This window comes from Terriglobus roseus DSM 18391, assembly GCF_000265425.1.
Lineage (GTDB): Bacteria > Acidobacteriota > Terriglobia > Terriglobales > Acidobacteriaceae > Terriglobus > Terriglobus roseus.
In genome coordinates, this window is record NC_018014.1 from 3,974,596 (window position 1) to 4,032,266 (window position 57,671).

Below are 57,671 nucleotides of genomic sequence, written 5' to 3' on the forward strand. Positions count from 1 at the left end.
CCAAGGGAACGCGCGCGCGTCTGCTGACGTAGCTACCCAAAGCAGTAGAAAGGGCCAGGGTCGTCCCTGGTGCCGGGTTGCCAGGAACAACTTTTCCTCTCCTAGCCCGCGGCTTGTCGCTTGAGCCGGCACGTTTCCGGTCCTTACATCCCCACGACGCAAACATCGCGATCTGTCCGGCGACAGCTCTCTGGCGGAGCCATGCCCACAGGTGCGCATATCGCAAGAAGTCGAGAGGTCATCCATGTCGCAAGTACAAACCCTGCAAGCGCCGTCTTCCATCCCTCAGGTCCAGGATGCTGGCACTGCAACGGCTCCCAATCCCCAACAGCTTCTGCTTCAGGCCGGACTCGGTTACATCGTCTCGGCCTGCCTTCAGGTCTTCGTAAAGCTGGCACTGCCAGATCGTATGGGCTCAGGGCCCACACACCTCAGCATCCTTGCCGAACAGGCGGGCGCCCACGAAGGTCACCTCTACCGCATCCTCCGCGTCATGGAGATGAACGGGATCGTCCAGCAAACCGAACCCTACGTCTACACCCTCACCCCGGCCGGCATGTTGCTGCGCTCAGACGCAGAGGGCTCCCTCGCCGACACCATGGAGTGGCTTACCGATCCGCTGCACCTGCAGGCCTACAGTCATCTGACAACCAGCGTTGTCTCCGGCACCATCACCTTCGATCACATCTACGGTGAGCCCGCCTTTCAATGGTTCAGCCAGCCTGAAAACCAGAAGGAAGCCTCCCTCTTCAACAACGCCATGACCGGCATCAGCAACATGTGCCTCCCTGCAATTCTGGAAGCCTACGACTTTTCCTCCATCAGAAACATGGTCGACGTCGGCGGTGGTCACGGAGCCATTCTCCGCACCATCCTCAAGTCCTATCCCGCAATGCAGGGCATCGTCGCAGAGATGCCCACGGTTGTCTCGGACACGCGTCTCGCCATCGCATCCGACGAACTCAGCGACCGCTGCCAGGCCGTCGAATGCAACTTCTTCGCCTCCGTCCCCGCCGGTGGCGACGCGTACTTCATGAAGCACATCATCCACGACTGGGAGGACTCCAGCGCCATCCGGATCCTTAGCAACATCCGTCAGGTCATCCCCTCAAACGGCCGGCTGATCCTGGCGGAGTGCGTCGTCGAAGAGGGCGCAACACCTCACCCGGGCAAACTGCTTGACATTGAAATGATGGTCTTCGTCGGCGGTAAGGAGCGTACCGAAGAGGAGTTTCGCGACCTGCTCGCAGCCGGTGGCTTCCGCCTGAACCACATCATTCCAACCGCCAGCCCCATTTCCCTTCTGGAAGCTCTCCCGGCCTGACCCGGTGGGGAGGCCGCTGTCCGGCGGCCTCCCCACGGCAAAGGCATGCTGGCAAAGCGGCTTCCCCGTCCCCAAAATCTGATCTTCTTCTTGCGCGAGCTTCTCGGCTTCAGGTAGAACAATGCCGCTGTCACGGCGCGTTCGCATCCGTCGCGAATCGCTTAGCTCGACTTACATCTCTGGCTCAAGTGGCCTGGAGTTGCTCGGGAACCCACCGTTCCCACTCCTGTTTCAGTGAATATTCGGTGAAGCCTGCAAGCTGGCCACTCCCGTAAGTTGTTGAAAATGAATGCTTGGCCGCAAAAAGTAAGCGCTGACTAAGCTAATGAAGTCTTTCTTCTTTACCGCAGCACCGTCATCATGAAAGAACCCGGACAAAAGAAAGACATTGCCGCTGCGAACCACTGCCGCGTCGTGCGCCGGGATAGCACTCAGCCCTACTGCACTTTTGGAGAAACCCAGTGAGACGCCACCCAGCATTACTCGCAATTCCCTTTGTTCTGTCGTTAAGTCCGCTGAGCATGCGTGCTCAGTTCGATTCCGGCTCAGTCCTCGGATACGTCCGTGACGCAGCGGGCGCATCGATCCCGAGCGCAACCGTCACGTTGACCAACGTAGAGACGGGCGTGACCCAGCAGCTTACCTCTGACAAAGAGGGCAAGTTCGAGTTCTCCAGCATCCGCATCGGCGACTACCGGATCACTGCCGAAGCAGGCGGCTTCTCCAAGTCCGACAGCGGCGTCTTCTCGCTCTCGGTCAACGCGCGTCAGCGTGTCGACCTTGGCTTGAAGAACGGATCGGCAAACGAAACCGTTACCGTTACCAGCGCAGCCTCGCTCCTCGAAACCGAGAACAGCTCGCACAGCCAGCTCATCGGCACCCGCGAAGTTGAGAACCTGCCGCTCAACGGCCGCTCCTACGCCGATCTCACGCTGCTCTCCACCGGTGTGCGTAAGTCCGCACTTCAGAACAACGGCACCACCAGCAGCCGTGAAGGCTCGTTCAACGTCAACGGCCTTCGTTCCGCCTTCAACAACTTCATGTTGGACGGTCTCGACAATAACAACTACGGCACCTCGAACCAGGGCTTTGCGAACGAGAACATTCCGCCCTCGCCCGACGCGATCGACGAGTTCCGTGTTGAGACCAACAACTACTCCGCCGAATTCGGCCGCAACGTAGGCGCCGTCATCAACGCCGCAGTTCGCCGCGGCACCAACCAGTTCCACGGCCGCGCATGGGACTATGTCCGCAACACCATGTTCAATGCGACCGGTCCCTTCCTGGCACCCGGCCAGACCAAGCCCAAGTTCATCCGGAACCAGTTCGGTGGAACCATCGGCGGCCCCATCTGGAAGGACCACACCTTCGCGTTTGGCGACTACGAAGCGGTACGCCAGATCTTCAACAACGCGTCCTCAACGTCGACGATCCTGACGCCCAATCAGCGGAACGGTCTGTTCTACCTCAACGACGACACCTCGAATCCCGCGAATGCAATTCCGCTGCGGGATCCCATCACCGGACGGACCTTCCTCGGCAGCATCCCGCAGGCGCAGTGGACGACCTTCGCACGGAACGTCGTATCGGCGCTGCCCACACCCAACGTTGCAGGCCTGTCGAACAACTTTGTCATCGCGCCCCGCGGCATCATCAATGACGACAAGGGTGACTTCCGCCTCGATCACACCTTCAATCAGAAGCTCTCCATCTTCGCGCGATACAGCCAGCACCGCGGTTACATCTTTGACCCGCCAAGCATCACCGGCCTCGCCGGTGGCAACAGCAACGGCAACGTAACCATCCGCAACAAGAACATCGCGGGCGGCGTCACCTGGGCTGTCACCCCCACGCAGTTGCTGGACGTCCGCTTCGGCTGGTCACGCAACGTCGGCCAGAAATTCCCGGTCAACGTCGGTCAGGCTTCCATCCTGACGCAGAGCGGTATCACCAACGGACTGCCGACCGATCCCCGGATCGTGCGTTCTCTCAATGCTCAATCCGTAACTGGCTACTCGCAGTTCGGTGCGCAGTCTTCGAACCCGCAGTTCCAGAACCCCATGGTCTTCAACCCGAAGGTGAACTACACCATCCTGAAGGGAAAGCACAGCATCAAGCTGGGCTATGAGTTCCAGGAGATTCACACGGAACTGAACGACTTCAACCCAAGCTACGGACAGGACAACTACGCCGGCACCTACTCGGCGAATGGCAACCCTGCGAACACTACCGTTGCGTCTGGAGCACCGGCGCTGTCAGCGCAGTTGCAGCAGGCTCGCAACATGGCGGATTTCCTCTTCGGCAACCGCTCCTCGTATGCGCTGACCACCTATGCCATCGTGAACCTGCGCCAGCGCTACAACTTCATGTACGTGCAGGACGACATCAAGCTGACGCCATCCCTCACGGTGAATGCGGGTCTGCGGTATGAAATCGTGACCCCGCAGTGGGAGCGCGATAACAAGCTGGCTAACTTCGATCCCGCGACCAAAACGCTGGTCCAGGCCAGCAACGGCAGCACCTACAACAAGGCACTCGTAAATACGCCGAAGAACAACGTAGGCCCGCGCCTTGGCTTTGCCTACCAGATGTCGCCGAAGACGGTCATGCGTGGCGGCTACGGTATCGGTTACACACAGTGGAACCGTGCCGGTGGCGAAAACAACCTCACGTACAACGGTCCAAACGTCGTCAACGCCAACATCTCGCAGGTCACGCCTACGGCAGCAGCACTCTGCACGAACGACACACAGCTGCAATCGACCTGCTTCCGTCAAACGCAGCAGGGGTACAGCAATGTACTCACCTCACCTGCGTACTTCAACGCCTCGAACGTAACCTCGCGCTATATCCCGAAGGATTTCAAGACTGGATACCTGCAGAGCTACTTCCTGGGCATGCAACAGCAGCTTGGCGACGGCTGGCTCGTGGACCTGAGCTACGTGGGTAGCAAGGGAACGCACCTCCAGGTTCTTGCCGACTACAACCAGGCCAATCCTGCAACGCTCAGCGCCACCTGCACCCGCAACGCATCGGTTACATCCGGCTGCCCCAACCTGTTGACGCGCCGCCCCGTCCAGGGTTTCGGTTCTATCGAAATCGCGTACGGCGGTGGATCCACCAACTACAACTCGCTGCAGTTCAAGGTGGAGAAGCGTACCAAGCTTGGTCTTTACCTCCTGAACTCGTTCACCTGGAGCCGTAACTTCGATATCTCCGGTGGCCATCTGGAAACGGCCAACGGCGACAACAGCCGCGTGAACTATCTGAACCCCAGCGCGGACTACGGCCCATCTGGCTATGATCAGCCGCTCTCGGACACCCTGGCTATCGTCTATGACCTGCCCTACGGTCATGGCCGTAAGTTCGGAGCCGGTAGCAACAACTTCGTGAATGAAATTCTGGGTGGATGGCAGCTGACACTGATCAACAACATGACCAGTGGAGCTCCGATCAACTTCAACTACTCGCTCTCAAACTCGAATCCGTTGTATACCACCGACCTGGTAACTTATCGTCCTTACCGTGTCAGCGGTCAGCCGCTCTACGGTACCAACCGCGTCAAGACGGCTCAGACGGTAAACAACGTCTTCAATCCTTCTGCCTTCGTCCTGCCCACAGACACCAGCATCACCGGTTCGAATGCACCGTGGGGCACGGCGTCGCGTAACATGGGCCGTTCGAATGCCTTCTTCCAGGCCGACCTCGGTCTGCATAAGGCTTTCTCACTCTGGAGCGAGCAGTCGAAGTTCGACTTCCGCGCCGAAGCCTTCAACGTCCTCAACAAGGTCAACTACGGCGCTGCGAACAGCACCGTGGGTGGCAGCAGCTTCGGTCAGATCACCAGCGCATACCCGGCACGTCAGCTTCAGCTCGCAGCGAAGCTGATCTTCTAAATAACCCTTCGAAGGCGAGGTCATTGCAGTGCTCAACAGACGTCAATTCACAGGCATCGCAACCGCGTCGCTCGGCAGCCTGCTCACCCGGAAACTCTGGGCTGAGCAGGTCCGGGCGACCGCCTCGCCCGACAAGTTCTACATCGCACTCGTCGCCGATTGCCACATCATCGACGATTACTACGTCAAAGGCAGCGAGAACGGCGTGGAGGACAACGAAAGCATCCTTGTCACCACGCCGCGTCTCGAGTCCGCACGCGACGTCATCAACAGCCTCAGCCCCGCCATCGAGCAGGTCTTCCTCATCGGCGACTACTTCCACAACTACCCATCGACCGACTACGACTTCTACTTCAAAAACACCACCCGCCTCGACCACGCCAAGGCCATCACCGACAAGTTCAAGGCGCCCGTCCACCTCGGCTTCGGGAACCACGACTACGACGTCCGCCGCGTCCCGCGCGACATGAGTCACCGCCTCTTCAAGGCAAAGTTCAACACCGATCCCTACACCGTCCTCGACTACAAGGGCTGCAAGTTCATTCACCTGAATAACTTCTTAGGCAGCACCCAGGACAACAAGGCATCAGACTTCTACCCGAGCCTCGGCTCCCTCGGCGAACCCCAGCTCCACTGGCTCGAAGCGCAGCTCGCCGAACGCAAGCCGACCTTCATCTTCATCCACTACCCGCTCATGCAGACACAAGCCACTGAGTTCCGCGACTACGGCCTGCAGCCCCTGCTCCGCCGCTACGCCGACACCATCCAGCTCGTCGTCTCCGGTCACATCCACAAGTGGATCGACTTCGCCCACACCTACGGCCCGCAGCACTACATCATGGCCGCCACCCGCTACGACCCAAACGCCTACATGCTCCTCGAAGTCGACAAGCGGCACGGCAACTGGCGCTTCCTCAACGCCGACCTCGTCCAGTGGTCCACCCACTACAGCAAGCCCTACCGCGCCACCTAAACACCCATTCCGGCACAGCCGCAAAAGGCCCACGAGATTCGTGGGCCTTCCTGTTTCTCACGTGCGAGACAATAGCCTCATGCCGAACGTGACCGAAGCTCTCATCACCCTCGACGACATCCAGTCCGCGCGCGACCGCATCGCGGGCACCGCCATCGTCACCGGCCTCTACAAGCTCGACACGCAGCGCATGATCGCCGCCGGCTTCCACATCCCCACCACCGCCGAGATCTGGCTCAAGGCCGAAAACGAGCAGCCGATCGGCAGCTTCAAACTCCGCGGCGCCTACAACAAGATCGCCTCGCTCACACCCGAAGAGCTCCAGCGCGGCGTCATCACCTACTCCAGCGGCAACCACGCCCAGGGCGTCGCCTTCGCCGCCCGCGCCCTTGGTGCCAAAGCCGTCATCGTCATGCCCGAGTCCGCGCCCCTCATCAAGCGCGAAGCCACCATCGCGCTCGGTGGCGAAGTCGTCCTCGTCGGCCCCGCCTCACTCGAACGCAAGCAGAAGGCCGAAGAGCTCGTCGCCCAGCACGGCTACATCATGGTCCCGCCCTACGACGACACCTTCATCATCGCCGGCCAGGCCACCTGCGGCCTCGAAATCACCGAGCAAGCCCCCGACGCCGACCTCGTCCTCTCCCCTGTCAGCGGCGGAGGACTCCTCAGCGGCGTCGCCACCGCCGTCAAACTCGCCGGCTCCAAAGCCCAGGTCTGGGGCTGCGAACCCGAGCTCGCCGCCGACGCCCACGAGAGCTTCCGCACCAAAACCCTCGTCGAATGGCAAGGCGCGCAGACCACCCGCACCATCGCCGACGGCCTCCGCACCCAAAGCCTCGGCGAACGCAACTTCGCCCACATCCTCGAGTTCGTCGACGGCATCGTGACCGTCACCGAAGAAGAGATCCTCCAGGCCACCCGCGTCCTCCTCCTCGCAACCGACATCGTCCCCGAACCCAGCGGCGCCGTCACCCTTGCCGTCGCCCTCTTCCACGCCGCCAAGCTCCCGCCGGCCAGCAAGATCGTCGCCGTCGTCAGCGGCGGCAACATCGACCCGGGCCTCCACCAGGAACTCATCGCCGCCAAAGCGTGAGACCGGCGAACGATTCCGTGACACCACCTCACTCCACACCGTCTAATACCCGTATGCGCAAGCTAGCCTGTCTGCTCGTCCTCGCACTTCCTCTCGCCGCGCAGAAGCGCCCCGAACCGCCACCCGACGCGCAGCGAGCCACCGTGCTCAAGGTCGCCGACGTCTACGTCGCGCCCGACGCCCAGTCCCAGCGCGTCTCCGTCGTCACGCCCGGTCACGAAGTCCTCATCGTCGAGCGCAGCGGCCCCTGGGTCAAAGTCTTCGCCAACACCGACATTCAGGATGAGAAGGGCGAAGAAGAGCCCGAGTTCAGCGTCGACCCCGCCGTCCTGCCCCGCTCCGGTTGGATCCGCGACAAGGGCCTCGTCAGCCCCGCCACCCCCAACGGCGATAAGCTCATCTACGGCCAGGCCGCCACCATGGAAGCCGCAGCCGGCGAGCCGCACGCACCCAAATCCGCAGCAGGCGCCGCTCACCTCCTCTACCGCCGCGTGGCCGAGTATTTCCCCGCCTCGTCCCTCGCCGGCGAAGCCCAGTGGCGATCCGCCGACATCCGCTGGCAGGAAGAAAAGTTCGACGCCAGCACCCTGCCCAGCGCCAAGGACATGGACGCAAACCTGCGCCCCAACATCTACCAGAAAGATCTCCAGAAGATCGTCAAGAATGGCACCGGCAAATACCCCGCCCTCGCCGCCTTTGACCTGCTCGACGCAAAGCTCTGCGGCGACTGGCAGGGTCTGCCTAAATGCCCGGAAATGGAGAGCAATCTCTACCAGAAGTACGCGGACGCCTTCCCCGACGGCCCCAAAACGCCCCAGGCTCTTTGGAACGCCGTCTACCGCCAGGGCGTCCTCGTCACCATGTACACCACGGAAGAGAACAAAAAGCGCGCCGAAGCCGCCTCGCAACACGCGCACGCCCTCCGGGACACCATGGTCCAGCGCTTTCCCGCCAGCGACTACACGGCACGCGCCGTCAGTCTGGTATACAGGGTGGAGCAGGGCATCGCGATCTACGGCAGTGATCGCGACTAGCCCGCCCCAACTCTGAAAGCCCGGTGAAGCCGCTTTGAACGACTACATCCTCTCCGTCATCCTCGGTATCGTGGAAGGCTTGACGGAGTTCCTCCCCGTAAGCTCCACCGCACATCTCCGCCTGACCGAAGCACTCCTCCACGTCTCGCTCACCGACCCGTTCTGGAAGATGTACACCATCGTCATCCAGCTCGGCGCCATCCTCGCCCTGTTGCTCTTCTTCGCCATCCGCATCATCGCGTATATGCGAAGCTTCCCCCACGGCGAACGCGGCAACAAGACGTGGCTGACCCATCCCATCTCCCTCACGCTCATCGCCTTCATCTGCACCGCCATCCCGGCGAAGCTGCTGACCAAAAAGATCGGCGAAAACCTCGAGAACCTCACCGTCATCGCACTCGCCCTCCTCATCGGCGGCATCATCATGTGGGTCGTTGACGTCTGGGCCAACCACCGCGAAGCCCGCATCACTCACGTCGAGCAGATGGGTCTCGGCGAGGCCATCTGGATCGGCATCTGCCAGGTCCTCAGCGCCGTCATCCCCGGCACCTCGCGCTCCATGTCCACCATCGCCGCCGGACAGATCGCAGGCCTCGATCGCTCCGCCGCGCTGGAGTTCTCCTTCCTCATCTCCATCCCGACCATGATCGCCGCCACCGGCTACTCGCTGCTGAAGGCCATCCACCCCAGCGCCAAGGACCTGGCCTCCCAGGGCGCCGAAGCCCTCACCCCACTCGTCATGGGCCCGGAACGCTGGATCGTCCTCATCATCGGCATGGCCGTCTCCTTCATCGTGGCCTACCTCGTCGTAGCCTGGTTCCTCGGCTGGGTCCGCAAACGTGGCTTCACCATCTTCGCCATCTACCGCATCATCCTCGGCGCAGGCCTCCTCGTCTGGATGCACCTGCATCCTTCAGTCCTGAAGTAACAAGCTGCCAAATCTGAAGTCAGCAAAAAACGATGCCCCATTTCATGACAGTCTCATCGCCATGAATGGGGCATTCGTGCGAAGCAAGACCGTTTCCTTCAACCGGCAGACCTGGTGCCCCACGTCTCGCTTCTGAGACGTGGGTTTCGCTCCACCAACAAAGCTGAACCCCAAGCAAAGACGGGTGCCCCACCTTCGCGAAGCTAAGGTGGGGATTTGTGCGAAAGCCGGGTGCCCCATTCATGACGGCCTCATCGTCATGAGTGGGCCATCGCGCGAAGCGCGAACCGCTTTCGGAGGGGCATGGCTTCAGCCATGCCATCAATGCCGTAGGAAGAAGTGCGGCTTCAGCCGCTGAGAGAGTTCTTCTCATCGGCACACATCCAGGCGGAGACTACAACCCCGGGCGGTTATTCATGCAAAGGGTGCCCGCCCGAGGGAGCGAAGGCCTTCAGGCCTTTGAGTGGCCAAGAAAAGAAAGGGAACGTTACCCCCGGCTCCGCTCCGGCCGTGCATAAACCCAGGCCCAAGCAATCAAAACAAGCTGCAACGGAATACGCCCATACAGCGCCCAAACCGGAACCGCGGCAAACCGCTCCGGATGCATCGCCATGTAAAAGTGCACATCGAAATAAACCACCAGCATCGCGAGGATGCCCCACGCCGCAAACCGCCGCGTCGCCGGCACCAGCAGACCAATCCCGCCCAGGATCTCCGCAGCGCCACTCACCTGCACCAGCAGCAACGGATCGCTGTAGTGCGGCGGCATAATCGCCACGTACGTCCCGCTATGCCAGAAGTGGTTGACTCCCGCCGCCACGTACAAAAGCGACTGAGCCACCAGGCCAATCATTCGAAGCTGCTTGCTCGCCATAGCCCAATCATAGGCACAGAACAACGAATTCCAACATCTCAGCGATACACCGAAAGCGCGAGACGTCTGCCACCTTCAGCAAATCCAAAGCGCACTGAAGGTGCGCGACTTCCCAGCCCAGGGCAAAGCCCTGGGTAAGCCCTGCCGACGACGTCCGACGCCACAAACAAAAAGGCCCCGCCAAAGCGGGGCCTCCCTGCAACACCATAAAAACTACTTGCGCGAATCGCGAGCAGCCTTCACGTAATCATGGCTGGTCTGGATATGAGCAGCCTGCGTACTCAGCAACTGGTGGATCGGCAGCGGCAGCTCATGCTTCAGTGCATCCGCATAAGCCTTCTTGGCCTTATCCTCACCCTGCTCTGCCGTCTCCAGCAGCGTGTGGTCGTCGCCGCCCAGCTTCGCCTTCAGATCACCCCAGGTGCGGTGCAGAGCACCGGCGATCGTGCCGGTCTCCTTGTACGCGTCCTGAACGCCTTCCTTGATCAGCACATCTTCCAGCTCGCCCTTGAAGCTTGCGCGCTTCAGGCTCTCTGCCAGGAAGTAACGCTTCAGGGTCTCATCCTTCAGCTTCTCGCCGATGTCCTTGAAGCCTTCCTGACCGTCGATCAGGCTTGCGATTACGTCCTTCAATACACTCTCGGTTTCCTTCAGCTGCTCTGCCATAGTGATGATCCTTTTCGGTTGGGCTTATAGCCCGTGCTTTGCAAAAATCCACGGGCAATTCGCCCGGAAACTTATAGTGCGATCAGGGACAGTGTCCCCCGGTTGCAGTGCGATTCTCCTTGGCCGAGAGCAAGGGGAGGAAATCGCGAAAACCCCCTCCACTGCCCCATCACGCTTTGCTACTAAGGGCCCGCCGACATGATCGTACGGGCTAGGTCGAAGACCGTTGCCAGCCTTACAGACCCATAGGAGACAGCTTCACCGGCATGGGTTGCCCGCGCGGATTCCTCCCACAGATTGGCCACGCCACAGGGCCACCAGCAGTAGAGAATCGGGCATGATCCCCTGCGTGTCGCTGCATGTTGCAGTGTCCGGTAGCGTGCTTACAACACGCCGTCAGGAGGTCGGGAGAACGCCCTCGATGAAGCCCTTACGCCTGGAGATGACTCCAACCCGCAGCCGCCGCCTCAATGAAGTCCTGGGCCTCGGGATGCTGACGCTCGCCGTACTGCTGTTGCTGTCCCTCATCAGCTACACGCCCGGTGACCCGTCGCTCAACACCGTCGGGGGTCTCACCGGACCCGGCGTGCTGCGCCCCGTACACAACTGGGCCGGGCGTCTTGGCGCCTCCGTCAGCGACATCCTGCTGCAGGTAATCGGTATCGCCTCGCTCATCTTCCCGCTCATGATCGGCCGCCTCGGTGTCTGCTGGCTCCGTTCGCGTCCCCAGGGCTCGCCCGCCGCTAAGAGCATCGGCCTTGTCCTCTGGATCCTCGCCGCACCCGCCGCGCTCGCACTCTTTCCCATCCACATGCTCTGGCGCAGCGCGCTGCCCATTGAAGGCGTCACCGGCCGGTTTATCGCCGACGCAGCCATCGCCCTGCTCAACTTCCCCGGCGCATGCGTCGTCATCTGCATCGCACTCCTGCTCAGCGTCTACCTCTCCACCACCTTCACCTTCAATACCGCGCAGGACTGGGCGGGCCAGCGCCTCGGCTTCGCCTATCGTGCGCGTGAGCGTTACATCGCATGGCGCGGCAACCGCGGCGACCTCAAATCCGCGCGTGCCGCCAACCGTCTGGAAACCCGCCGCGAACGCATGGTGGCCAAGCAGGATGCGGAAAACGCCCGCACCGCCGCCGCAGCCCAGCGCGCCGCCAGCGGTTCCCTCATCGCGGGCCTCTTCGCCAAGTGGGGCTTCTGGCGCAAGGGCATCCGTCCCGACACCGCCATCATCGACGAGCGTCCCGTCTCCCGCAGCATGTGGTCCCAGATGCCGCGCACCGACGTCGACGCAGGCCCCGAGCCTGAGTTCGCACCGCTCCCCGGTCACCTCCAGGCCGCGGCAGAAGCGCACCTCATGCACGAAGGCGCCATCGCAACCGGCGTCCTCTCCAACACCATGGACGCGCCGCTGCACACCGCCGCGCAGGAGAACTTCTCCGACTGGAACCAGCCCGCGCCTGCCATCACTGAGTCCGATCCCTTCGACTGGATTCAGCGCGAAGCACCCCCAGCGCCCGCCCGCACAGGTCGTACCGCAGAGGTCGTTCCCTTCCCCGTCTCTGCCACACGCGTCGAAGCGGCGGCGCCACCACCGCCACCGGCCAACACCATCTCTTTCGGCAAGCGTGCCGATGACAGCCTCAAGACCGTCACCCTCACAACCAAGAGCGTCCACGGCTACAAGCTGCCGCCCTCCTCACTCCTCTACCGCAGTGAAGAACACGCAACCGTACGCGAAGAAGCTCTCCGCGAAGAGGCCAAGGTCCTCGTAGAAAAGTGCGGCGAGTTCGGCGTCGACGGCCAGGTCACCCAGATCAATCCCGGTCCCGTCGTCACCACCTTCGAGTTCCGCCCGGACGCCGGCGTCAAGTACAGCCGCGTCACCGGCCTCGCAGACGATCTCTGCCTCGCCATGGCAGCCGAGTCCATCCTCATCGAACGCATGGCCGGCAAGAGCACCGTCGGCATCCAGGTCCCCAACCACGAGCGCGAGACCATCTGGCTGCGCGACGTCGTCGAGTCCGAAGGCTTCGCCAACTCCAGGAGCAAGGTCGAGATGGCGATGGGCAAGGACATCAACGGCCGCATCGTCACCGCCAACCTCGCCGCCATGCCGCACGTGCTCATCGCCGGTTCCACCGGATCGGGTAAGTCTGTCGCCATCAACGCCATGATCATGAGCGTCCTCTTCAAAGCCACGCCCGAAGAAGTTCGCATGATCCTCGTCGATCCCAAGCGCGTCGAGCTCGGCATGTACGAGGGCATTCCGCACCTCTTCACGCCCATCATCACCGAGCCAAAGCTCGCCGCCAACGCCCTCAAGAACGCTGTCCGCGAGATGGAGCGCCGCCTCAAGCTCCTCGCATCCCGCCACGTCCGCAACCTGGACCAGTACAACAAGCTCTTCGAAAGCGGCCAGCTCTTCAACGAAGACGGCGAAGAGCAGCAGCCCCTGCCCTACATCATGATCATCATCGACGAGCTCGCCGACCTCATGATGCTCGACAAGGCCAACGTCGAAGAGTCCATCACACGCCTCGCGCAGATGGCCCGCGCCGTCGGCATCCACCTCGTCCTGGCAACCCAGCGCCCCAGCGTCGACGTCATCACCGGCCTCATCAAGGCCAACGTCCCAACGCGTATGTCCTTCCGCCTCGCCACTAAGGTCGACAGCCGCACCATCATCGACTCCAACGGCGCTGAGAGCCTCCTGGGCCGCGGCGACATGCTCTTCCTGCCGCCAGGCACCAGCCGCCTGCAGCGCGTCCACGCTCCCTTCGTCACCGAGAAGGAGATCTCCGACGTCGTCGCCTTCTGGAAGGCACAGGGCGAAGCCGAGTACGTCGAAGGCTTCCTCGAAGGCCCAAAGGACGACAAGGGCAACGACCTGGGCGAGGACGGCGAGAACAACAACAACGACGAACTCTTCGACGACGCCGTCCGCCTCGTCTACGAGTTCGGCAAGGCCAGCACCTCGCTCCTGCAACGCCGTCTCCGCATCGGCTACGGTCGCGCCGCCTCCCTGATCGACATGATGGAGCGCGACGGCCTCGTAGGTCCCGCAGACGGCTCACGCCCCCGCGAGATCCTCAAGTCGCAGGACTTCTACCGCGAGGTCGACGAAGCCGTCCGCTAACGAGTACCCCATCAACGAAACACAGAGGGCCGCACCCAAAGGGTGCGGCCCTCTTCGCATCCGTACCCGCCGGCTGCTAGGCTGTTCCGCATGCGAATCTGCCTGCGCCTGCTCATCACCGCCACCGTTCTCCTCGCCGCAAACACGCTGCACGCGCAGGGACGTGGCGGCGACGACAACAACAAACCCGTCAACAACACTGAGACGATTCATTACGCGTGCACAGCCGACGGTGTACAGCGCATTAGCGACGCATACTCCGGCTCCGCCTACACCGATAACTCCCCCAAAATCAAATACATACTCCCCATCGAAGGCGCCCGCGCAAGAGGCGAATGGAACGAAGTAGAACGCCTCGCCCAAATGTCAATCAAATCAGCACCTTACTGCTACACGCCCTACTTCAACCACGCGCAATACCTCATGCGCCAATGCAAACTACCAGAAGCAAAAACAGCCCTGATCGACTTCCTGACCCGCGTAAACACTGACCCAACCTACGCCCCGCTCATTACCCTCGCAAAGGCCGCACAAGAGCAACTCGAAAGCGGAAGAGACCCAAGCGGCTGCACCGCACCACCAGCGAAATAGCAGCAAACGTTAGCGTTTCGTAAGCTTCAACAAAGGAATCGCAGTCAGGAAAAACGCCGCAACAGCAACGGCAAACGCAATCGCCAGCCGAAGCCGCGCCGTCATGCGGAACCGCGGTGCACGCACCGGCGCTACATAGTCAGGGTTAGGCTGCATCGGCCCCATCGTCGCCAGCAGCGGCGAGCTCTTCGGCTGATAGTGCAATGCGTAGTCGTACCGCGGCGGCAACGCGGTCGCATCGCCCAGCAGCAACCGGACAGGCGAAGACGACACCGGCTGAAAGCAGATCTCCCGCCGCCGCATCTCCAGCACGATCGACTGCGGTGCGGGCGGCGCTCCACGCGGCGACACAATCGCACCGCTCACGCCTGCCTTCGCACGAGCCACCGCAGCCTGCACCACAACGGTGATGTCCGCCTCATCCTGCAGGTTCGCGCCGATCGTGAAGGGAGCGGCGGCGCGCGAGGGACCAAGCGTCGTGCGCAACTCCTCAGCCTGCGCCAGGTTCATCCGAGCCGCAGCGCGCAGGCTCACCTCGGTGTTCGCGGCAGGCGCGGGCTCCAGCCGCACGCGCTCCACCGGCACATGCGCAGACAACAGATCCTCCTGGTAGAAGCGCCCCGGCACCGCGGCGCTGCCGCCCTTCGTCGCTCCCGAAGATTGCGACGGCACCAGCGGCAGGATCTTCACGGTCTCGTAGAGGGAACGATCATCCGCAGGCGGCGCGCCCGCATCGCCCGTGCGGTCATCGAAGCTCACGTCCGTAGCGTAGGGAATCTCATAACCATCCTGTACCAGCCGTACGTCGCGCAATCCCGGCGCCGCATGCGCGTACAGATCGGCATCCACAATCACGCACTGTTCTGCCTCAGACAGCGGCTGCGGCGCAGTGAGCACACGCTGCCATCGGCTGCGAGCCAGCGGGCCGGTTGGGGTCGCAGGCGGCGGAACGAACAGCAGCGCCGCAACGCCGAGTTGCACAAGCATCTTCATCGTCGTCCTGTGTCGCGAGCAAAAGCGCCTGCGACATCAGCCGATTGTATCGGCCTGGGTCCCCCCTCGCTCCATACCTGCACAGTGGCAGTCGGAAGATGTACCCTGCAAACCATGCGTAATGGACGTTCCCTGCTGCTGGTCGATGACGACGAAACGACCCGCGATCTACTCTCAATGCTCCTGGGAGGAGAAGGCTGGCAAATAACAGTCGCGAAGGGTGGAGAAGAGTCCCTTCGCATCGTCAGCCAGTCCCCTCCCGATGTGATCCTCAGCGATCTGCAGATGCCGGGCCTGTGCGGCGCCCCGATGGCAACCGCGCTTCGCGTCAGCATGTCGGCACTTTCGGAGATGCCCTTGCTGATCGCGATGACCGCGACAACAGCCAGCAGCGCTCCGGCCGGCTTCGATGACCTGATACAGAAACCCTTCGATCCGGGCGACCTCCTGCGAAGATGCGAAGCTCTGTGGAACGGCAAGCTCCCTGCAACGCCGGGCGCTTGCGCCATGGACGCAACCGAGCCTGTCATTGCGATCGAATCCTTCTACCGCATGAAAGCCGCCATGCCTGCGGCTCAGCTCCGTTCGCTCTATGACTTCGCCCTCGTCGACGCTGAGGCCCGCATCGCACGCATGTCGGAAGCATTGGAGACAAGCGATGACACAACCTACCGGCGCGAGGCGCATGCCCTCAAGGGCAGCTGCGCCATGGTGGGTGCTTTGCGTCTACGCACGCTTGCATCCACTGCGGAGGAGACAGGCCTGCCAAGTAAACCGTTGACGGGGTGGAAACCCCTTCAGCATTTCCGTGAAGAACTCGGGCAGATTCGTCATATGCTGGAGTCGCTCCTCCCCAGTACATCGTGATTACCCGGTACGGCATCCATCAACCCACTAAGTAGTTTTTCTCCGGCATTCGAAGGTATCAAGTGCGCGAAGGTGAGAAGGCAAACGTGAAGGCATTCGAAGAAGCAGCACCCGTCCGCAGGCCCGCAGCAACCGGCATGCCCGCCGTCCGCCTTGTCGTTGCGGATGATCACCCCGTCGTCCGCTTCGGCGTGAAGAACATGCTGATGAGCGAGCCCGGGTTTGAGATCGTCGCCGAGGCCGAAGACGGCGAAGAGGCGATCACGCAGACGCTCGAGCATGAGCCCGATGTCTTGCTGCTCGATCTACAGATGCCACGCCTGCCCGGCCTCGAAGCCATGCGCGCCATCATGTCGAAGTCGCCGCGCGTCAAGATCATCCTGCTCACCAGCACCATCTCGACCCAGCAGATCATCGAAGCGCTGCAGATCGGCGCCCGCGGCATCGTCTTGAAAGAGTCAGTCGCCGGTGACCTTACCGAATCGATTCGTGCCGTCACGAGCGGTGATTACTGGATCGGCGGCGAGCGCGTCGTGAACTTGCTGCAGGCCCTTCACGGTCTGATGGCAAAAGCAGCAGCCGTTCCGGAACGCAAGACCTTCGGTCTCACCCCGCGCGAACTGGAAGTCGTGCAGTGCATCGTCGAAGGCTGCAGCAACAAGGACATCGCGAAGCAGTTCATCATCAGCGAAGAGACCGTGAAGCGCCACCTCTCGAACACCTTCGACAAGACCGGCGTCTCCACCCGCCTCGAACTCGCACTCTTCGCCATCTCGCACAAGCTCGTCGCACCCATTGATTGATTCGCTCATTGGTTTGTTCTGATCGAAAAGCGCAGCCACTCCGGCTGCGCTTCTTCTTTGCTGGATCAAACCGCGATACGAGCTCCCACCCCGATCAACCCAACGGTCGTAGACTAGGAACGATGCCGATTTCGCTCTTTAACTCCGGAGAAAAACCGAAGAAGCCCAGTTTCTTCCAGCGCATGCGCGACGCCGTCACCGGCGAGACCTCCGCCGCGCCCGAAACACACGACACCGAAACACCCGCCACAGAAACACCCAGCACCGAAACCATTGCGCCGCAGACGCCCCTTGAGTTGCTGGAACGCGAAGGCAGCGGCACGCTCCCCATCGTCGAGCCGGAGATGCTCTCCCCTATCGACCTCGCGCAGGCCGCGGATGAGGCCGTCGAACGCGAGCTTGGCCCGGAGGCCGTAACACCCACACCGCCGCCAACGGCAGTCCCCGATCCCACGCGCAACGAGTTCGGCCTGAAGCCGATGACCTCAAACTTCTCCTTCGGCGGCTACGCCAGTGCAGAGGAAGAGGAGGCAGGCTTCCTCGACAAGATGCGCTCGGCCGTTGAGCGCACGCGCGACCAGTTCGGCGATTCGCTCAGCAGCGTCCTCGCAATGGGCCGCACCGTAGACGATGAGGTCCTCGACGACCTCGAAGCCGTTTTGCTGACCGCCGATATTGGCTCCACCACGACGCAGGAGGTCATCCGAAATCTGCGTCAGCGCGCACGGCGCGAAAACGCCACCACCGACGACCTGAAGCTCATGCTGAAGGAAGAGCTGCGCGCCATCCTCGATTCCGTTCAGCAGCCTACCAATCACCCGCCGCAGCCGCCGGAAGTCATCATGATGGTCGGCGTCAACGGCACGGGCAAGACCACCACCAGTGGCAAACTTGCGGCCCTGTACGGCACGCACGGCCGCAAGGCCCTGCTCTGCGCCGCAGACACCTTTCGCGCCGCCGCAATCGAGCAGCTCGAGGTGTGGGCGAAGCGCTCGAACGTCGAAATCATCAAGACCAAGCAGGGCGGCGACCCCTCGGCTGCGCTCTACGACGCCATGACTGCCGGCAAGGCGCGCGGCGTGGACATCGTCATCGTCGACACCGCGGGCCGCCTGCACAACAAGGCAGGCCTGATGGCTGAGCTCGATAAGATGCGGCGCACCGCGCACAAGCTCGTCCCCGGCGCGCCCCACCAGGTCTTCCTCGTCATGGACGCGACAACCGGCCAGAACGGCATGCAGCAGGCACGCCTGTTTACTGAGAGCGCCGGCGTCACGGGCATCGTGCTTACCAAGCTGGACGGCACGGCGAAGGGCGGCATCGTCATCGCCATCGCTCGCGAGCTGCGCCTTCCCGTCGTCTTCGCAGGCACAGGAGAAAAGATGGAAGACATCATTCCCTTCAACTCCGACGCCTTCCTCGACTCTTTGCTCGGATAGCCGATGACTTCGTTCACCATAAGCCTGCAGGTGCATCACGTCGCTCGCGATCTGAATTTCCTCACGGAAAGCCTCGCGACCCAGCCAGTCTTCTGCCTGAGAGCTGGTCAACAGGTCGGAACGACGGTGCGCAAGACAAGCGTGTGGCACGCCCTGCTCTTTCAGGGATCCACGCACCAGCACTTTGAAATGGCTCTCGAAGCCCTCCTGCGTTTCCTCAAGCAGCATGATGAAACGCTAGCGGAGTTTGCAGGAGAGGATGGCCTGCTGGAGACGCTCTTCACCTTCACCATCCCGGTCTCCCAGGCCCAGGCAGGCGATATGGCGCACTCCGTAAACCTGCACCCATTCCTGCTCTACGAACTATCGTCCCGACAAATCGGTGTAAAGGTTCAGACTGCCTTCGCGGCAGCGACCTAACGAATAACGTCAGACAGCACCGCACGAGCATCTGATATCACAATGCCCTTCTCAGCCACCGATACAGCACACATGCAGCGCGCACTCGAGCTCGCGAAGGCCACACTTGGTCTCGCCTCGCCGAATCCGCAGGTGGGCTGCGTCCTGGCCCATGACAACGTTGTGGTTGGCGAAGGCGCACACCGCTTCGATCTGCGCGACCACGCTGAAGTCGTCGCGCTGAAGCAGGCGGGCGAGCAGGCGGGCGGCGCAACCGCTTACGTCACGCTGGAGCCGTGCTCGCACTACGGCCGCACCGGCCCCTGCGCCAATGCCCTGCTCGACGCAGGTGTGGCACGCGTCGTCGCTGCAACACTCGATCCCAACCCTCTCGTCGCCACCCGCGGTATGGCCATCCTGGAAAACGGTGGCGTCGTCGCCGAACACGGCCTGCTGCAAGCGGAAGCTCGCGCCATGAACGACGCCTTCGCGCGGCACATCCTCACGGGCCTGCCGCTGGTCACACTCAAGTCTGCACTCAGCGTCGACGGCAAGCTGGCGCCGCTGCCCATCCAGCGCACCGCCAACGCGCCCTTCTGGCTCACCGGCACCGCCGCGCGCGAAGAGGTCCATCGCTTCCGACACGCCAGCGACGCCATCCTGACCGGCATCGGCACCGTGTTGGCCGATGACCCGCTCATCACCGACCGTAGCAACCTGCAGCGCCGCCGCCGGCTGATGCGTGTCGTGCTCGACACACGCTGCCGCCTGCCGCTGACCTCGCGCCTGGTCGAAAGCGCCAATGAAGATCTGATCGTCTTCTGCTCGCGCTCCGCGCCAAACGACCGTCAGCGCGCGCTGCGTCAGCGCGGAGCCATCGTGGAACCCATGCCCACGCTCACGCCCGCGCAGCGTGGGACACAAAGCAGCAAGCTCGAACTCGATCTCCGCGCCATCCTCAAGCGACTGGGCGAACTCGACCTCCTCAGCGTCTTGCTGGAGAGCGGCCCGGGCCTGAACGCAGCCTTCCTCAACGCAGGGCTCGTCGACAAGGTCGTCCTCTTCTTCAGCGAAACCGAACTCGGTGACCAGGCCATCCCCTTCGCCACCGGCGGCCCGTCCCCCTTTGCGCTCATTGAACAGCTCAGCAACATCGACCGCTGCGACTTCGTCAGCGAACTCACCAACGGCGCACGCCAGCTCGATGCCTGCGTGCGCGGCACGCTGCACGACCCCTGGGCCGAAACCTTCACCCTCACCCCGACCTCCGCGGCATAAAATCAAAGCATGTTTACAGGCTTGATCGCAGAGACCGGCACCATCGTTGGGTTCGAAAAGAAGTCAGGCGCAGCGCGCCTCCGCGTCACCGCACCCACGCTGGCCACCCAGCTCCGCACGGGCGACTCCATCGCCGTCTCCGGCGTCTGCCTCACCGCGCTCGCCATCACGCCCACAGGCTTCGAAGCCGACCTGCTGGACGAGACACTACGCCGCACCTCGCTCGAATCGCTGGCACCTGGCAGCAGTGTCAACCTCGAACTACCCACACCGGCAGGCACGCCGCTCGGTGGCCACGTCGTGCAGGGCCACGTCGACGGCATTGGACGTCTGACATCCCTGACCGCTGTCACCATGGGCCCAGAGAGCGAAACGGACTGGCTGCTGAAGCTGACCGCCCCCGCAGCACTGGCGCGTTACATCGTCGAGAAGGGATCGCTCGGCGTCAACGGCATCTCGCTCACCGTTGCTGCGGTGGAGCGTGTCGAACACGGGCAGGTCCTCGTCACCATCGCCATCATTCCTCATACCTACGCCGTCACCAATCTGCACACGCTGCAACCTGGCGACCCCATTAACCTGGAGGTCGACGTCCTTGCGAAGTACGCTGAACAGCGCGCACAGGCACCGAAATCCGAAACAATCACGGAACTCTCACTGATCGGCATGGGCTTCTAAAATTAACTCCTCCTCCAATAACTTGAAAGATTCTGCATTCCGAAACACTGCATCAGCCGTATCAGAGTTAATGGCTTTACGAATTCCCCTGTTTCTCGCACTCGCTGGCCTCCCCTGCACCGCAGGGGCCCAGATTCCAACCCCGGATATCTCGAAGCCGACACCACTCACCGTCAGCGTCTGGGACCGGCAGCGCGTCAACGTCACACAGTGGTTTTCCGCAACACCCAACGCGGCACTCTACGGCCACGTCGACAGCCTCTTGCGGATCGCGTTGCAGCAGCGGATCAAGCACATCGACTGGACGGCCGAGCTCTCGCAGAACAGTGAACTCTGGCTCCCCAACGACGCCGTCTCGCCCGTCGCCGCACAGGGCCAGCTCGGGCTTGGCGGCAGCTACTATGCCTCCAACGGCAACAACCGCTTCCCCGCCGCCGCATCGTTCAAGCAAGGCTGGCTGCGCTACCACTTTAAGCGCGACAGCAACACCCTCCGCGTCGGCCGCTTCGAGTTCACCGACGGCACCGAGATGAAACCGGAAGACAAGTCGCTGCTGTGGCTGCAGAACAACCGTATGTCCCAGCGCCTCCTCGGCTCTTTCGGCTTCTCCAACGGCCAGCGCAGCCTGGACGGCGTCGACGCACACATCACCGGCAAGCAGTGGGACATCACCGCCATGGGCGCGCGTTCCGTGCAGGGCGTCTTCAACATGAACGCCAACCCGGAACTCGACGTCGACGTGCAATACCTCGCCTACTCACGTTTTGCTGCGAAGAAGCATGTACTCTTCCGGACCTTTGCGCTTGGTTTCCACGACGGCCGCACCGGCGTCCTCAAAACCGACAACCGGCCCCAGGCCGTCCGACAGCTCGACCACAAGAACATCCGCATCGGCACCTACGGCACCAGCATGATCGCTGCGATCCCGGTCACCCCGGCGATCAAACTCGATGGTGTCTTCTGGGGAGTTCTTCAGAACGGCCGCTTCGGCGTGCAGGATCACCGCGCCGGCGGCCTCGCCCTCGAAGGCGGCATCCAGTTCACCAAGGTGAAGAGCTCACCATGGCTGCGCTACGGCTTCCTTCGCACCACCGGCGACGAAAACCCGAACGACAACACGCACAACACCTTCTTCGCCGTGTTGCCCACGCCGCGCAACTACGCCCGCTTCCCCTTCTTCAACACGATGAACTCGAAGGAGAGCTTCCTTCAATTGATCGACAAGCCCACACCGAAGCTCGACATCCGCACCGACCTGCACTTCCTCGGACTCACCAGCGGCAACGACCTCTGGTACTTGGGCGGCGGCGCGTTGGACAAGAACACCTTCGGCTATATGGGCCGCCCTGCCAATGGTCACAACAGCCTGGCAACGCTCTACGACTTCAGCGCGGACTACCAGCTCACGCAACGCCTCGCGCTCACCGCCTACTACGCACATGTATGGGGCAAGGAAGCCATCAAAGCCATCTACCCCGTCAACACGCAGGCCCAGTTCGGCTTCCTGGAAGTGAACTATAGGTTCAGCGCTCCACTTACCCACCCGAAGTGAGAAACGACAGAATCGGGTGCCCCACATATCGCCTTTGAGATGTAGGATCTGCAAACGAAACCGAGGCAAGAAGAAACCCACATCGCTTCCGATGTGGGTTTCGCTTTGCTCATCAATGACTTCAGGAAGTAGCCACCACCGGCAGATCCATCTGCTCGGCACTCTCTTCCACATACGGCTGAAAGTGCGCACGGCAGCGTGCCTCGTACATCCCCGCAGCCCCCACCACCACCAGCTCCTGCGAGTGCCCAAGCCGCTGCGTGTGGATCGCCGGCTGGCCGCACGTCATGCAAACAGCGTTCAGCTTCGTCACCTTATCCGCCAGCGCCATCAGCGCCGGCACAGGTCCGAAGGGCTCATTTGCAAACGTAGTATCCAGGCCCGCCAGGATCACGCGCTTCCCCATGCTCACCAGTTCCATCGCCAGCGGCAGAATCGCGTTGTCGAAGAACTGCACCTCGTCCAGGCCGATCACCTCCACGCGATCGACCAGCCGCGTGGCGAACAACTCCTCGCGCAGTCGCTCCGCATTCGGCGTCACCACCGCCGCCTCATGCGTCTGCTCTGAATGGGAAGCGATCGCCGTCCGGTGATACCGAAGGTCGATATCCGGCTTGAAGCAACTGACGCGCTGCCGCGCAATGCGCGCACGCTTCAGTCGCCGGATAAGCTCTTCGCTCTTGCCGGAGAACATAGGCCCGGTGATCACTTCCAGCACGCCGGGAACGGCGCACGGCAGGTTGGATGGGCCGCTGTCGACAGGTTGCATTCGGCTATCCTACCGGCTTCGCCCTTGTGGGAAATCCGTCGAAAATAGCCCGGCGCCAGCCCTACTTCGACGTCTTCACCTTCACCGCCATGTAGCGAACGGTATGCCCCGGCGCCAGCAGCACCTGGTGCGCCACCTGCGGCTCAATCCGGATCGCGTCGCCCGTGCGGAACGGCTGCACCTTGCCGCCCTTCACACTGTCGCCGCGGATCTCGCCCGGTGCTGTCTCCTTGCCATTGACGACCTCGCCTCCGGTCACAATCTGCGCGTCGCCCTCCAGCACAATCAGCACATCCGCAAAGTCGCGATGCCACTCGCCCTGCCCGCTCTTCACGCGCGCAGCAACCTGTTCATTGCCGTCCGGCCGTGTCAGCAGGATTTTGAAAGCGATCCCGTCCTTCGACATCTTCGCCTGCTGCAGCAGGGTATCGGCTGTGGATCGCAACGTTGCGGAGTCCAGCATCTCGCTCGGAGGAACAGTCTGAGCCAACATCGGCGAGGCAAACGCGAGCGCCATCACTGCAACTGCGATCTTCATCAACACTCCCGGTAAGAACCTTCGAATCCTATTCCGACTTCGCAATCGGTTGCCACAGTTCCACCTTGTTACCCTCGGGATCGGTGATCCAGGCAAATCGGCCGTAGCTGTAATCCTCGCGATGGGGATCCACCGCGACCTTTGCCGTCCGCAACTTCTCCAGCAGCGCATCCAGGTCGTCCACGCGATAGTTGATCATCACGGCCTGCCGGCTGCCTGTCCCGAAGTAATCCGTGTTGTCCGCAAACGCACTCCACGTCGTCATCCCCGTTCCCTTCGGAACCTCGTCGGTCCAAAGAAACGTGGTGCCGTAATCGCTCACAGGCAGCCCCAGGTGCTGGTGGTACCAGTCGGTCAGTGCCTTTGGATCGCGCGCCCGCAGAAACACACCGCCAACGCCCGTTACACGTCCCTTACTCTCAGCCACATCACACCCCGTCCGTAGGAATTGCTTCGACGACCACAGCGGTGCCATACGCCAGCACCTCCGTCACACCCTGCATCACCTCGTTCGCGTCGTAGCGAAACGCGATCACCGCATTCGCGCCGATCGCCTGAGCCTGATCTTCCATGCGCAAAAACGCATCCTGTCGTGTGCGCTCACACAGGTTGGTGAACAGCGTAATGTCACCGCCCACCAGTGTCTGCAGACTCGCGCCAATCGTGCCGAAGACCGACCGCGAACGCACCACGATCCCGCGCACCACGCCCAGACTTCGGACGATGCGATAACCCGGCAGTTCCAGTGCCGTCGTGATCATGGAAGGATGCAGCGCCATAAAACACCCAAGAGGACTACGCAGAGGGATTGTAGTACCGCCATGTTAGCGTTAGAGGACTGATGTTGGCCCCCCGCTCACGATTTCGTTCCAGACAAAGCTGTGTTGCGCTTGCCATTACGGGAATCGTTCTGCTCGGCTGCGCCCGCAAGGTGCAGATTGAGGTTCCGGCCAACTTCCACGGCCACGTGCGCATTCTCTGCAACGGCCTAACCGAAGACCGCTCCACCAACATCCACGTCGATGCAAGCGGCGCCGTAAATGCCACCACCTGCCCCGTCCGGCAGACTGGCACCGTCATCTCCCGCGCCGGAGAATCCGCTCCCGTCGATGCGAACGTGATGTGGACGACGACCGGCGACGGTCTTGTGCGCGAGATCACCTTCGACGTTCGCTAGCGCTCCCGCACACGCATCCAAAGCAGCATGGATCGCGAGCAGGCAGGCACACTCTTCCGGCAGTTTCTCGAAACACTGCCCCGTGGCCCCGCCACACACCTCCACATCCTGACCGACGCAGACGGCGACGGCTTGCCCGCCGGCGCACTCCTGCTCCGCGCGCTCCACGTCGCCGGCTACTCCAACGTAACGGTCGAGACCCGCGGCAAGTTCGAAAACGCATGGATGCCCTCCGTGCATGAACGCCTCCGCCGCCTCGCACCCGAGGCCCTGCTCATCGTCGACCTCGGCGCACGCCCCGACCCCATCCTCCCCGGCGTTCCAACCCTGCTCATCGACCATCACGCCCCCTTCGGCACACCACCGGGCGCAGTCCTTCTGACAAGCTACGGCACCGAACCGACCGCCACCAGCGGCCTGCTCGCCCTGTGGTGCGCCCAGGCCATCGCACCCGCTCTCGCGAACGAACTCCAGTGGATGGCCGGCATCTCGCTCCTCTCCGACCTCGGCGACAAAGCGCCCTTCCCCGAACTTGCCGAATCCAAGAAGCGCTTCGGCGTCACCGCTCTGAAAAACCTCACAAGCCTCCTCAACGCGCCACGCCGCACCGCTGTGGGCGATGCCTCGGTCGCCATGAACCTCCTGCTCCGCGTCGACACACCAAAGCAGGCGTTATCCCAGCCCTCCGCGGAGCTCGATGCCCTCCGAGCCGCAAAGCTCGAAGTCAACGAAGCCCTCGCCATCGCCCGCAAGAGCCCGCCACGCTTCTCCACCCGCTGGCGCGACGAACTCGGTGCGGACATGATCGCCGTACGCATCGACACACCCTGCCAGGTGCATCCGCTCGTCGCGCAGATCTGGCGCCCGCGCTTTCCAAAAGCCGTCATCTTCGGCGTCAACGTCGGCTTCCGGCCCGGCTACGTCCACTTCGCCGGCCGCGCTCCCAAACCCGTCAACATCGTGAAGTTCTTGCGAGCGCACACCCCCGCGGGCGCTGACGGCACCTTCGGCGGCGGCCACGATCAGGCCAGCGGCGGCGCACTCCCCGTCGCACTCTGGAACCCTTTCGCACTAGAGATGGGCTGGGGTCCGGAGCTGCAGGTAAACTCCGACGCATAACCGCACGCCCTGCGCATAAAATCGACCCGCGATGATCTTCCCCATCCAGCGTGTTCTGCAACGCCAACCCATCGTGACCACCGTCGCGATCCTCGCCGCGTCACTGCTCACGTTTGCGATCTACAAACCCGCACCGGCACTCGCAGGCGCTCCCGCCTCTCAAAAGAACGTTGACTGGCCCGTCTACGGCGGCAGCAAGTCAGGCGACCGCTACTCGCCGCTTACGCAGATCACACCGGCCAACGTAATGAACCTGCGCGTCGCCTGGACCTATGACACCGGCGAGACAACCGGCCTGCAGACGCATCCGCTCATCGTCGGCCGCACCATCTTCGTTTACACACCCAGCCAAAAGGTCATGGCTCTCGACGCTGCCACCGGCAAGCAGATCTGGGCCTTCGACTCCGGTATCAAGACCGGCCAGCCCGACCGCGGCTTCAGCTTTTGGACCAGCACCGACGGCAAAAGCAATATCCTCTTCGCGCAGACGCTCTCAGCACTCTGGGCGCTCGATCCCGACACCGGCAAACCCATCCCGACCTTCGGCAACAGAGGCAGCATCGACCTGCGCGAAAACCTCGGCGCAGAATCCCCGGCAGGCACCGTCGCCATCACCACGCCCGGCACCGTCTACAAAGACCTCATCATCATGGGCTTCCGCACCGGCGAGACCGAGCCGTCACCCCACGGCGACATCCGCGCCTACGACGTCCACACCGGCGCCCTGCGGTGGAGCTTCCACACCATTCCGCACCCCGGCGAACCGGGCTACGAGACCTGGCCGAAAGAAGCCTGGAAGTACACCGGCGGCGCCAACAACTGGACGGGCGGCGTCCTCGACGAAAAACGCGGCATCTTCTACGCACCCACCGGCTCCGCCGTCACAGATTTCTACGGAGCCGACCGCGTCGGCAACGATCTCTACGCCAACACGCTGCTCGCACTCGATGCCAGCACCGGCAAGTTGCTCTGGCACTTCCAGGCCGTCCACCACGACCTGTGGGACCGCGATTTCCCCGCGCCTCCCGTCCTGCTGACCTTGAAGCACAACGGCAAAATGGTCGACGCCGTCGCCCAGACCACGAAGCACGGCCAGATCTTCGTCTTCGACCGCGTCACCGGCAAGCCGCTCTTCCCCATCGAAGAGAAGCCCTTCCCCGCCAGCACAACGCCCGGAGAAGTCGCCTCACCCACGCAGCCGATCTCCGTCGCCATCGAGCCCTACGCCCGCCAGCGCCTGACAGCCGACATGCTCACGCAGCGCACGCCCGAAGCCCACACCTGGGCCGCGAAAGAGTTCGCCACCTTCATCAGCAATGGCCAGTTCATCCCCCTCAGCGTGGGCAAACAGACAGTCATCTTCCCCGGCTTCGACGGTGGCGCCGAGTGGGGTGGCAACGCGGCCGACCCACGCTCCGGCATCCTCTACATCAACGCAAACGACATCGCATGGACCGGCGGCCTCACCGAAGTAGCGTCCACCGGCCTGGGTGCGACAGCATACGGCACTCAGTGCGCCGTCTGCCACGGCCCCGATCGCAAAGGCCAGCCGCCCACCTTCCCATCCCTCATCGACGCCACGCCACGCCTCACCACAGAGCAGATGGCCACCATCGTCCACGAGGGCCGCGGCCGCATGCCCGGCTTCACCAATCTCTCCGGCGACACCCTGACCGCTTTGCTCGCCTACGTGCGCGCAGGCACCGAGCCAGAGGGCCGCAGCGACAAGCAGGAACTCGCTTCAGGCTCCGCCGCCAGCACCGCTCCGGCAACGAAGTACCGTTTCACCGGCTACAAAAAGTTCCTCGATCCGGACGGCTATCCCGCCATCGCCGGACCTTGGGGCACACTCTCCGCCGTGGACCTCAACACCGGCAGATACCTTTGGAAAGTCCCGTTCGGCCAATACCCGGAACTCGCCGCAAAGGGCCTGAAAGACACCGGCAGCGAGAACTACGGCGGCCCCGTCCTCACCGCCAGCGGCCTGCTCTTCATCGGCGCCACCAACTTCGACAACAAGATGCGCGCCTTCGAGGCCCGTTCCGGCAAGCTGCTGTGGGAGTACACCATGGACTTCGCCGGCAACGCTACGCCCGCCACCTACATGGTCGATGGCAAACAGTACGTCGTCATCGCAACCAGCAGCGCACGCAACCCCAAGGCAAAACAGGGCGCACGCTACGTCGCCTTCGCCCTGCCGTAGGTCCGGTCCATTGCCCTTCACCATCTCCGGATGTCATCCTCAATACATGACATTCCGAACCCTCACCGCGATGACTATGCTGCTTGCAGCCACCCTGCCGGCCATGGCCCAGGACGACGGCTACTGGAAGGCCACCAGCAAAACGGCCAGGTCTATCACCGGTGACATCGTGCTGCGGGGCGAACGCCTGACCATCAACTTCACTGGCTTCACCATCGCGCAGATCCGCACACTCGAAGCGGCAGAGATCAACACCGTCTTCAACACAGAAGCCACCGAGCCCGGCGGCAACCTCTACCGCCTCAACATCCCCGCAGAGAAGACCTTCCTGCACCGCAACACCTTATGCGGCACGGAGCCCACGCAGTACATGGCAACCTACCGCACCGGCAAGGAGCTGCAACTCGCCTTCTTCTCCGGCTCAGCCGTACCCAAAATGGATCCCGAGTCCCTCGCAAAGAGCACCAACCTCTGCGGCACCTACCTCTTCAACAAATAGGACCGCTGCAAAGCAAAACAGGAAAGGCGCCCTTGTTGCGGGCGCCTTTCCTGTTTCCATCAAGATCAAACCAACCAGCAGTTAGCGGCTGCGACGTCCTGCGCCACCACCACTGCTGCTGCCGCCACCGCTACGACCGCCGCCACTGCCGCTGCCACCCGGGCGACGACGACCGAAGCCGCCACCGCTCGAAGAGCCGCCACCGTTACCGCCACGACCGCCGCTGCGCGAAGGGCGCGAGGGAACCGAGGTGTCCTGCAGGCCGCTGCCGTCGGGGCTGGTCTTCCATGCCCGCGTCTCCAGCGTCATCAGGTCGCCCGCCTTACCCGTATCGATCGGCGAGTTGCGCTCTTCCTTGGGCAGGTTCTTGTCCGTATCACGCCAGTCGAACTGGATCTTCAGTTCGCGCTCCATCTTGCGCGCATCGCTGCGCTCCTGGGGCATCACGAACGTGGTTGCAATACCCGTTGCAGACGCGCGGCCCGTACGGCCGATGCGGTGAATAAAGTCATCGCTCGCACCCGGCAGGTCGTAGTTGACGACGTGCGCAATGTGCTTGATGTCGATACCGCGAGCAGCAACGTCAGTTGCGACGAGGACGCGGCTCTTACCGCTGGAGAACGCCTTCAGTGCAGCCGAACGCTGCGACTGCGAACGATCGCCATGGATGATGCTGATATCGTGACCCAGCTTCTCCAGCTTGCGGCCGATACGGTCTGCACCGTGCTTCGTGCGCGAGAAGACAAGGTACGTGCCCGCCTCTTCGTTCAGCATCTTGTCCAGCAGACCCAGTTTCTGATCCTGCATGACGATGTGTGCACGAAGCTCAACGCGCTCGTTCGGCTTGGAGGTGGTGCCAATCTCAATGCGAACCGGCTTGTTCACGTAGTCGCGAACGATCTCGGTGATATTCGCATCCAGCGTGGCGGAGTAGCACATGGTCTGGCGCGTCTTCGGCAAAGCGCCCACAATGCGGCGGATCGCGGGCAGGAAGCCCATGTCCAGCATGCGATCGACTTCATCCAAGACGAGCATTTCCACGTTGCGCAGGCTGATCTCACCGCGCTTTAGGTAATCCTCAAGACGGCCGGGCGTTGCAACGACCAGGCGCGGTCCGCGACGCAGTGCGTCCAACTGTGCGCCTTCGCTCAGACCACCGCAGACAAGAACAGATTCGTGCTTCGCCTGGGGCTGGATCTTCGAGTAGTTCTCAAGCACCTGCATCGCCAGCTCGCGTGTCGGCAGCAGGATCAGCGAACGGATCGGCTTGATGGTGCGCTTGCCCTGCTGCACCGGTGCCGGCGCGGGATTCACATCCATGCGGTGAATCATCGGGATCAGGAAGCTCAGGGTCTTGCCGGTGCCGGTTGCGGCAGTCGCAAGAACATCGCGGCCTTCCAGAGCCGGGGGAATAGCCTTCGCCTGTACGGGCGTGGGCGTCACGTACTTCGCGACAGCCAGGCGATCCTTCAGCTGCTGCGAGATCGCAAAATCATTGAAGAAAACTTCAGGGGTCGTGGGGATTGCAGTGGTTACGGGTGCGACGATTTCAGCAACTGCAGTGTTTCCAGTGTTCAAAGGATCTTTCTTATGTATGCGGCGACGCGCTCCGTCATTGGGCGGCCTGCCTGCCAAATCGATGCTGTGATGCAGGTGTGTTCCGGCTCCCTTGGCGGGGGCGCAACACCATGGATCGCTTTCAGCATGAACCCGTTATGACTCGGAAGTCTTGGGCGCTGTGCTGCTGCAAGGGCGAGGTCCCTATCCTGCTTCTCTCTTACTGACACCGCTCGCGCAGTCTCATCTCAAGAGCCCAGGTGACCTTCAAAGCCAGAGCAACCAACGCTTCCCTCTCATATGTTCAAGGGATGGCATACAGCGGTGGGACAGAACATCGCAGTCTCTGGCCAGCCCCAATCCACATTGGGCCGTTCCCGCGACGTACAGAAGCAAATTGCCTCTAGGAAAAAGATTAACACAGAATGACAGCAATCAGACACTGGATGACTGCTGAGCCCTCTTCAGCCGAAGCTTGTGCATGCCCTCCGCTGGCTCTGAAACAAAGTTGATCACCTGGTTCGCCAACATCAGGCAGCGCGCAAGAAGTCCACGCTGACCCAACGGAACCTTCAGCGCCGGATACACAAACAACCAGAACAGCGGATTGAAACGGAAGAGCTCCCGCAGCGTCTTCTCTGCCTTTGGCAGACCATACCCGTCGTTCGCGCCCTGGTGCAGACGCATGTCCATCAGCATCGGAGGGAACCATTGCCGAAGCGTGTAGTTCGTCAGCATCCGCGCTAGGTCAGGCCGCTCCGTCAACAGCGTGCGTCCCACCTTCTGCAGGCTTCGGCCAAAGATCTCGGCAGCGTCGAAGTTCGAGTTCATGCTCCGCGCCGCAACAAACCGCTGCCACAAAACAAGACTCTGCCGATGCCCCTGGAACAATGGCAGGATCCAGCTCAACTGCAACAGCGCTGTCCCCTTGAAAGCCTCCGGAGGGTCCTTCATCAGCGTCTCAACCCGGTCCCGGTTCACAATGACCGCCGTGATAAACGCCATCGACGTATGCATGTTCAGCATCATCAGCCGTGCCGACGTCACGACCTCCGCACCGCGCCCATAGGGATCCGGCTGGTGCTCGGTACGCCAGTCCTGATAAAAGGCCTCAGGAACCACGTACACCATATCGAACTCCGCCTGCCGCAGCGGCGGTAGAAGCGCAGCCATCGTGCCGGGCCGCAGAATATCGTCATCGCCACAAAGCCAGAAATACTTCCCAGTCGCCTGCCGATAGCAGAAACAGAAATTCGCATCCGAACCGATGTTCTCTGCCTGACGAACAACACGGAAACGCCCACCCACCGGAAGGACCTCAGCAAGCATCTCCGCGGTATCGTCCGGCGAAGCGTTATCCGAGATCAGCAACTCCACGTCGTTCGCCGATTCAATCTGCGGAAGCAACGCCTCCAGAAACTCACGAAGATACCGCGAGCGATTGTAAGTCGGAATCGCAATCGTAAGCAGTGGCCGCTCGGTATAGGTTGTCGACGTCATGTCCTGCTCATCCTCATTCAGAGCGTTCATTGCTACCGCGTCTCCGTCGCAACTTGTCGACCGTATCGCCCGGCAGCAACAACCAATCGATCATCTTGTTGACTACGAGCGAGCCCTGAAGATAGCGCCTGGCTGCAGGTAACGGTAGCTCCAGCACCGGCCAGGTGAACAACCAGAAACGAAAGTTAGAGCCAAAGAGTCGACGCAACGTATCGCCGCTGCCGCTGCCCTCCACGCCCGTCCGCTGGTTCTTTTCGGAGCGTTCGCGCAGTTCGACCAGCGTCGCAGGAAACCAGCGTCGCAAAGCAAAATTCTTGAAGATGTCCGCAATCTCAGAGTGATCCGGCAACAACCGGGCGACAACCGAGAGGAATCGTTCGCCAAAGACATCCGCAACGTTGTAGCCGCCGCTGTTCATCGCGCGACCGACCACCAGGCGCTGCCACAACACAAGGCTGCGCCTATGATCCCGAAGCAACGGCAGACACCAGCTCAACTGCGTCAGGTTAGTCCCTTCGAACGCCTTGGGGCTCTCAGCGCCCATCGTCAGCAGTCGATCGCGGTTGGAGATATAACCCGTGATGAAAGTAATGCCGACATTAATCAGTCGCGCAATATGCCTGGCCGAGTGGATCTCCTGCGCACCTCTTCCAAACGGATCGGGCGCCCACTCCTTGCGCCAGTCGCTATAGAAGGTCGCCGGCGCCAGGAACACCAGGTCATACTCCGCAGCTTTCAACGAATCCAGAATGACCGTCAGACTCCCCTTGCGGAGAATGTCATCGTCACCAAACAGCCAGAAATACTTTCCCCGGGCATGCTCGAAGCACCAGATAAAATTCCGGTCCGAGCCAATGTTCTCAGGCTGACGGGTCACCCGTATCGGCACAGGTGACGCAGCAACAGCAGCCTCCAGCACTTGGGGAGTATCGTCGGTCGACGCGTTATCACTGACCACCAACTCGATCTCATCGGCACGCCCCGACGCACTCAGCTCTGCAAGCTGCGGCAGCAACTCTTGCAGGAACTCATCCAGAAATCGGGCACGGTTGTAGGTGGGCACGGCAAGAGTCAGCAGCGGCTTTGCCTGCTCGGCCATCTCAGGCATGCCAAAGCTTCCTGTATTTGTTGAAGGTGTACAGGCCTAGGCCAACCCCGACAACAATCGTCACGGCCAGGAAGCCTGCCGTCATTCCAGTAGGCCCGTAGAGCCGTCCCAGATAAATAGTCGATGCGCCAATCAGTAGTCCGCCCAGGACAGAGTTCAACAGGAACTTCTCCTGCTTATGGGCACGCAGATACAGTGCCAGTGAACTCACGAATTGATTCAGGCACATCGTCGCCAGCAGCAAAGCCAGCGGCAGCGGCGGTAGCATGCGCTGCGCAATGGCTGCGCCATGCCGGTTCAACATCACTACAAGGGTCCACAGCGCCAGCGATCCACTCACGCACAACAACATCGTCTGTGCCAGCGAACGGAAAAACGTCCGGTCCAACAAGGCAAACTCACGCCTGGCGATCATCGCGCCAAACGGTGCCGCCTTTGTATTGATCCACGAGATAGCCACTGCGGAAATGGCATTGCTCATGTTGATGGACATGCCCATGCGCCCTGCAGCCACCGGACCGTGAAACTTCAGAAGGACAGGATTGAACAGCTGGAAGATAAGAAATCCAGAGGCATAGGAAACAGCAATACGCCATTGGAAGGGCCAGACCTCGGTGGCCCAACTGATCTTTGACTCGCCCGGCGAATGCCGCAGAAGACCGAGCAACAGGCGGCGATGCCGGAAGAGAAACGTAAATCCCACCACAGCATTACCCGCGATCACGAGCGCCGGCGCATATAAGCCATGGTGCAGTGCCAACGCACTCCATGCCATCAGCGAACCGGTCATGGCCTGCCACCAACGGATACCGGCGACGCGTCCCACCATGCCGCAGCCTTCCAGGAATGAGAAGACCGGATCCATTTGAAACGTGACGCAGGTAGCCAGCACAACGCAGATCCAAGGGCCATGCCACGCCGCGGACTCGCCACCAGGGCTCGTCAGAAAGAAATGCCACCCTAACGGCATCAGCACGGCGCCCATCAGCACGCCGGCCACGCCATACCAGAGAACCGCTTTCTGAAGCACCGACGCCAGCCGGGCATGTGTGTGGGTCGCGCCGCGAATCTCGCCCTTCGGATCGATCTCCAGGTGCGCCGCCTCGTGACTTGCCAACTGCAGAATCACGACGGAAAAGCCCAATTCAAAGATGATCTGGAGCGCAACCAGTGAACCGAACGTGTAGTAATACCCCTGATCGGACCGGCTCAGCGTTCGTGCGATCAAAGCCACCGTGATCAGGCCGGCAAGTGAACCCCAGCCACGCGCCAGGATCGTATAACCGATCGCACGATCAATGCCAGTCGCCGCCAGCGCCCGCCTCAAAAGAGTCGGCGTCACAGGAGGATCAACGGATGCGGGGGGAGTTACTGTCTCGGCTTCAGGAATTGGCATAGGGCGTTAAACCGCCCGAGGCGGGTATGGGCCTATGGTACCAGCGCCACGTGGCCGTCGCATCGTGTCCGCTCCGCCCGCTTCGCCTCTGCACGCAACAACCCTCGTTACTATAGAAGGGTGCCGGGCCTGTCATCTGTGCTGCCGATCAACCCGCAAATCGTTGCCGTCGTTGTGCTTTACCGCATGACCGCGGATGAGAGTCCGTCCTTCCACTCCATACAGGCCTGCCGCGCCGCCACGCCAGAACTCGCCAGCGCATACGAAGTAATGGTGTGGGATAACACGCCCGGCGAACGAGCCTCCCTATCGGACTTCGCCGGCCATTACGTCCACGACGGCAGTAACCCCGGCCTAGCCGCCGCTTACAACGCAGCCCTTGCGCATGCAACGGAACGGGGAGCGCCCTGGCTCCTGCTACTCGATCAGGACACAGTCGTCACCGAACAATTCTTGGCAGAGGCGCTCTCCCTCTCGCAGACATCCCGTGCAGGCGTGCTCGTCCCTCGACTTACATGGCAGGGCCGCACCCTGTCGCCCTTCCGCCCCATCATCGTCGGACCACCGGTTCCCTTGGAAGACTCTGTGCTCGGCGAATGGCACGAACCTCTGCAAGCCTTCAACTCCGGCGCAGTCTTCTCGGTCCAGCAGCTACAGCAGGCTGGCGGTTTTGATTCCGACTTCCCCATCGACTATCTCGATCACGCCACCTTCACAAGACTTCAGTCCCGCGGCGGTCGCATCCACGTTCTGCACGCTCGCCTCGAGCACGCCCTCGCATCACAGGCACCGGGCCCTTTAAGCGACGGCGCATTACGCCGTGAGCGCGACATCCTCGCAGGCGAACAGCGCTACTTCCGCAAGTACGGCACCACCGAAGAAAAACGTCTCTTCAAGATTCGTCTGCTCCGGCGCGCCGCCAGCGTCCTCTTTCACAAACATGATCTGCGCAATGCAACGATGATCCTGAAGACCGTTCTGGGGCTAACACCATGACCATGCAGGAACCCTTGATCGAAGTCCTTCTCGCCACCTACAACGGCGCACGCTTCCTGCGCGAACAGATCGAGTCGGTGTTGTCGCAGGAGAAAGTCTCCGTTCGCATTCTCGCCCGCGACGACGGCTCAAACGACGGCACACAGAAGATCCTCGCCGACTACGCGACCTGGTACCCCGACAACTTCCGCGTCGTACACGATGCACTCCGCACCGGCACCGCCCGCGGTAACTTCGGACTGCTTCTACAAACAACAGATGCAGACTACGCGGCCTTCTGCGATCAGGACGATGTATGGCTGCCCAACAAACTGCACTACAGCATGGCCGCCATGCGCATGTTGGAAAGCAGGCACGGCGCACACACACCGCTGCTCGTCTATACAGACCTGCGCGTCGTCAACGAGCGTCTGCAAACCGTAAGCGACTCGCTATGGCAAAGCAACAGCCTCGCAAACGTTCAGACTCCGTCGTTCGCTGAGCTGCTGACAGAGAACGTCGTCACCGGCTGCACAGCACTCTTGAACCGCGCCCTGATTGACCGCATGAAGACCATGCCAGCCACCGCGCAGATGCACGATCACTGGGCCGCCCTGATCGCCAGTAGCCTCGGCGCCATGGCCGCCGTGCCGCAGCCGACCGTGCTCTATCGACAGCACGCCAGCAACGTTGTCGGCGCCATCGTCTCCCAAAGCTCCTTCTCCGCAAAGGTCGCTCGTTTCCTAAGCAAAGAAGGCGTCGCTGCACGTCACAAGCAAGCCGTCGCAGATCGCGCGCAGGCTCGCTCGCTCTTGGAACTGCACGGAATCGAAATGCCGAACGAGCGCCGCAAGATCGTTGAAGGCTTCCTCGCCATGGAAGACCTCTCGCGCATCCAGCGCCTTCGAACAACTTCCAGCCTCGGCCTGTGGCGTCCTGACAGGCAACGCCGCATCGCCCAGCTACTCGACTTACTCCGCAAAAAGTAAGTGAGCCGACGCGTATCGGCTCACTTACATTCCTGCACAAATAGGCTCAGTTACTGACTCGCTGAAAAGTCAGATATGACAAGCCACCATGCCACGCTTCTCAAGATATTTCTGGTGATACTCCTCCGCCTTCCAGAAAGTACCTGCAGGCTCCACCGTGGTGGCAATCGGGCTGCGAAAGACGCCTGCCGCATTCAATTCTGAAATCTTCTCCCGCGCCTCGCGCTTCTGCGCATCGTCATGGACAAAGACGGCGCTTCGATACTGCGTTCCCCAGTCTGGCCCTTGACGGTTCAGCTGCGTCGGATCATGCAGGGAAAAGAACTGATCCAACAACGCGTCATAACTCAAACGCGACGGATCAAACGTCACCTGCACCACCTCCGCATGCCCCGTACTGTCGGTGCAAACATCGTTGTACGTCGGGTGATCGATCGTGCCACCCTCATAACCTACTGCCGTTTCCAGAACTCCAGGAATCTCATCCAGGCGTGCTTCCACACCCCAGAAGCATCCTGCAGCAAATGTTGCGATTGCCTTTGCCACTACAACTACCTCCTGCTGCCGTAATGCAACCTTGCGGGCACAACTCCGGCACACGCATTTTGATGCCACAGGCAGTCATTTGTCATCCACTTCTACGGTGAAAAGACGATGAGTGACCGGAGAGCGCACGGACGCGCAACCGCTGCTATCGTGAGCAAGACGGCATGCCTTTTTCGTTATGCCCGGAGGACGACATTGGATAGACGGAAGTTCATGGCAACGGCAGCCGCGTCGCTGCCCGCAATGGCAATGGTTGAGGGAAGAGCAATGGCGCAGGCACCAGCCACAACATCAAGGGAGTACTATCAACTCCGTCGTTACGAACTCCGTAACGGGCCGCAAACTGCCCTCGTGCAGGACTACTTCGCACACGCCTTGATCCCCGCGCTCAACCGCATGGGCATCGACCGCGTCGGCACCTTCAAGATCGACATCGGACCAGAGACGCCGACCTACTACGCGCTCATCCCATCCACCTCGGCAGAGACCCTGCTCACCCTCGACATGCGTCTGCCCGACGATGCAGAGTTCAGCAAGGCAGCCGCCGCGTTCTGGGCAGCGCCCGCGTCCGCCACGGCCTTCCAGCGGTCGGAAGTTTCCATGATGGGCGCCTTCAACGGCTTCCCCAAGCTCATCGCACCCAAACCCACCAAGCGCATCTTCCAGCTCCGCACCTATGAGAGCCCAAGCTACGCCGCACACGCGAAGAAGGTCGCCATGTTCGAAGGTGGCGAGATCGCCATCTTCCAGAAGTCAGGCCTCACGCCCGTCTTCTTCGGCCACAATCTCGCCGGCACGCGCCTGCCCTCACTCACCTACATGATCACCTTTCCGGATCTCCCCACACTCAGCGCCAACTGGTCCGCCTTTGGCAGCTCGCCCGAGTGGAAAGAGCTCTCCCATCGTCCGGGCAACACCGACGCCGACATCGTCAACAACATCACCAACCTGTACCTCAGCCCACTCGCGTCGTCGCAGATTTAGTTGACGCCCGCCATCGGCTGCATGCATCTGCTGAACATGAGCATGATGCATGCAGCCCTTGTCGACAGCTTCGGAGTTCCCCCACGCTACGGCGAAATCGCACAGCCCGAACCAGCAGAAGACGACGTCCTCATCCGCGTCAAAGCCGCCGCACTCACCAACCTCGTTCGCGGTCAGGCAAGCGGCACCCACTACAGCTCTGAGCCCGTCTTCCCCGCCGTCCCCGGCAATGATGGCGTAGGTCTCATGCCAGACGGCACGCGAGTCTACTTCGTCGGTCCCGAAACCGGCTCCATGGCCGAATGGACCGTAGTCGACCGCAGACGCACCATCCCTCTTCCCGACTCCCTCGACGACGTCACCGCCGCAGCGCTCGGCAACCCCGGACTCGCCACATGGGGCTCACTGCTCGGCCGCGCAAAATTCCAGGCCGGCGAAGCCGTCCTCATCAACGGCGCCACCGGCACCGCAGGCCGCCAGGCCATCCAGGTCGCAAAGTACCTCGGAGCCTCCCGCATCGTCGCAACCGGCCGCGATGAAGCAGCCCTCGAAGGCCTCCGCGATCTGGGCGCAACCGAAACCATCTCCCTTAACGGCACCGATGAAGAACTCAGCAGCCGCTTCGCACCCGTCGTTCAGGGCGGCGGCATTCAGGTCGTCCTCGACTACCTCTGGGGTCCGTCAGCGCTCGCAATCCTCACAGCATGCGGAGGCCACGGCTCCCTGCGCGGCGAACCACGCATCCGCTTCGTGCAGATCGGCGCCATCAGCGGCCGCACCCTCCCACTCCCCGCCGACATTCTCCGCTCCTCCGGCGTAGAGATCCTAGGCAGCGGCCTCGGCAGCCTCTCCGCAGCCGCCATCCTCGAATCACTGCGAACCATGTACCAAGCCGCAGCCACAACCAGGTTCGTCATCGACACAGAAGCCGTACCACTCAGCGAAGTCACCGCCGCATGGACAAGCGACACAGGCAACCGCCGCCTGGTCTTCATCCCTTGATCGCTCGCAAGAGTTGACGTTGCAGTCTTTCGGAGGGGCATGGCTTCAGCCATGCCAACACACCCCACAAATGAAATCGGCTTTAGCCACTGAGGGATCCCTCAATATCTAAAGCCGATTACTCTTCACTACTGAACCGGCGTCCTAGAACCGAGGCCGAGCCCCCCGCGAACCGGTCTTCTGTCCCGTTTGCTTCAATTTCGCGGCGTCCGGCAGCTTATGCTTCCGCTCCACCTTCTTACCGGCGGCAGCGCGGCCCAGGGCCATCACCTCACCCGGCGTCAGCTCACGAAACTCACCCGTTGGAACATCCAGCACCAGCGCGCCATAGCCAATGCGGCGAATCTTCTCGACGTGGTGACCGATCTCCTCGAACATCTTGCGCAACTGCCGATTGCGGCCTTCCGTAAGCGTGACCTCATACCAGGGGTTCTCACCACCACGCGCCAGCTCAACCTTCGCAGGAGCCGTCAACACACGATCCCGGCGCTCCCCACGAGTCTCCGCCAGACGGCCGCGATCGATCATCACACCCGTCCGAAGCTGGTTCACAGCATCCTCCGTCGGACGTCCCGCAACCTTCACCAGGTAGGTCTTCTCAACCGAGTTCGCAGCCTTCGACAACGAGTTCGCCAGCTCGCCATCGTTCGTCATCAGCAGCAAACCCTCCGAGTTGTAATCCAGACGCCCCACGGGATACAGCCGCACATCCAGCTTCTTACCCGACAACCGAGCGGACTCCTTCAACAGGTCGACCACCGTATCGCGACGCTCCGGATCTTCCATAGTCGTCACATAGCCGCGCGGCTTGTTCACCATGAAGTAGCGATGCTCCTGCGGCCCCTGCAACAACTTGCCGTCCACACGAACGTGATCCTTCGCAGCATCCGCGCGAGTACCCAGTTCCGTAATGACCGTGCCGTTCACCTGGACGCGGCCTTCCAGGATCAGCTCCTCAGCCTTGCGGCGAGAAGCAATTCCAGCATCCGCCAGAATCTTCTGCAAACGCGTGCCCGCAGGCTTTTCCGGCTCGCTAGCCTTTAGCTTCTTCGAAGCCTTCGACGTGATCTTCTTCACTTCCGGCGTCTTCGCCACCTTCGTCTGTGGCACGTACAGCGGCTTGTCCTTCGTCGCCCTGGTCTTCATCATTCCCTCCCGCTGCGCTCTCCGCAGTGGATTCCTCGTTATCGTTCGTTGTCGTATCTACCGGCGTCTCATCCGACGCCGCAATCTCATCCGGCACAGCACTCTCATCCGCAGTAGCGTCGTCGTCGGAAGACGCATCCTCACGCTCGCCCACCGGCTCATTCACATCGCGAATCATCTCCGCATCGCCGCGTGCATTCGCCTCTTCGATCAGGCCTTCCGCTCCGCCTTCCATCGGCAGATCTTCCTGCTCGGCAAGCTCACCCGCCATGCGCTCAAACTCTTCCATCGACGGCAGCTCATTTACGTCCTTCAGACCAAACCGCAACAGGAAATCCCGCGTCGTCTTGTACAGCATCGGCCGGCCGATCACCTGCTTACGGCCCGCCGTCGCAATCAGCTTGCGCGTCATCAGACCGCCCAGCACACCCGCCGAATCCACACCGCGAATCTCAGAGATCTCGGCTGCCGTCACCGGCTGCTTGTAAGCCACAACCGCCAGCGTCTCCAGCGCCGGCAGCGTCAGCTTCAACGCCGGCTTCAAACTCTTCACAAACCCGCGCACAGCATCGTGATACTCGGGCTTCGTGCCCATGCGAAACCCACTCGCAACCTCGCGGATCTCAATCCCGCGATCGCTGTCCGCATACTCGCGGATCAGGCTGTCACACACACGACGGATATGGTCCCGCACCGCGCGCTCACGATCCCGCTGGCGACGCTTCTCAGCCTCGGTATCCGGCTTCGCCTCAACATCAGCGCCACCCTCCGGGCCCTCATCCGCAGCAACGGGCGAATCCTCCGCAGGAGCATCATCGGCGGAAGCATCAGCAGCAGATGCACCATCATCAGCAGGAGCATCCTCAGCCGCAGGAGCATCCTCCGCAGGGATAGCACCTTCGGATTCCGCACTCGCGCCATCCTCAGAAGCCTCAGCCTCAACAACCACAGGCGCATCCACAGCCTCGTCGGTCGAAGCAGCAGGTGCAGCACCGGCCACCTCGCCCTCATCGACAGCCAACTCCTCCGCCGACGCAGCCTCGTCAGACTCCCGTGTGCCGGCCTCGACAACGCTGCGACCCACCTGCTCCGGCTCGCCATCCAGTGGAAGCGACGCCTGGTTCGCTGCAATCTCGTCCAACTCCGACTGCGCTTCGCCCGCCAGCAATCCCACAAGCTGCTGCAGCGTGACAGGTTCTTCTGAGGCGTAGATGACTGCTTCGATCTTGGACTTGAGGCTCATTCGTTCGGGTTTGCGCTCGTCTGTAGGTTCGTCCGGCTCGGTTCGCGGGGCCTAAAGCAGTGTACCTGCCCGCACCCGCCGAAACAGCGGGATCTTCCCCGGCGACCTCGATGCACGCATCGCTTCCGCCCCGAAACCACTCTGCTAGCCTGACCGAATGAACCGCCGGGACTTCCTAGCCGCATCCGCAGCCGTACTCGCCACCGTACGCGACAGCAGCGCATTCGCCGCCAGCGAACCCCTCTTCCGCACCGGCAATGCCCGCTGGCAGTCCACCTACGATGCCGCGCTCCGCGTCCTCGCCGGCAACATACAGGTCATGCCGCGCTTCCCCGGCCCCGTCCTCATCGAAGGCTCCTCCTACGCAGGCATCTGGATGGAGTGCGGCCCGCACGAGGCCCTCCTCTACCGCAGCTTCCGACCCGACGCCGCACGCAACAGCCACCTCACCTTCTTCGCGCTGCAGAAGGAAGACGGCCAGCTCCCCGCCAACAACAAGGCCACCGCAGCTTCACCCGGCTGGGCGCAGATCCAGATGGTCGTCCCCATCGCCGCCACCGCATGGGAACTCGCCAGAACCACCGGCGACCACGAACTCCTCGAAAAGGCCTACATCGCCTGCTCCCGCTGGGACGACTGGCTCATGCGCCACCGCAACACCCGCGGCACCGGCCTCGTCGAAGGCTTCTGCACCTACGACACCGGCATGGACAACAGCCCACGCTGGCATGGCATGCCCAACGCCTGCCCGGACGGCAGCGCCCGCAACCTCCCACGCGTCGCCTCACTCCCGCGCCTCTGCCCAGACCTCTCCGCAACCACCTACGGCGCCCGAGTCGCCCTCGCGGCCATGGCACAGGCACTCGGCAAAGCATCCGAAGCCAGCATGTGGCAACAGAAGGCCGCAACCATCCGCCAGCTCATTCTCGACAAGCTCTACGTCGCGGAAGACACCGCCTTCTACGACCTCGACGCGCAGAACAACTTCGTCAAGATCAACTGCGACATCCTCTCCCGCGTCTGCAGCGAACACGTCCCCGACCAGCGCCTCTTCGACACGCTGTGGCAGCGGCAGATCCACCGCCCGCAGGGCTTCTGGCCGCAGTTCCCATTGCCATCCTCCGCAATCGACGAACCCACCTTCGTCCGCCCCATCCCGCGAAACTCCTGGGGCGGAGCATCGCAGGCCCTCACCGCCATGCGCGCCCCGCGCTGGATGGACCACTACGGCCGCTCCGCCGACTTCGCCCACATGATGGATCAGTGGTGCGAAGCACTCCAGCGCGACAGCACCTTCCGCCAGGGCATCGACCCCCTCACCGGAACCTTCTCTCCCGACGAAGCACCGAAATACTCCCCCGCTGCACTCGTCATGACCACCTACACATGGCGCCTCGCCGGCACGCACGACGAAGGCGACGAAATCTGGTGGAACATCCGCGCCGGTCATCCAGCAGCACAGGACGCCACCTTCCGCATGAAGACCGACAACGGCAAAATCGCCGAAATGCACTACACCGGCAAGGCCGCGACCCTGTCGCTGAACGGCAAGCAGATCGCAACCATTGCGAGTGAGGGAACCCGGTTAATCACAACGAAAGACGGCACGCCAAAGGCACTCGTCGGCATCAACAACCGCAGCGCAACAACGAACGTAAGCCTGCACATATCTGGCAAAGCAACGTCGCAGCGGTCACTGCAAGCCGATGAACATATGAATCTGAAGCCTTAGTGCAATCGTGATTTTGTAGCTCATCGCTTCTTTCTTCGCGGATGGAAGAGAGGGCGGGCTGTATCGCGTCCACGTGCAGCGGGCTGTAGGCCCGCGACTTCCCAGCCCAGGGCGAAGGCCTGGGTCTCTTCCACGCGGCAATGCAGCGGGCTGTAGGCCCGCGACTTCCCAGCCCAGGGCGAAGCCCTGGGTCTCTTCCAAGCGGCAATGCAGCGGGCTGTAGGCCCGCGACTTCCCAGCCCAGGGCGAAGCCCTGGGTCTCTTCCACGCGGCAATGCAGCGGGCTGTAGGCCCGCGACTTCCTAGCCCAGGGCGAAGCCCTGGGTCCTCCCGCGTTGTAAGCGCAGCGAGCTGTAGGCCCGCGACAAAGGTACGGCGACCTTACTCACCTAACGGACGGCGAAACAATTGTGCAGGGACCCAACGGAACGCCGCCTGTCGAACGGCCTAGCGCCAGTCGTCCCGCATACGTTCCTGGTGCGCCAGAACCTCATCAAACTCATCGGTCTTCTTGATCAGAATGTCGCCGAACTTATCCGACTGCCGCAGCAGAATCGCCTGAAGCCGCACCAGCTCCAGCATCGCCAGGAACATACAGATCAAAGCCTGTTGCGAGTGCGTATTCTGCAGCAGCTTCCGCAGACTCGTCGGCTTGTCTTCCAGCATCAGGCGACGCTTCGTGTACTCGATCATCTGCGCCACGGTCACCGTCTCTTCGTTCACGTTCAGCACAGGGCGCTTGCGCAAACGCTCGATGATCTCGCCAAACACACGCACCAGGTCCGTCGTGTCTGCGTCAATCTCCCGCTCGGCAACAACCTGTTCCTTGAACTCGCGAATCCCCGGCGTCGTCCACGTCGCATCTTCAATCTGCTGCTTCTGCATCAGCATCTGCGCCGCAGCCTTGAAGCGCTCATGCTCCAGCAGCCGCTCCACCAGCTCTCGCCGCGGATCCTCAATGTCACCCGCAGCAATGCCGCTCGCCTCACGCGGCAACAGCATCTTGCTCTTGATGTGGATCAGCAACGCGGCCGTGTAAATGAAATCACCGGCAGAATCGACGTCGGTCTGCTTCAGCGTCTCCGTATAAGCCAGAAACTGCTCCGTCAGACGCGCAATCGGGATGTCGTAGATGTCGATCGACTGCCGCCGGATCAGGTCCAGCAACAGGTCCAGCGGGCCGTCATAGACAGCACCCACCGTCAGCAAAAAAGGCGACTGGGAAGCCTCTTCCTTCGGCGGCGCAGGCTCACGCTTCTTCGGCTGCTTCACCGGCTCCGGAGTGGGAGGCGACTGCAGCACCAGTGGCTCCGCCACAGGGCCCTGCGGCTCCGCAGCCGAAACCTCGGCCACCGCGCTTCCCTGCTCTTCGAGTTCGGTCGTAGTCTCGCTCACCGTACTCAAGTATCGCGCACCACGCCGCCGACAACGAAAACAACCCTGAGGAAAGCAGGGGACAAAACTCCCCTGCGCTCCCTCAGAACTGCTTACTCAGCCGTAGCAGCAATGTTCGGAACGTCTTCCTGATCGCCCTCGGGCGTAAAGTTGCTATTCGGAACCTGATCGCTCAGGTCAACGGTCCCCTGCGGCGCCAGATTGCTGTGCGCAGCGCGATCCGCATCCATCGCAGGCGCAGGCGTAGGTTGATTCGGTACGGGCTTCTCGTCAGTCAATCCAGACATCGTGTCGTCTCCTGCCTGTTCGGATGGCAGATCAGTCAAGGAGGTCGTATGAGGAAAGGTATTCGGTGATGTCGACCTGCGCCTGCGAGGGGGCGATACGCAGGAAGAAGTGGTCCTCTTCCTGCAGGACGAAAAACTTCATCATTTCCTTGCCCGCCTGCTTCTTCGCTGCAGTCCACTCCTGCACATAGAGCTTTTGCGGCACCACGAAGATTCGCATCATGCGGTCCACATCCCAGCACATCAGGCAGAGCAGATCGTAGCTCTTCGGCTTCGCTTCAAAGTCATAGCTGCCCGACTTGTCCGCGCGAGACGTGGTCACGTACACACGCTTATTGTGCTTTGTGACGTATACCCGTGGTGAGTCCTCGCGCAGGGTGATATCGGTCGGCAGAACCTCCTTGAACCACCACTCGCGGATTAAGCGTGAGCGCAGATTGTCTTCTTCGATCGTCCACCAGTCCTCATGCTCGCGCAGATCGTGTGCGGTTGGGGCGGCACTCGACAGGTAAGCTGGTGCGCTGATACGAACCCCGTGCAGATCGCCGCCATAGCCCACAGCATCGCGCACGATTCGCATCGTCTCTTCCGAAGCCGCCCGAGCCTTTGCTGCGCCGGCCGACAACAGATCGGCGACGTAATCCGGCTTCTGCTCAAGAACTTCGCGAGTCTTACGGATCGGGGCCAACACCATGTTGATCGCGTTGCCGCAGCCCATCTTGCAGTCGCGGCACTCTACCGTTGCCGTGCGACAGCCATGAAAGAAATGCGTCTGCGTGTACTCAGGGGAAAAAACCTTGTGCAGATCGCCAACAGGACAAAGATCCGGATCACCCGGGTCACTCTGCGAGATGCGCTGCCCATTCGTCGACATGCCCGATGTCTTCTGTAACACGATCAGCGGCGGATCGGACATCGAAATGAAGTTGCCGTAACTCTTCGACATCTTCCGGCCATCAGTACCCGGCAGCTTCGGCGAAGGTGTCAACAGGACATTCGGCTCCGGCAGCAGTTGCGACACGGGCGCTTCATTCAGTGCCTGCTTACCACCAAACCCGTCACCGCCGTAAAGCTGGTTGAAACGGCGCGCCACCTCCCGCGTAAGCTCCACGTGCGCAATCTGATCCTGACCAACGGGTACAAAATCCGGCTTGTACAGCAGGATGTCTGCCGACTGAAGTAGCGGGTAGCCAAGAAAGCCGTAGGTGTTCAGGTCCTTTGCCTTCAACTGTTCAAGCTGGTCCTTGTACGTCGGAACACGCTCCAGCCAGCCAAGCGGCGTAAACATGCTGAAGATCAAATGCAATTCGGCATGTTGCGGAACTTGCGACTGCACGAAAATTGTGGACTTTTCGGGATCCAGCCCCGCCGACAGAAAGTCGAGAGCGATCTCCATAGTGTTCTGGCGAACACGAGAAGGATCTGCGTAGTCCGTGGTCAGGGCGTGAAGATCGGCAATGAAGAAAAAACAGTCGTACTGGTCCTGCAGACGCACCCAGTTGTACAAAGCACCCATGTAATTTCCCAGGTGCAGACGGCCCGTAGGGCGCATGCCGCTCAATACGCGGCGCTTGGCTTGAAGTTCACTCATGACTGCTCTGAGAATATCCGAAGCGCGCGCGAACCCGCCGCGCACAACCATGTTCCTGCCACTTGCGGACAGCACAGACGAGGACCCACCAGATCCTAGCAAGCCAAGGCACCGGATCGGGCGGGCCGAGTCACGTGATCTAGACAGCTGAAGTACAAGATCCTGGCACGCTAAGTAACGAGATCTAGCGGGCTGAGGCACAAGATCGTGGCACGCTGAGTAACGAGATCTAGCAATCTGAAGGCACAAGATCCTGGCACGCTGAGTAACGAGATCTAGCGGGCTGAAGGCACGCGACTTCCTAGCCCAGGGCAAAGCCCTGGGTTCCCGTAAATCAACAATCCGCGGGCTGAAAGCTCGCGACAAAATGCCCACTCGCAGTGAAACGTTTGGCTCAAATCCGCAGCAATCCCGAGGGCTGGAGGCCCTCGCTAACACGCATCCGGCCCGGCCTAAGCCGACAACAACAACCGGTTGAACAACGAAAACGCAGGCCCAAAGAAGATATTCAAAACACCCGAACGCATCAGCAGATACAGGATGATCAGGTTCGCGAACCCGCCAATGTTGTCGTACATCTGCAACGCGTTATACGGCAGATAGTGCCGCAGAATCCGCGATCCATCCAGCGGCGGCACCGGCAGCAGGTTAAAAATCGCCAGCAACAGGTTGATCACCACCGAGCTGTAAAGCAGCAGCGAGATCGGGAAGATCGCCCCCTGCCCCTGCAGCGTCGCGCCCTCAATCCGCGCCGACAGTAGCGCCGCATTCAGCACGGCCATCTGCCCCGTCGGAAAGACATGCTTGATGACCAGCAGCAGCACCAGCGAAGCCACCGCCAGCAGCACGTTCGAAGCCGGCCCTGCAAGCGTCACCAGGATGTCGTCGCGCTTCACATTGCGCAGATTGCGCGTCGTCACCGGCGTCGGTTTCGCCCAGCCCAGCAGCGGAAAATGCGCAAACGCACTCACCAGCGGCAGCACCACCGACCCCAGCGGATCCAGATGCTTGATCGGATTCAACGTCACGCGACCCATCATGCGTGCCGTCTGGTCGCCAAAAAACGACGCCGTCCACGCATGCGCGAACTCGTGAAACGTCAGCGCAAAGACCAACGCAGCAAACTCGAAAAGAATCAGTGCAACTTCCTGGTTCATCTTCAGGCGAGTCTATCAGCGCAGCGTTTCATCGCTACCGCTCCAACGTACCGCTGATGATCCGCGGCTGCCTGTCGTCGATGCAAGCACCCGGCCGCACGATCGTGTTATCCGCAAACGTCAGCGTGTAGCCGCGCTCAAAGTTCACATCGCGATAGAACCGCACATTCTTCCCCAGGCCCGCAAAAATATGCGCGCCCAGCATCGCCCGGAACCGCAATCCCAGCCACAGATTCGCACCCAGCACCGTCCGGTCAAAACCACGCCAGAACCAAAGCAGTGGCTTGATCGTGTTGAACTTCTCCCGGTCCAGGTCCACTTCCATCTCGGCCGGCAGCGTCACATTCCGCGGATCCAGCGACTCCGCCAGCACCGCCAGCGGCAGCTCGCTGATCAACGCAGCATTCATGCGCCCACCATGCGGGCGCCCCAGCAGCAGCGAGTGCAGCTCGTCCCGCACAATCTCGCTGCGACGCGTGCAGCTGTTGTACCGCGTAAACTCCGCGTTCAGATGAGCCAGCCAACGCCGATAGATCGCCTCCGCCTCAGGCAATGGGCGTGGAACCTCCGGGTGAAGCTGTGTCTCGGCTGGCGCTTCCTGCATCGCGGTCGTCATGGCTTGCTCCCTGTCGTGCGCAACCTCGTTATACGCCTGTCGACGTCTGCTTGGCTCACAAAACCACGCACCCGAACGCCTGCCCTCCCGTACCCAACGGGAAGACAGGCATCACGTCCCTGCTACTCAATCGCAAAGATCGCAAACACCGTAGCCGACCGCTCCACACGACGCGCCGAGATGCTCAACGGCTTCGCATCCGCCGTCTTCGCACGCGCCGCCATCGCCATCATCGGCATCGGCCGGGCAATCTCCTGCGCCTGGTTGCTCGCATACAGCAGCGATCCAATCTTGATGTGCAGCCCCTCCGCCATACGGCTGGCAATCGATTGCGCATGCGCCAGTGCCTTCGCACTCGCCGCCGCCTCCAGCATGCTGCCGTCCTTCATCTCCCAGCCAATGCTGCCGCTCTGGTTCGCGCCGGCCTTCACCGCAACATCCAGCGTCTTCGCCGCCGCCTCGGGCGTGCTGCGAACGCTCCAGCTCTGCGTAATGCGGAACTTCATATTCTTCAGTGACGCCGGCAGGTTCTTCAGCTCGTACTCATTCAACGGCTGCAACTGCTGATCCTGACTCTCGATCGCTTCCGCAGGCACCTTCGCTGCAGTCAGCGCATCCACGATGGCATTGGACCGTCGCGAACCCTCGGCATACGCCGTCTGCTCATCCTCGCCATAGGCCTGGTAGCCAATGTTCACCACCGCCTGGTCCGCCATGGCAAACGCCGAATCCGTAGCCGTCACCGTGATGCTGCGATTGTCCTTGTTGATCCCCAGCGTCTGCGCTACCTGCGCCTGCGCACCCACACTCGTTACAGCCGCAAAAACCGCGGCAAGCCATACCTTCTTCATCTAGGACTCCTCTCGCTGCATTAGCTTCTGCAGCGTCACTTTGTGCTTGGACGTGCGCCGTGCGGCACGGGTCTTATCGTCCGGAATAACAACCTCGGGCGGCGGACTCCCCACACGCTCCCGCGCATTCGCCTTCACCGCCTTCGTGACCGAAAATACTTCCTTCTTCGCCTTGCTCATCCCGGTCGCTCCCGCAAAGCCGATTCGCGCGGCCATGCCCCAAAGGATTATCCTCTCCCTCGGAGGCGCACAGCATGGAAGAGCGCGACTTTTTTGACGAGCGGACAGAACCCCGGACCATGACGCTCACCTGCACCAAGTGCGGCGTCGCCGGGGAATACGCCCTGAACTGGATCGTGCGCCGCAAGAAAAAGCAGCTCAACGGCCGCGCCGACGAACGCGACCGCGCCCGCTTTGCCAAGGCGGTCAACTACATGGTCCTCCGCGACGACACCGCCAACTGCACCAACCCTCGCTGCCGCAAGCGCTTCGAGATCGCCGGCATCAAGACCATGGCGTTTATCGACTAACGTGGCCCCACATTCACGGCAGCCACTGCATCGAATGTGGTGTAATAACCGAGTAGATTTTCCGCAGGAGACTCCAAGTCCGATGAGCCACGCACCTGTTCTTATTTCCGAGCGCCACCTCACCCCGGCAGAGGTCGAAATCGTCGACCGCCGTCGCCGCCGCGGACAGTTGCTGCTCACCATCGGCTTCCAGGCCGGCATCATCACCACGCTGGTCGGTGTCCTCTGGGTCGGTCAGGATCTGACGCAGTCGCCCGGCATGGTTCACCCCATGTTCTATTGGGCCTGCATCACCGGCACCATCTCCGTCGTATGTCTGCTGGCTGGCATGAGCATGCGTCGCGGCTTCCACGAGTTCACCAGCTACTAATCGCTAATCCATAGCTGGAACTCCCAAGACCCGTGCTCAGGCACGGGTCTTCTCGTTGCCCTGCAAATCCCCCGAAGGACCGATTGCAGGACGTGGGATACTACCTCACATCAGGGCACGGACGCCGTTTCGGCCCCGCTACGTCCAACCAGCTGAACCTCGCATCCAATAGCAGTTAGCCTCATGGCCACAACGCTTCCCATCCCGGCGCTCGACCCCGCGATCCTGCCCGCCATCCCGATGCCGCGCCTGCGCGACCGCTTCGGCCGAGCCATTACGGATCTCCGCGTCGCCGTCACCGATCGCTGCAACTACCGCTGCGTCTACTGCCGCACCGGCGAGCACGGCGCGGAACACAGCGAACTCCCCATCCCCGCCTATGCGAAGATGGTCCGCCTCATGGTCGAAATGGGCGTCGAGAAGATCCGTCTCACCGGCGGCGAACCCCTCCTCCGCGCCGGCCTGCTCGACCTCATCCGCGATCTGCGCTCACTCCGCACCGCCTATGACCACCTCGACCAGCCCACCAGCAGCGGCAAACCGCTCGACATCGCCATCACCACCAATGGCCACCTGCTCGCCGAAAAGGCACGCAGCCTGAAGGATGCCGGCCTCGACCGCATCACCGTCAGCATGGACGCCGTCGATTCCGACACATTCACCCGCATCACCCGCGTCCCACGAGCCTTCCAGCGCGTCCTCGACGGCATCCACGCCGCACAGGACGTCGGCCTGGCCCCCGTCAAGGTCAACTGCGTCCTCCTGCGCGGATTCAACGACGACCAGATCGAAGGCTTCGGCGAGTTCGCCCGGCGCGAAGGCGTCATCCTTCGCTTCATCGAGTTCATGCCCCTCGAAGAGGACCGCATCTGGTCCCCCGACACCGTCGTCACCGAAGCCGAAATCCTCGAGCGACTTAACCGCGTCCTCCCGCTCGTCCCGCTGCCCGCCAATGCGCTCAGCGAAACGGCCCGGCGCTACGGCTTCGCCGACGGCATCGGCGAGATCGGCATCATCGCGCCCGTCTCCCGCCCCTTCTGCGGCCACTGCTCACGCATCCGCCTCACCAGCGACGGCAAACTCCGCACCTGCCTCTTCTCGCAGATCGATCACGACCTCTACGGCCGTATGGCCCGCGGCTCCGACGACGACCAGTTGCGCGACTACATCCGCGCCGTCGTCCACACCAAGGAACAGCGCCACCACATCGGCGAACCCGGCTTCCTCAAGCCGTCGCGATCCATGGTTCACATCGGCGGGTAAGTGGGGCACCGCATCACCCCTGCCGTAGCGAACAATGGTTCACATAGGCGGCTAAGTGGTGCACCGCATCCCCCCTGCCGTAGCGAACAATGGTGCACATCGGCGGCTGATCGGAGCCCGTTCCGATCCTTCCGGCCGTCGCGATCCATGGTCCACATAGGCGGCTAAGTGGGGCACCGCATCCCCCCTGCCGTAGCGAACAATGGTTCACATCGGCGGCTGAAGGAGCCCGTTCCGATTCATCCAGCCGTCGCGATCCATGGTGCACAGCGGCGGCTAGCCGCAAGGGAACAATTCATCGTCCCGTGAACCCGCCTCAACCATAATCGGGCGGAAGAGGGCGTACGACTTTCGTTGCATCCACTCCTAGGCAATTGTGCGTAATACCTAAGACACGGCTGTTCACGTGCGAAGACGCGTGTTTTACTCAACAAATAGCGGCACGAAGATCGTCCGGGGTTACACCACTCTGAGCAGGACCCGTCGCGGAGATCATGGCAAGAAAGTCACAGAAGCACCTCGAACTCGAGTTCACGCACGCCATCCAGCAGGACTACACGCGACTCTTCCACGACGTCGCGCGCGCGCTCACCTCCACGCTGGAACTGGAGATTGTGCTCACCACCGTCATGACAAAGATGGCCCAGTTCTTCGGGCCGGAGCGGTGGTCGATGATGCTCGTCGACAAAGAGAAGAACGACCTCTACTACGTCATCGCCGTCGGAGAAGACAGCAAGAGCCTTCGCGGCCTGCGCGTCCCCATGGGCGAAGGCGTCGCCGGATGGGTCGCACTCACCGGCAACCCCATGGTCGTGCCGGACACCAGCGTCGAACCGCGCTGGCAGGAGTTCAGCCGCAAAAACCCGGGCCTCAACATCAACTCCATCGCCTGCGTTCCCGTCCGCTCGGCAGACGGCGTCGTCGGCGTCATCCAGTTGCTCAACAGCAAGGTCGACCTGCTCAGCGACTACTCCATCCAGTTCCTGCGCGTCCTCTGCGACTTTACCGCCATCGCCGTCCGTAACGCCGCAGATATGGAACGCATTCACCTGCTCTCCATCTCCGACGACTGCACAGGCCTCTTCAACGCCCGGCACCTCTACACACTCCTCGAAGAACGCCTCAAAACGCAGGAGCGTGCGCCCTTCAGCCTGCTCTTCCTCGACCTAGACCACTTCAAGAGCATCAACGACACCCACGGCCACCTCGTCGGCAGCCGCCTCCTCGCAGAGGTCGGCGACCTCATCAAGCGCACCATCGGACCCACCATCCCCGCCTTCCGGTATGGCGGCGACGAGTTCGTCTGCCTGCTGCCGGACCTCGGTAAATCGGCCGGCCGCGAAGTCGCAACAAAGCTCTTCTACGCTCTGCGCGAGGCACGTTTTCTTGAGGTGGAAGGTCTCTCGCTCGAACTTCGCGGATCCTTCGGCATGGCAACCTACCCGGATGACGCCCGCGATATCGAAGGCATCATCAAGGCGGCTGACGACATGATGTACTACGTCAAAGGCACCACGCGAGACAACCTCGCCATCGCCGGCCTCGGTTCTGTTCTTTCACCGGGCACCATCGAAGGCGAAGAAGGCGCTAGGGCTGGGAACGTCGTGGAGCCAGCTTTGGGGCGTGACGAACTTCTGGCAAGATCGCGTCACGATTCGGTCCGGCACTAGGCCGCACACCAAAGTCCCACACACCCGTATTCACCGTCTTCGCGTCGATCACTTCCATCAGGGCGTACTCGCCGAAGCTCAGCGGCTCCTTCGGCACAATCTTCAGCCAGTGACCGCCCGGCATCAGCGTCCGTGTCGTCTCCACAACGTCCGCCTGCCGCTTCGCGCCGCCCAGCAGACCGATGCTGAAACTCGTCACAATCCGCACATCCCGCCGCACATCCACACGCACAATCACGTACTCGCTCTTCGGCGACGGCGACTCCACCTTGCGCCCGCGATTCCCGTCCGTATCCACCTGGAATGCACCGCCCCGCGTCGGCTCCGCATCGTCATCGTCCATGCGCACATAGATCTCCGGATCGGCCACATGCAACTGCACCGGAGCCGTCTGCCCCTTGATCTCCACTAACTGGTGCGCATGCGCCATCGGATTGATCGTCTGCCGCAGAATGTTATGCGCCTGCTGCCGGTTCAGCTCCCCATCCGTCTGCTGTAACACCGCAAGCTGCGGCTGCCCCTGGTACGTATCCAGCATCAGCACCGAACTCTCATCCGGCAGCCGCAGATCCTTCGCGACCTCAGGACTCCGCGCCGCCCGGTCCGCCTCTTCCTTCGCCAGCTCCGGATCGATTTGCACCGCAGGCGTCCCATTCCGCTGAGCCTCGCCGCGCCGCTCCCACTCCCGTGTCTTGTCCAGATCGACAAGCTTCACCGGAATGATCTCCTGCTCCGCACCCCGCTCCGCCGACAGGTAAAAGACATTCTCGCCCTTCACCGAATACGACAGCACCACCTGGAACGACCCATCCCTCAGATAAAGCCGAGTCCGCCGCAAACCACTCCCCGGCGAAGCCTCCAAAGGCAAAGAAGGCCTCTCCTGCGCCACCAACGGCACACACACAGCCATCACCAACCCACCAACCAGAACAACCCGAGAAAGAAACATAATCCGCACAGCAGTTTAGACGCAGCAGCAAAAACCCCGGGTGCCCCATTCTTTTGCGAAGCAAAAGGTGGGTTATTCGCGCAGAAGCGCGAACCGCCCTTCCCTTACCGTCTCCGCAAATCCAAATCCAAATTGACGCCCTACGTCCATAAAACAAGAGAACCAACCCACACCCCGAAACATCCAACGAACCATGAGCATTCAAAGGACCTTCAAACTCGGCGGCGACCTCGAAGTCAACCGGCTCGGCTACGGAGCCATGCGCATCACAGGCGAAGGCGTATGGGGCCCGCCCAAGGACCGCGAAGGCGCCCTCAAAGTACTCAAGCGAGCCGTCGAGATCGGCGTCAACTTCATCGACACCGCCGACAGCTACGGCCCCTACGTCAGTGAAGAACTCATTGCAGAATCCCTCGCCCCATACCAGGCCGGCGTCGTCATCGCCACCAAGGGCGGCCTCTGCCGCGTAGGTCCCAACAAGTGGCTGCCCGTTGGTCGCCCCGAATACCTTGAGCAGGAAGCGCTCATGAGCATGCGCCGCCTCAAGACCGACGTCATCGACCTCTGGCAGCTCCACCGCATCGACCCCAAGGTTCCCGTCGAAGAGTCCCTGAAGCCCATCGTCAAGCTCCAGAAGACCGGCAAGATCAAGCACATCGGTCTCAGCGAAGTCACACCCGCAGAGATCGAACAGGCCCGCAAGGTCGCCGATATCGTCTCGGTCCAGAACGAATACAACATCGGCCAGCGCAAGAGCGAAGCCACCCTCGAGTACTGCGAAAAGAACAACATCGCCTTCATCCCGTGGTTCCCCGTCGCAGCCGGCAAGCTGGCAAAGGAAGGCGGCCCGCTCGACACCGCAGCCAAGCAGCACAACGCTACCGTCTCCCAGCTCTCGCTCGCTTGGCTTCTGCACCGCAGCCCGGTCATCCTGCCCATCCCAGGCACCACCTCCATCGAGCACCTCGAAGAAAATTTCAAGTCACTCGACCTCGAACTGAGCGACGCCGAATGGCAGTCGCTAGAAGCAGCAGCGAAGTAAGAAAGCCGGGTGCCCCATTCTTTTGCAAAGCAAAGGGTGGGTTATTCGCGCAGAAAGCGCGAACCGCTCTTACCAGTGCTTCTTCAAACGAAGCCCTCCCGACAACCCGAACCGCTTGACACGCACGATAAAATAAAACCAGACACGAAATGGGAGGGCCCAAAAGCCCTCCCATTCGTCTTTGACCACTAAACCCTTTGTTATCTAATCTTTACCCTTAAACCCTTTGCAATCTAATTTTTGCAAAAACGGGAATCGTCAACTCCTTTGTTTTCTAATTTTTACGAAAACAAGGGGGGGGGTACCCCACCACTTAGGGCAGTTGGAAATCCACCACGGCCACCGCGCTCATCGGCACAGTCTTCCCGCCTGCAGTCCACGGCTTATACCGCCAGTGCTGGATCGCATCGACCGCGGCATCCCGCAGCATCGGCGGCCCGCTCACCACACGCGCTGACACCACATTGCCATCACGATCGATCTCCGCCTGCACCTTCACCTCACCCTGCACATGCGCCGCAGCCGCAGCCGATGGGTAAGCGGGCGTCGGACTGTACACCAGGTTCCCAGCCATGATGCCAAGCGAAGTCGGTCGCACCACGCCGACGGGAACGCTTCCGGCGCCGCCAGAGCCACCGGGCGGCCGAAGCTCCGCCACTTGAGTGTTGTTGTTCAAAGACATCCGTCGCCGCAACAGTCGCGGATACTTCTTGCCATCCGTCGTCGCATCCGCATCCGGCAGCGCCGCATAGGCAGGAATCGTGCTCGACCCAAGCTGCCGGCTCAACGTCCCGGCAGGAACGGCAACCGGAGCAGCCGGCCGCGCCGCACCAGGCCGAACCAACGGAGTCGACGGAGCAGCCACAGCCGGTCGCGTGAGCGGAGTCACCGTAGCAACCGGCGAAGCCGGCGGAGCAGACCGCACCACCGGAGCAGGCGCCGCAGCAACATCCTGTGCAGGCGGAGCATACGAAGTACGAGGAGGAACCGAAGGTACGACCGAGCGATCAACCGCAGCCGCCTCACGACTCGGTCTCACAACCGGTCCACGAGCCGTCATCGACGGACCTACTGGCGTCGGAACCACCGGTGCCGACTCAAGCCCATTACCTGAGGTCGGAGCCTCAGCCGTCGAAGGCGAGACAGCAGTCGCAGCCGAACCATCAACAGCAGTCCCAACCTCAACAGGCGCTGGCGAGTTCTCCCGATACTGCCAGACGCCAACAGCAACCAGCACCAGCAGGCAAAGCGCCAGCCCAACGATCCACGCAGAGCGCTTCCCACCCCCGCGCTCAACAACCTCCTCGGAAGGAGCCTCATCGACAGCAACAGGCGGTGTAAAGCGCGGAGTATCCAATGCCAGAGGCAGCGCCGCAGCCGGAACATCAACAGCCGCAGCAACAGGAACAGCAGCCGAAACAACCGCAGCAGGAACCGGCTCCGCAACTCGCTTCGAGGTCGGCGCATCCACCGAACGCCGCGCTTCCATCACGAACCGCAGCAGATCGTGTGCATCCTCTTCACTGGCCTCAGCCGCAAAGTGCATTCCGGCAGCCGCAACTGCCAGCACACCCAGCAGATCGGAAGGACTGATCTGCCCACCACAACCGTCGATCAGGACCCAGACATGCAGGATCAGATCGCGATGAAACGCGCGATCACGCTGCAGCGCAGCCGCCACGGCCTCCAGAGTTCCGGCAGTACCAAGCGAGAATCCAGCCTTGCCCAGAAAGTCACGTAACTCCGCGACTTCATGCGAGTACCGAACCGAAACATCTTTCAGCTGTGCTGGTTGCAACAAATGGGCAAGTATCCCTTCCGGACCGGATCAATAAGACAGGACCGCACTGGAAGAGACACGCTCTGCGCCCTCCAGTTGCGGTCCCAGGCGACGTTCACGCAAACCGCCGCGCCCGCTACCTAATCCTATCGTGCTAGTCGTGCTCTTACTGACCTAGGACCATTCATCAGCCTCGTCAATGACATACTCTGCCTTGCCCTCAAAGAACGCATAGACAGCAGGCACCAGCAGCAGCGTAAGTGCCGTCGAGCTGACAAGCCCGCCGATCACCACAATCGCCAGCGGCCGCTGGATCTCAGAGCCCGGTCCGGTAGCGAACAGGAACGGCACCAGCCCAAGCGCAGCCACGGTAGCCGTCATCATCACTGGCCGGAAACGCAAACGAGTACCCTCTCGCACCGCCTCGTCCTGACCCATGCCCTCCTGACGAAGCTTCCGGATGTAAGACACCAGCACCACGCCATTGAGCACCGCAATGCCCCATAGAGCAATGAAGCCAACCGAAGCCGGAACTGAAAGATACTCGCCCGACAGGAACAGCCCCAGCACACCACCAATCGACGCAAGCGGCAGAACCGTAATAATCAGCGCCGCGAAGCGGACAGACTTGAAGAGCACAAACAGCAGGAAGAAGATCGCCGCAATCGTAATCGGCACAATGATCATCAGGTGATGCAGCGCACGCTCCATGTTATGGAACTGTCCGCCCCACTCAATGAAGTAGCCTGCCGGTAACTTCACCTGCTGATCGACCTTCTGCTGCAGCTCCGCAACGAAGCCGCCAAGGTCGCGGTTCGCCACATTCACACCCACAACGATGCGCCGCTTCCCCATGCTGCGGTTGATCAGCGCAGGCCCCTCAGCCACCTTCACCGTCGCAAGTTCTTTCAATGGAATGCGAGGACCATCCGGCGAACTGATCAGCAACTGACGAATGTCCTCCATGCTGTCTCGCTGCGCATGCGGCAGACGAACCACAGCCTGGAAGCGCCGCTCTCCTTCGTAGATCTCCGTCGCCGACTTACCTGCAATTGCGGTCTCGATGATCTCGTTCACGTCAGCCGCGTTGATGCCATAACGAGCAATCGCAGCACGATTGATATCGATCGTCAGATACTGCTGACCACCAACACGAT

54 protein-coding genes (1 of these 54 running past the window's edge) are annotated in these 57,671 nt (G+C 61.6%); 29 read left to right on the forward strand and 25 right to left on the reverse strand.

Features of this window, described 5'->3' with window-relative positions; genetic code table 11:
- Positions 1-244: 244 nt before the first annotated feature.
- Positions 245-1,324 (forward strand): methyltransferase, encoded by a 1,080-nt coding sequence (locus TERRO_RS16255; RefSeq protein WP_014786787.1) that lies wholly within the window; start codon positions 245-247, stop codon positions 1,322-1,324.
- Positions 1,325-1,555: 231 nt separating this feature from the next.
- On the opposite strand, the gene TERRO_RS23280 is transcribed toward TERRO_RS16255, so the two are convergent.
- Positions 1,556-1,804 (reverse strand): hypothetical protein, encoded by a 249-nt coding sequence (locus TERRO_RS23280; protein ID WP_157178410.1) that lies wholly within the window; start codon positions 1,802-1,804, stop codon positions 1,556-1,558.
- Positions 1,805-1,845: 41 nt separating this feature from the next.
- Between TERRO_RS23280 and TERRO_RS16260 the strand changes: the two genes are divergently transcribed.
- The 5 genes from TERRO_RS16260 (at position 1,846) to TERRO_RS16280 (ending at position 9,248) form a co-directional block, all read left to right on the forward strand.
- A complete protein-coding gene (locus tag TERRO_RS16260) occupies positions 1,846-5,220 on the forward strand; it encodes a TonB-dependent receptor (RefSeq protein ID WP_157178411.1) in 3,375 nt (1,124 codons plus the stop codon).
- Positions 5,221-5,248: 28 nt separating this feature from the next.
- On the forward strand, positions 5,249-6,193 hold the full coding sequence (locus TERRO_RS16265; protein ID WP_014786789.1) for a metallophosphoesterase family protein: 945 nt from the start codon (positions 5,249-5,251) through the stop codon (positions 6,191-6,193).
- Between the two features lie 79 nt (positions 6,194-6,272).
- Positions 6,273-7,286, forward strand: coding sequence for a threonine ammonia-lyase (locus tag TERRO_RS16270; protein WP_014786790.1), 1,014 nt, complete (start codon positions 6,273-6,275; stop codon positions 7,284-7,286).
- Positions 7,287-7,339: 53 nt separating this feature from the next.
- Positions 7,340-8,320, forward strand: coding sequence for an SH3 domain-containing protein (locus TERRO_RS16275; RefSeq protein WP_014786791.1), 981 nt, complete (start codon positions 7,340-7,342; stop codon positions 8,318-8,320).
- Between the two features lie 34 nt (positions 8,321-8,354).
- A complete protein-coding gene (locus TERRO_RS16280; RefSeq protein ID WP_014786792.1) occupies positions 8,355-9,248 on the forward strand; it encodes an undecaprenyl-diphosphate phosphatase in 894 nt (297 codons plus the stop codon).
- Positions 9,249-9,735: 487 nt separating this feature from the next.
- Here TERRO_RS16280 and TERRO_RS16285 read toward each other — a convergent pair whose 3' ends face one another.
- Both TERRO_RS16285 and TERRO_RS16295 read right to left on the reverse strand, forming a co-directional pair.
- Complete coding sequence (locus TERRO_RS16285; RefSeq protein WP_052313375.1) at positions 9,736-10,122, reverse strand: DoxX family protein; 387 nt, start codon at positions 10,120-10,122, stop codon at positions 9,736-9,738.
- A 213-nt stretch (positions 10,123-10,335) separates the two neighbouring features.
- Entirely contained in the window at positions 10,336-10,788 is a 453-nt protein-coding gene (locus tag TERRO_RS16295; protein ID WP_014786795.1) for a PA2169 family four-helix-bundle protein, read from the reverse strand.
- Positions 10,789-11,209: 421 nt separating this feature from the next.
- Between TERRO_RS16295 and TERRO_RS16300 the strand changes: the two genes are divergently transcribed.
- Together TERRO_RS16300 and TERRO_RS16305 are read left to right on the forward strand one after the other, a co-directional pair.
- Positions 11,210-13,930 (forward strand): DNA translocase FtsK, encoded by a 2,721-nt coding sequence (locus TERRO_RS16300; RefSeq protein ID WP_014786796.1) that lies wholly within the window; start codon positions 11,210-11,212, stop codon positions 13,928-13,930.
- Positions 13,931-14,020: 90 nt separating this feature from the next.
- Positions 14,021-14,521 (forward strand): hypothetical protein, encoded by a 501-nt coding sequence (locus TERRO_RS16305; RefSeq protein ID WP_014786797.1) that lies wholly within the window; start codon positions 14,021-14,023, stop codon positions 14,519-14,521.
- A 9-nt stretch (positions 14,522-14,530) separates the two neighbouring features.
- Here the strand turns inward: TERRO_RS16305 and TERRO_RS23430 are convergent, their stop codons facing one another.
- Complete coding sequence (locus TERRO_RS23430; protein ID WP_014786798.1) at positions 14,531-15,514, reverse strand: hypothetical protein; 984 nt, start codon at positions 15,512-15,514, stop codon at positions 14,531-14,533.
- A gap of 114 nt (positions 15,515-15,628) precedes the next feature.
- Between TERRO_RS23430 and TERRO_RS23435 the strand changes: the two genes are divergently transcribed.
- From TERRO_RS23435 to TERRO_RS16345, 7 genes are all read left to right on the forward strand, one after another.
- Positions 15,629-16,381 (forward strand): response regulator, encoded by a 753-nt coding sequence (locus tag TERRO_RS23435; RefSeq protein WP_014786799.1) that lies wholly within the window; start codon positions 15,629-15,631, stop codon positions 16,379-16,381.
- 137 nt (positions 16,382-16,518) lie between these two features.
- Positions 16,519-17,184 (forward strand): response regulator, encoded by a 666-nt coding sequence (locus tag TERRO_RS16320; RefSeq protein WP_052313474.1) that lies wholly within the window; start codon positions 16,519-16,521, stop codon positions 17,182-17,184.
- A gap of 122 nt (positions 17,185-17,306) precedes the next feature.
- A complete protein-coding gene (gene ftsY / locus TERRO_RS16325; protein WP_014786801.1) occupies positions 17,307-18,623 on the forward strand; it encodes a signal recognition particle-docking protein FtsY in 1,317 nt (438 codons plus the stop codon).
- A gap of 3 nt (positions 18,624-18,626) precedes the next feature.
- Positions 18,627-19,043: a hypothetical protein gene (locus tag TERRO_RS16330; RefSeq protein WP_014786802.1), complete on the forward strand. Its 417-nt coding sequence runs from the start codon at positions 18,627-18,629 to the stop codon at positions 19,041-19,043.
- Between the two features lie 42 nt (positions 19,044-19,085).
- Positions 19,086-20,300, forward strand: coding sequence for a bifunctional diaminohydroxyphosphoribosylaminopyrimidine deaminase/5-amino-6-(5-phosphoribosylamino)uracil reductase RibD (ribD, locus tag TERRO_RS16335; RefSeq protein ID WP_014786803.1), 1,215 nt, complete (start codon positions 19,086-19,088; stop codon positions 20,298-20,300).
- Positions 20,301-20,309: 9 nt separating this feature from the next.
- Positions 20,310-20,978 carry a riboflavin synthase gene (locus TERRO_RS16340; RefSeq protein ID WP_014786804.1) on the forward strand — a complete coding sequence of 223 codons (669 nt, stop codon included), beginning with the start codon at positions 20,310-20,312 and terminating at the stop codon, positions 20,976-20,978.
- A 70-nt stretch (positions 20,979-21,048) separates the two neighbouring features.
- Positions 21,049-22,530: an alginate export family protein gene (locus TERRO_RS16345; protein ID WP_014786805.1), complete on the forward strand. Its 1,482-nt coding sequence runs from the start codon at positions 21,049-21,051 to the stop codon at positions 22,528-22,530.
- Positions 22,531-22,651: 121 nt separating this feature from the next.
- On the opposite strand, the gene TERRO_RS16350 is transcribed toward TERRO_RS16345, so the two are convergent.
- The 4 genes from TERRO_RS16350 to TERRO_RS16365 all read right to left on the reverse strand — a co-directional run bounded on the left by TERRO_RS16350 (position 22,652) and on the right by TERRO_RS16365 (position 24,598).
- Positions 22,652-23,299, reverse strand: a complete 648-nt coding sequence (locus tag TERRO_RS16350) for a thymidine kinase (RefSeq protein ID WP_014786806.1) — start codon at positions 23,297-23,299, stop codon at positions 22,652-22,654.
- Between the two features lie 61 nt (positions 23,300-23,360).
- Positions 23,361-23,837 carry a cupin domain-containing protein gene (locus TERRO_RS16355; RefSeq protein ID WP_014786807.1) on the reverse strand — a complete coding sequence of 159 codons (477 nt, stop codon included), beginning with the start codon at positions 23,835-23,837 and terminating at the stop codon, positions 23,361-23,363.
- A 28-nt stretch (positions 23,838-23,865) separates the two neighbouring features.
- The gene (locus TERRO_RS16360) at positions 23,866-24,264 is read right to left on the reverse strand and encodes a VOC family protein (protein WP_014786808.1); all 399 of its coding nucleotides are present in this window, start codon (positions 24,262-24,264) and stop codon (positions 23,866-23,868) included.
- Position 24,265: 1 nt separating this feature from the next.
- Positions 24,266-24,598 (reverse strand): YbjQ family protein, encoded by a 333-nt coding sequence (locus TERRO_RS16365; RefSeq protein ID WP_014786809.1) that lies wholly within the window; start codon positions 24,596-24,598, stop codon positions 24,266-24,268.
- An 80-nt stretch (positions 24,599-24,678) separates the two neighbouring features.
- Between TERRO_RS16365 and TERRO_RS16370 the strand changes: the two genes are divergently transcribed.
- Genes TERRO_RS16370 through TERRO_RS16385 form a run of 4 tightly spaced genes read left to right on the forward strand, consistent with a single transcriptional unit; the run spans position 24,679 to position 28,835 of the window.
- A complete protein-coding gene (locus TERRO_RS16370) occupies positions 24,679-25,014 on the forward strand; it encodes a hypothetical protein (RefSeq protein WP_014786810.1) in 336 nt (111 codons plus the stop codon).
- A 27-nt stretch (positions 25,015-25,041) separates the two neighbouring features.
- The gene (locus TERRO_RS16375) at positions 25,042-26,133 is read left to right on the forward strand and encodes a DHH family phosphoesterase (protein WP_014786811.1); all 1,092 of its coding nucleotides are present in this window, start codon (positions 25,042-25,044) and stop codon (positions 26,131-26,133) included.
- A gap of 31 nt (positions 26,134-26,164) precedes the next feature.
- Positions 26,165-28,336, forward strand: a complete 2,172-nt coding sequence (locus TERRO_RS16380) for an outer membrane protein assembly factor BamB family protein (protein WP_014786812.1) — start codon at positions 26,165-26,167, stop codon at positions 28,334-28,336.
- Between the two features lie 46 nt (positions 28,337-28,382).
- Complete coding sequence (locus TERRO_RS16385) at positions 28,383-28,835, forward strand: hypothetical protein (protein WP_014786813.1); 453 nt, start codon at positions 28,383-28,385, stop codon at positions 28,833-28,835.
- A gap of 81 nt (positions 28,836-28,916) precedes the next feature.
- Here TERRO_RS16385 and TERRO_RS16390 read toward each other — a convergent pair whose 3' ends face one another.
- From TERRO_RS16390 to TERRO_RS16405, 4 genes are all read right to left on the reverse strand, one after another.
- Positions 28,917-30,413, reverse strand: a complete 1,497-nt coding sequence (locus tag TERRO_RS16390; RefSeq protein ID WP_014786814.1) for a DEAD/DEAH box helicase — start codon at positions 30,411-30,413, stop codon at positions 28,917-28,919.
- A 414-nt stretch (positions 30,414-30,827) separates the two neighbouring features.
- Complete coding sequence (locus TERRO_RS16395; protein WP_014786815.1) at positions 30,828-31,922, reverse strand: glycosyltransferase family 2 protein; 1,095 nt, start codon at positions 31,920-31,922, stop codon at positions 30,828-30,830.
- Entirely contained in the window at positions 31,906-33,000 is a 1,095-nt protein-coding gene (locus TERRO_RS16400; protein WP_014786816.1) for a glycosyltransferase family 2 protein, read from the reverse strand. The genes TERRO_RS16395 and TERRO_RS16400 overlap by 17 nt, the downstream gene beginning before the upstream one ends.
- Complete coding sequence (locus tag TERRO_RS16405) at positions 32,993-34,396, reverse strand: polysaccharide biosynthesis protein (RefSeq protein WP_014786817.1); 1,404 nt, start codon at positions 34,394-34,396, stop codon at positions 32,993-32,995. Before TERRO_RS16405 ends, TERRO_RS16400 begins: the two co-directional genes overlap by 8 nt.
- A gap of 120 nt (positions 34,397-34,516) precedes the next feature.
- On the opposite strand from TERRO_RS16405, the gene TERRO_RS16410 reads away from it, so the two are divergent.
- Together TERRO_RS16410 and TERRO_RS16415 are read left to right on the forward strand one after the other, a co-directional pair.
- Positions 34,517-35,392, forward strand: coding sequence for a glycosyltransferase (locus TERRO_RS16410; RefSeq protein WP_014786818.1), 876 nt, complete (start codon positions 34,517-34,519; stop codon positions 35,390-35,392).
- 14 nt (positions 35,393-35,406) lie between these two features.
- On the forward strand, positions 35,407-36,360 hold the full coding sequence (locus TERRO_RS16415; RefSeq protein ID WP_157178414.1) for a glycosyltransferase family 2 protein: 954 nt from the start codon (positions 35,407-35,409) through the stop codon (positions 36,358-36,360).
- 69 nt (positions 36,361-36,429) lie between these two features.
- Here TERRO_RS16415 and msrA read toward each other — a convergent pair whose 3' ends face one another.
- The gene (msrA, locus tag TERRO_RS16420; protein WP_014786820.1) at positions 36,430-36,906 is read right to left on the reverse strand and encodes a peptide-methionine (S)-S-oxide reductase MsrA; all 477 of its coding nucleotides are present in this window, start codon (positions 36,904-36,906) and stop codon (positions 36,430-36,432) included.
- Positions 36,907-37,119: 213 nt separating this feature from the next.
- Between msrA and TERRO_RS16425 the strand changes: the two genes are divergently transcribed.
- On the forward strand, positions 37,120-37,890 hold the full coding sequence (locus tag TERRO_RS16425) for an NIPSNAP family protein (protein WP_245536128.1): 771 nt from the start codon (positions 37,120-37,122) through the stop codon (positions 37,888-37,890).
- Positions 37,891-38,892, forward strand: coding sequence for a quinone oxidoreductase family protein (locus tag TERRO_RS16430; protein WP_217164381.1), 1,002 nt, complete (start codon positions 37,891-37,893; stop codon positions 38,890-38,892).
- Positions 38,893-39,036: 144 nt separating this feature from the next.
- Here the strand turns inward: TERRO_RS16430 and TERRO_RS16435 are convergent, their stop codons facing one another.
- Together TERRO_RS16435 and scpB are read right to left on the reverse strand one after the other, a co-directional pair.
- A complete protein-coding gene (locus tag TERRO_RS16435) occupies positions 39,037-39,969 on the reverse strand; it encodes a pseudouridine synthase (protein ID WP_014786823.1) in 933 nt (310 codons plus the stop codon).
- Positions 39,926-41,281, reverse strand: coding sequence for an SMC-Scp complex subunit ScpB (gene scpB, locus TERRO_RS16440; RefSeq protein ID WP_014786824.1), 1,356 nt, complete (start codon positions 41,279-41,281; stop codon positions 39,926-39,928). The genes TERRO_RS16435 and scpB overlap by 44 nt, the downstream gene beginning before the upstream one ends.
- 157 nt (positions 41,282-41,438) lie before the next feature.
- On the opposite strand from scpB, the gene TERRO_RS16445 reads away from it, so the two are divergent.
- On the forward strand, positions 41,439-43,013 hold the full coding sequence (locus tag TERRO_RS16445; RefSeq protein ID WP_014786825.1) for an MGH1-like glycoside hydrolase domain-containing protein: 1,575 nt from the start codon (positions 41,439-41,441) through the stop codon (positions 43,011-43,013).
- A gap of 447 nt (positions 43,014-43,460) precedes the next feature.
- Here the strand turns inward: TERRO_RS16445 and TERRO_RS16450 are convergent, their stop codons facing one another.
- The 7 genes from TERRO_RS16450 to TERRO_RS16480 form a co-directional block, all read right to left on the reverse strand.
- On the reverse strand, positions 43,461-44,408 hold the full coding sequence (locus TERRO_RS16450; RefSeq protein WP_245536130.1) for a segregation and condensation protein A: 948 nt from the start codon (positions 44,406-44,408) through the stop codon (positions 43,461-43,463).
- A 92-nt stretch (positions 44,409-44,500) separates the two neighbouring features.
- Positions 44,501-44,695, reverse strand: coding sequence for a hypothetical protein (locus tag TERRO_RS16455; protein ID WP_014786827.1), 195 nt, complete (start codon positions 44,693-44,695; stop codon positions 44,501-44,503).
- Positions 44,696-44,726: 31 nt separating this feature from the next.
- A complete protein-coding gene (trpS, locus tag TERRO_RS16460; protein ID WP_014786828.1) occupies positions 44,727-46,286 on the reverse strand; it encodes a tryptophan--tRNA ligase in 1,560 nt (519 codons plus the stop codon).
- Positions 46,287-46,738: 452 nt separating this feature from the next.
- Positions 46,739-47,443, reverse strand: coding sequence for a site-2 protease family protein (locus tag TERRO_RS16465; RefSeq protein ID WP_014786829.1), 705 nt, complete (start codon positions 47,441-47,443; stop codon positions 46,739-46,741).
- A gap of 34 nt (positions 47,444-47,477) precedes the next feature.
- Entirely contained in the window at positions 47,478-48,059 is a 582-nt protein-coding gene (locus TERRO_RS16470; protein ID WP_014786830.1) for a hypothetical protein, read from the reverse strand.
- A gap of 122 nt (positions 48,060-48,181) precedes the next feature.
- Positions 48,182-48,910 (reverse strand): SIMPL domain-containing protein, encoded by a 729-nt coding sequence (locus TERRO_RS16475; RefSeq protein ID WP_014786831.1) that lies wholly within the window; start codon positions 48,908-48,910, stop codon positions 48,182-48,184.
- Positions 48,911-49,126, reverse strand: a complete 216-nt coding sequence (locus tag TERRO_RS16480; protein ID WP_014786832.1) for a hypothetical protein — start codon at positions 49,124-49,126, stop codon at positions 48,911-48,913.
- Positions 49,127-49,164: 38 nt separating this feature from the next.
- Here TERRO_RS16480 and TERRO_RS16485 point away from each other — a divergent pair, with 38 nt between their 5' ends.
- The 4 genes from TERRO_RS16485 (at position 49,165) to TERRO_RS16500 (ending at position 52,743) form a co-directional block, all read left to right on the forward strand.
- Positions 49,165-49,440 (forward strand): hypothetical protein, encoded by a 276-nt coding sequence (locus tag TERRO_RS16485; protein ID WP_014786833.1) that lies wholly within the window; start codon positions 49,165-49,167, stop codon positions 49,438-49,440.
- Between the two features lie 82 nt (positions 49,441-49,522).
- Complete coding sequence (locus TERRO_RS16490) at positions 49,523-49,810, forward strand: hypothetical protein (RefSeq protein WP_014786834.1); 288 nt, start codon at positions 49,523-49,525, stop codon at positions 49,808-49,810.
- Positions 49,811-49,993: 183 nt separating this feature from the next.
- Positions 49,994-51,073, forward strand: coding sequence for a GTP 3',8-cyclase MoaA (gene moaA / locus TERRO_RS16495; protein ID WP_014786835.1), 1,080 nt, complete (start codon positions 49,994-49,996; stop codon positions 51,071-51,073).
- Positions 51,074-51,567: 494 nt separating this feature from the next.
- Positions 51,568-52,743, forward strand: a complete 1,176-nt coding sequence (locus TERRO_RS16500) for a sensor domain-containing diguanylate cyclase (protein WP_014786836.1) — start codon at positions 51,568-51,570, stop codon at positions 52,741-52,743.
- On the opposite strand, the gene TERRO_RS16505 is transcribed toward TERRO_RS16500, so the two are convergent.
- The gene (locus TERRO_RS16505) at positions 52,661-53,692 is read right to left on the reverse strand and encodes a hypothetical protein (protein WP_157178415.1); all 1,032 of its coding nucleotides are present in this window, start codon (positions 53,690-53,692) and stop codon (positions 52,661-52,663) included. The two genes, TERRO_RS16500 and TERRO_RS16505, sit on opposite strands and share 83 nt — an antisense overlap.
- 193 nt (positions 53,693-53,885) lie before the next feature.
- Between TERRO_RS16505 and TERRO_RS16510 the strand changes: the two genes are divergently transcribed.
- Positions 53,886-54,734 carry an aldo/keto reductase gene (locus TERRO_RS16510; RefSeq protein ID WP_014786838.1) on the forward strand — a complete coding sequence of 283 codons (849 nt, stop codon included), beginning with the start codon at positions 53,886-53,888 and terminating at the stop codon, positions 54,732-54,734.
- 313 nt (positions 54,735-55,047) lie between these two features.
- On the opposite strand, the gene TERRO_RS22285 is transcribed toward TERRO_RS16510, so the two are convergent.
- Both TERRO_RS22285 and TERRO_RS16530 read right to left on the reverse strand, forming a co-directional pair.
- The gene (locus TERRO_RS22285; protein WP_157178416.1) at positions 55,048-56,532 is read right to left on the reverse strand and encodes an energy transducer TonB; all 1,485 of its coding nucleotides are present in this window, start codon (positions 56,530-56,532) and stop codon (positions 55,048-55,050) included.
- 156 nt (positions 56,533-56,688) lie between these two features.
- Positions 56,689-57,671, reverse strand: partial view of an efflux RND transporter permease subunit gene (locus TERRO_RS16530; protein ID WP_014786840.1) — the final stretch only. 2,167 nt of this gene lie beyond the right edge of the window; 983 of the gene's 3,150 nt are visible here — the last part of the coding sequence; its start codon lies off the right edge, out of view; it ends in the stop codon at positions 56,689-56,691.

Bases quoted from the DNA above. Each gene is read 5' to 3' on its own strand.
- TERRO_RS16445 (WP_014786825.1), top strand. From the start codon at position 41,439: ATGAACCGCCGGGACTTCCTAGCCGCATCCGCAGCCGTACTCGCCACC.
- TERRO_RS16425 (WP_245536128.1), top strand. From the start codon at position 37,120: ATGGCAACGGCAGCCGCGTCGCTGCCCGCAATGGCAATGGTTGAGGGA.
- TERRO_RS16510 (WP_014786838.1), top strand. From the start codon at position 53,886: ATGAGCATTCAAAGGACCTTCAAACTCGGCGGCGACCTCGAAGTCAAC.
- TERRO_RS16405 (WP_014786817.1), bottom strand. From the start codon at position 34,396: ATGCCAATTCCTGAAGCCGAGACAGTAACTCCCCCCGCATCCGTTGAT.
- TERRO_RS16365 (WP_014786809.1), bottom strand. From the start codon at position 24,598: ATGATCACGACGGCACTGGAACTGCCGGGTTATCGCATCGTCCGAAGT.
- TERRO_RS16295 (WP_014786795.1), bottom strand. From the start codon at position 10,788: ATGGCAGAGCAGCTGAAGGAAACCGAGAGTGTATTGAAGGACGTAATC.
- TERRO_RS16260 (WP_157178411.1), top strand. From the start codon at position 1,846: ATGCGTGCTCAGTTCGATTCCGGCTCAGTCCTCGGATACGTCCGTGAC.
- TERRO_RS16400 (WP_014786816.1), bottom strand. From the start codon at position 33,000: ATGCCTGAGATGGCCGAGCAGGCAAAGCCGCTGCTGACTCTTGCCGTG.
- TERRO_RS16305 (WP_014786797.1), top strand. From the start codon at position 14,021: ATGCGAATCTGCCTGCGCCTGCTCATCACCGCCACCGTTCTCCTCGCC.
- TERRO_RS16320 (WP_052313474.1), top strand. From the start codon at position 16,519: ATGCCCGCCGTCCGCCTTGTCGTTGCGGATGATCACCCCGTCGTCCGC.
- TERRO_RS23430 (WP_014786798.1), bottom strand. From the start codon at position 15,514: ATGAAGATGCTTGTGCAACTCGGCGTTGCGGCGCTGCTGTTCGTTCCG.
- TERRO_RS16455 (WP_014786827.1), bottom strand. From the start codon at position 44,695: ATGTCTGGATTGACTGACGAGAAGCCCGTACCGAATCAACCTACGCCT.
- trpS (WP_014786828.1), bottom strand. From the start codon at position 46,286: ATGAGTGAACTTCAAGCCAAGCGCCGCGTATTGAGCGGCATGCGCCCT.
- TERRO_RS16255 (WP_014786787.1), top strand. From the start codon at position 245: ATGTCGCAAGTACAAACCCTGCAAGCGCCGTCTTCCATCCCTCAGGTC.
- TERRO_RS16350 (WP_014786806.1), bottom strand. From the start codon at position 23,299: ATGCAACCTGTCGACAGCGGCCCATCCAACCTGCCGTGCGCCGTTCCC.
- TERRO_RS16355 (WP_014786807.1), bottom strand. From the start codon at position 23,837: ATGAAGATCGCAGTTGCAGTGATGGCGCTCGCGTTTGCCTCGCCGATG.
- TERRO_RS16285 (WP_052313375.1), bottom strand. From the start codon at position 10,122: ATGGCGAGCAAGCAGCTTCGAATGATTGGCCTGGTGGCTCAGTCGCTT.
- TERRO_RS16395 (WP_014786815.1), bottom strand. From the start codon at position 31,922: ATGAACGCTCTGAATGAGGATGAGCAGGACATGACGTCGACAACCTAT.
- TERRO_RS16480 (WP_014786832.1), bottom strand. From the start codon at position 49,126: ATGGCCGCGCGAATCGGCTTTGCGGGAGCGACCGGGATGAGCAAGGCG.
- ribD (WP_014786803.1), top strand. From the start codon at position 19,086: ATGCCCTTCTCAGCCACCGATACAGCACACATGCAGCGCGCACTCGAG.
- TERRO_RS16470 (WP_014786830.1), bottom strand. From the start codon at position 48,059: ATGACGACCGCGATGCAGGAAGCGCCAGCCGAGACACAGCTTCACCCG.
- TERRO_RS16340 (WP_014786804.1), top strand. From the start codon at position 20,310: ATGTTTACAGGCTTGATCGCAGAGACCGGCACCATCGTTGGGTTCGAA.
- TERRO_RS16345 (WP_014786805.1), top strand. From the start codon at position 21,049: ATGGCTTTACGAATTCCCCTGTTTCTCGCACTCGCTGGCCTCCCCTGC.
- TERRO_RS16490 (WP_014786834.1), top strand. From the start codon at position 49,523: ATGAGCCACGCACCTGTTCTTATTTCCGAGCGCCACCTCACCCCGGCA.
- TERRO_RS23280 (WP_157178410.1), bottom strand. From the start codon at position 1,804: ATGCTGGGTGGCGTCTCACTGGGTTTCTCCAAAAGTGCAGTAGGGCTG.
- TERRO_RS16475 (WP_014786831.1), bottom strand. From the start codon at position 48,910: ATGAAGAAGGTATGGCTTGCCGCGGTTTTTGCGGCTGTAACGAGTGTG.
- TERRO_RS16275 (WP_014786791.1), top strand. From the start codon at position 7,340: ATGCGCAAGCTAGCCTGTCTGCTCGTCCTCGCACTTCCTCTCGCCGCG.
- TERRO_RS16330 (WP_014786802.1), top strand. From the start codon at position 18,627: ATGACTTCGTTCACCATAAGCCTGCAGGTGCATCACGTCGCTCGCGAT.
- TERRO_RS16370 (WP_014786810.1), top strand. From the start codon at position 24,679: ATGTTGGCCCCCCGCTCACGATTTCGTTCCAGACAAAGCTGTGTTGCG.
- TERRO_RS16385 (WP_014786813.1), top strand. From the start codon at position 28,383: ATGACATTCCGAACCCTCACCGCGATGACTATGCTGCTTGCAGCCACC.
- moaA (WP_014786835.1), top strand. From the start codon at position 49,994: ATGGCCACAACGCTTCCCATCCCGGCGCTCGACCCCGCGATCCTGCCC.
- TERRO_RS16485 (WP_014786833.1), top strand. From the start codon at position 49,165: ATGGAAGAGCGCGACTTTTTTGACGAGCGGACAGAACCCCGGACCATG.
- TERRO_RS16500 (WP_014786836.1), top strand. From the start codon at position 51,568: ATGGCAAGAAAGTCACAGAAGCACCTCGAACTCGAGTTCACGCACGCC.
- TERRO_RS16270 (WP_014786790.1), top strand. From the start codon at position 6,273: ATGCCGAACGTGACCGAAGCTCTCATCACCCTCGACGACATCCAGTCC.
- scpB (WP_014786824.1), bottom strand. From the start codon at position 41,281: ATGAGCCTCAAGTCCAAGATCGAAGCAGTCATCTACGCCTCAGAAGAA.
- TERRO_RS23435 (WP_014786799.1), top strand. From the start codon at position 15,629: ATGCGTAATGGACGTTCCCTGCTGCTGGTCGATGACGACGAAACGACC.
- TERRO_RS16300 (WP_014786796.1), top strand. From the start codon at position 11,210: ATGAAGCCCTTACGCCTGGAGATGACTCCAACCCGCAGCCGCCGCCTC.
- TERRO_RS16505 (WP_157178415.1), bottom strand. From the start codon at position 53,692: ATGTTTCTTTCTCGGGTTGTTCTGGTTGGTGGGTTGGTGATGGCTGTG.
- TERRO_RS16465 (WP_014786829.1), bottom strand. From the start codon at position 47,443: ATGAACCAGGAAGTTGCACTGATTCTTTTCGAGTTTGCTGCGTTGGTC.
- ftsY (WP_014786801.1), top strand. From the start codon at position 17,307: ATGCCGATTTCGCTCTTTAACTCCGGAGAAAAACCGAAGAAGCCCAGT.
- TERRO_RS16380 (WP_014786812.1), top strand. From the start codon at position 26,165: ATGATCTTCCCCATCCAGCGTGTTCTGCAACGCCAACCCATCGTGACC.
- TERRO_RS16375 (WP_014786811.1), top strand. From the start codon at position 25,042: ATGGATCGCGAGCAGGCAGGCACACTCTTCCGGCAGTTTCTCGAAACA.